General features: G+C 35.6%; 46 protein-coding genes and 1 tRNA gene (2 of these 47 running past the window's edge). 22 read left to right on the forward strand and 25 right to left on the reverse strand.

The features are described from left to right. The 3 genes from GV828_RS04505 to GV828_RS04515 all read right to left on the reverse strand — a co-directional run. Window positions 1-463, reverse strand: partial view of a LamG-like jellyroll fold domain-containing protein gene (locus GV828_RS04505; RefSeq protein WP_166536287.1) — the 5' portion only. It extends 4,562 nt beyond the left edge of the window; 463 of the gene's 5,025 nt are visible here — the first part of the coding sequence; its start codon is at window positions 461-463; its stop codon lies beyond the left edge, outside the window. A 235-nt stretch (window positions 464-698) separates the two neighbouring features. After that, complete coding sequence (locus tag GV828_RS04510; RefSeq protein WP_166536288.1) at window positions 699-914, reverse strand: hypothetical protein; 216 nt, start codon at window positions 912-914, stop codon at window positions 699-701. 11 nt (window positions 915-925) lie between these two features. Then, window positions 926-4,945, reverse strand: a complete 4,020-nt coding sequence (locus GV828_RS04515; protein WP_166536289.1) for a M14 family zinc carboxypeptidase — start codon at window positions 4,943-4,945, stop codon at window positions 926-928. A 169-nt stretch (window positions 4,946-5,114) separates the two neighbouring features. Here GV828_RS04515 and GV828_RS04520 point away from each other — a divergent pair, with 169 nt between their 5' ends. The 5 genes from GV828_RS04520 to GV828_RS04540 all read left to right on the forward strand — a co-directional run bounded on the left by GV828_RS04520 (window position 5,115) and on the right by GV828_RS04540 (window position 9,630). Then, window positions 5,115-5,654, forward strand: a complete 540-nt coding sequence (locus tag GV828_RS04520; RefSeq protein WP_166536290.1) for an AAA family ATPase — start codon at window positions 5,115-5,117, stop codon at window positions 5,652-5,654. 4 nt (window positions 5,655-5,658) lie between these two features. Further along, window positions 5,659-7,563, forward strand: a complete 1,905-nt coding sequence (locus GV828_RS04525) for a RecQ family ATP-dependent DNA helicase (RefSeq protein WP_166536291.1) — start codon at window positions 5,659-5,661, stop codon at window positions 7,561-7,563. Next, entirely contained in the window at window positions 7,551-8,498 is a 948-nt protein-coding gene (gene fmt / locus GV828_RS04530) for a methionyl-tRNA formyltransferase (protein WP_166536292.1), read from the forward strand. Before GV828_RS04525 ends, fmt begins: the two co-directional genes overlap by 13 nt. A gap of 178 nt (window positions 8,499-8,676) precedes the next feature. After that, entirely contained in the window at window positions 8,677-8,949 is a 273-nt protein-coding gene (locus GV828_RS04535) for an HU family DNA-binding protein (protein WP_166536293.1), read from the forward strand. A 120-nt stretch (window positions 8,950-9,069) separates the two neighbouring features. Continuing rightward, a complete protein-coding gene (locus tag GV828_RS04540; protein WP_166536294.1) occupies window positions 9,070-9,630 on the forward strand; it encodes a YqgE/AlgH family protein in 561 nt (186 codons plus the stop codon). On the opposite strand, the gene GV828_RS04545 is transcribed toward GV828_RS04540, so the two are convergent. Beyond that, window positions 9,627-10,463 carry an aminotransferase class IV gene (locus tag GV828_RS04545; RefSeq protein ID WP_166536295.1) on the reverse strand — a complete coding sequence of 279 codons (837 nt, stop codon included), beginning with the start codon at window positions 10,461-10,463 and terminating at the stop codon, window positions 9,627-9,629. The genes GV828_RS04540 and GV828_RS04545 overlap by 4 nt on opposite strands. 56 nt (window positions 10,464-10,519) lie before the next feature. Next, on the reverse strand, window positions 10,520-10,912 hold the full coding sequence (locus GV828_RS04550) for an START-like domain-containing protein (protein WP_166536296.1): 393 nt from the start codon (window positions 10,910-10,912) through the stop codon (window positions 10,520-10,522). 144 nt (window positions 10,913-11,056) lie between these two features. Between GV828_RS04550 and GV828_RS04555 the strand changes: the two genes are divergently transcribed. The 4 genes from GV828_RS04555 to murA all read left to right on the forward strand — a co-directional run bounded on the left by GV828_RS04555 (window position 11,057) and on the right by murA (window position 13,831). Beyond that, window positions 11,057-11,130 (forward strand) — tRNA-Met (locus tag GV828_RS04555). A 341-nt stretch (window positions 11,131-11,471) separates the two neighbouring features. Continuing rightward, on the forward strand, window positions 11,472-11,756 hold the full coding sequence (locus GV828_RS04560) for a DUF493 family protein (RefSeq protein WP_166536297.1): 285 nt from the start codon (window positions 11,472-11,474) through the stop codon (window positions 11,754-11,756). A 14-nt stretch (window positions 11,757-11,770) separates the two neighbouring features. Beyond that, complete coding sequence (locus GV828_RS04565) at window positions 11,771-12,481, forward strand: DUF4290 domain-containing protein (RefSeq protein ID WP_166536298.1); 711 nt, start codon at window positions 11,771-11,773, stop codon at window positions 12,479-12,481. 42 nt (window positions 12,482-12,523) lie between these two features. After that, entirely contained in the window at window positions 12,524-13,831 is a 1,308-nt protein-coding gene (gene murA, locus GV828_RS04570) for a UDP-N-acetylglucosamine 1-carboxyvinyltransferase (RefSeq protein ID WP_166536299.1), read from the forward strand. A gap of 61 nt (window positions 13,832-13,892) precedes the next feature. Here murA and GV828_RS04575 read toward each other — a convergent pair whose 3' ends face one another. The 3 genes from GV828_RS04575 to GV828_RS04585 form a co-directional block, all read right to left on the reverse strand. Next, on the reverse strand, window positions 13,893-16,367 hold the full coding sequence (locus GV828_RS04575; protein ID WP_166536300.1) for a DUF5686 and carboxypeptidase regulatory-like domain-containing protein: 2,475 nt from the start codon (window positions 16,365-16,367) through the stop codon (window positions 13,893-13,895). Window positions 16,368-16,414: 47 nt separating this feature from the next. After that, window positions 16,415-16,831 carry a type II 3-dehydroquinate dehydratase gene (gene aroQ, locus GV828_RS04580; RefSeq protein WP_166536301.1) on the reverse strand — a complete coding sequence of 139 codons (417 nt, stop codon included), beginning with the start codon at window positions 16,829-16,831 and terminating at the stop codon, window positions 16,415-16,417. A gap of 107 nt (window positions 16,832-16,938) precedes the next feature. Then, on the reverse strand, window positions 16,939-17,496 hold the full coding sequence (locus GV828_RS04585) for a porin family protein (protein WP_166536302.1): 558 nt from the start codon (window positions 17,494-17,496) through the stop codon (window positions 16,939-16,941). Window positions 17,497-17,696: 200 nt separating this feature from the next. Here GV828_RS04585 and GV828_RS04590 point away from each other — a divergent pair, with 200 nt between their 5' ends. The 3 genes from GV828_RS04590 (at window position 17,697) to GV828_RS04600 (ending at window position 19,996) form a co-directional block, all read left to right on the forward strand. After that, complete coding sequence (locus GV828_RS04590; protein ID WP_166536303.1) at window positions 17,697-18,227, forward strand: hypothetical protein; 531 nt, start codon at window positions 17,697-17,699, stop codon at window positions 18,225-18,227. Window positions 18,228-18,336: 109 nt separating this feature from the next. Next, window positions 18,337-18,924, forward strand: a complete 588-nt coding sequence (locus GV828_RS04595) for a porin family protein (protein WP_166536304.1) — start codon at window positions 18,337-18,339, stop codon at window positions 18,922-18,924. A gap of 124 nt (window positions 18,925-19,048) precedes the next feature. Continuing rightward, entirely contained in the window at window positions 19,049-19,996 is a 948-nt protein-coding gene (locus tag GV828_RS04600) for an ABC transporter ATP-binding protein (RefSeq protein WP_166536305.1), read from the forward strand. A 73-nt stretch (window positions 19,997-20,069) separates the two neighbouring features. Here GV828_RS04600 and GV828_RS04605 read toward each other — a convergent pair whose 3' ends face one another. After that, the gene (locus GV828_RS04605; protein ID WP_166536306.1) at window positions 20,070-22,478 is read right to left on the reverse strand and encodes a S9 family peptidase; all 2,409 of its coding nucleotides are present in this window, start codon (window positions 22,476-22,478) and stop codon (window positions 20,070-20,072) included. Between the two features lie 348 nt (window positions 22,479-22,826). On the opposite strand from GV828_RS04605, the gene GV828_RS04610 reads away from it, so the two are divergent. After that, the gene (locus GV828_RS04610) at window positions 22,827-23,837 is read left to right on the forward strand and encodes a 3-oxoacyl-ACP synthase III family protein (protein ID WP_166536307.1); all 1,011 of its coding nucleotides are present in this window, start codon (window positions 22,827-22,829) and stop codon (window positions 23,835-23,837) included. Between the two features lie 238 nt (window positions 23,838-24,075). Here GV828_RS04610 and GV828_RS04615 read toward each other — a convergent pair whose 3' ends face one another. Further along, window positions 24,076-26,469, reverse strand: a complete 2,394-nt coding sequence (locus tag GV828_RS04615) for an outer membrane beta-barrel family protein (protein ID WP_166536308.1) — start codon at window positions 26,467-26,469, stop codon at window positions 24,076-24,078. A 183-nt stretch (window positions 26,470-26,652) separates the two neighbouring features. Next, window positions 26,653-30,816 (reverse strand): T9SS type B sorting domain-containing protein, encoded by a 4,164-nt coding sequence (locus tag GV828_RS04620; RefSeq protein ID WP_166536309.1) that lies wholly within the window; start codon window positions 30,814-30,816, stop codon window positions 26,653-26,655. A 310-nt stretch (window positions 30,817-31,126) separates the two neighbouring features. Here GV828_RS04620 and argS point away from each other — a divergent pair, with 310 nt between their 5' ends. The 7 genes from argS (at window position 31,127) to GV828_RS04655 (ending at window position 40,902) form a co-directional block, all read left to right on the forward strand. After that, on the forward strand, window positions 31,127-32,905 hold the full coding sequence (gene argS, locus GV828_RS04625) for an arginine--tRNA ligase (RefSeq protein WP_166536310.1): 1,779 nt from the start codon (window positions 31,127-31,129) through the stop codon (window positions 32,903-32,905). A gap of 120 nt (window positions 32,906-33,025) precedes the next feature. Next, window positions 33,026-34,465: an SGNH/GDSL hydrolase family protein gene (locus tag GV828_RS04630; protein ID WP_166536311.1), complete on the forward strand. Its 1,440-nt coding sequence runs from the start codon at window positions 33,026-33,028 to the stop codon at window positions 34,463-34,465. Beyond that, a complete protein-coding gene (locus GV828_RS04635) occupies window positions 34,458-35,873 on the forward strand; it encodes a LysM peptidoglycan-binding domain-containing protein (protein WP_166536312.1) in 1,416 nt (471 codons plus the stop codon). Before GV828_RS04630 ends, GV828_RS04635 begins: the two co-directional genes overlap by 8 nt. Continuing rightward, window positions 35,874-37,556, forward strand: a complete 1,683-nt coding sequence (locus GV828_RS04640; RefSeq protein WP_166536313.1) for an MBOAT family O-acyltransferase — start codon at window positions 35,874-35,876, stop codon at window positions 37,554-37,556. A gap of 151 nt (window positions 37,557-37,707) precedes the next feature. Further along, on the forward strand, window positions 37,708-38,172 hold the full coding sequence (locus GV828_RS04645) for a hypothetical protein (protein WP_208103137.1): 465 nt from the start codon (window positions 37,708-37,710) through the stop codon (window positions 38,170-38,172). A 391-nt stretch (window positions 38,173-38,563) separates the two neighbouring features. Then, a complete protein-coding gene (gene ffh, locus GV828_RS04650; protein ID WP_166536314.1) occupies window positions 38,564-39,901 on the forward strand; it encodes a signal recognition particle protein in 1,338 nt (445 codons plus the stop codon). Window positions 39,902-40,017: 116 nt separating this feature from the next. Beyond that, entirely contained in the window at window positions 40,018-40,902 is an 885-nt protein-coding gene (locus tag GV828_RS04655; protein WP_166536315.1) for a bifunctional 5,10-methylenetetrahydrofolate dehydrogenase/5,10-methenyltetrahydrofolate cyclohydrolase, read from the forward strand. 56 nt (window positions 40,903-40,958) lie between these two features. Here the strand turns inward: GV828_RS04655 and rluF are convergent, their stop codons facing one another. From rluF to GV828_RS04675, 4 genes are read right to left on the reverse strand one after another with little or no spacing between them, the layout of a single operon-like run. Then, window positions 40,959-41,756 carry a 23S rRNA pseudouridine(2604) synthase RluF gene (gene rluF / locus GV828_RS04660; RefSeq protein ID WP_166536316.1) on the reverse strand — a complete coding sequence of 266 codons (798 nt, stop codon included), beginning with the start codon at window positions 41,754-41,756 and terminating at the stop codon, window positions 40,959-40,961. A gap of 36 nt (window positions 41,757-41,792) precedes the next feature. Then, window positions 41,793-42,665, reverse strand: coding sequence for an alpha/beta hydrolase (locus GV828_RS04665; RefSeq protein WP_166536317.1), 873 nt, complete (start codon window positions 42,663-42,665; stop codon window positions 41,793-41,795). 34 nt (window positions 42,666-42,699) lie between these two features. Then, a complete protein-coding gene (locus GV828_RS04670) occupies window positions 42,700-43,479 on the reverse strand; it encodes a zinc ribbon domain-containing protein (protein ID WP_166536318.1) in 780 nt (259 codons plus the stop codon). Between the two features lie 3 nt (window positions 43,480-43,482). Next, entirely contained in the window at window positions 43,483-44,577 is a 1,095-nt protein-coding gene (locus GV828_RS04675; RefSeq protein WP_166536319.1) for a Nif3-like dinuclear metal center hexameric protein, read from the reverse strand. 80 nt (window positions 44,578-44,657) lie between these two features. On the opposite strand from GV828_RS04675, the gene lpxK reads away from it, so the two are divergent. Together lpxK and GV828_RS04685 are read left to right on the forward strand one after the other, a co-directional pair. After that, window positions 44,658-45,698, forward strand: coding sequence for a tetraacyldisaccharide 4'-kinase (gene lpxK / locus GV828_RS04680; protein ID WP_166536320.1), 1,041 nt, complete (start codon window positions 44,658-44,660; stop codon window positions 45,696-45,698). Continuing rightward, window positions 45,655-46,467, forward strand: a complete 813-nt coding sequence (locus GV828_RS04685) for a purine-nucleoside phosphorylase (protein WP_166536321.1) — start codon at window positions 45,655-45,657, stop codon at window positions 46,465-46,467. The genes lpxK and GV828_RS04685 overlap by 44 nt, the downstream gene beginning before the upstream one ends. Here the strand turns inward: GV828_RS04685 and GV828_RS04690 are convergent. The 10 genes from GV828_RS04690 to recF all read right to left on the reverse strand — a co-directional run. After that, a complete protein-coding gene (locus tag GV828_RS04690; protein WP_166536322.1) occupies window positions 46,464-48,641 on the reverse strand; it encodes a tetratricopeptide repeat-containing hybrid sensor histidine kinase/response regulator in 2,178 nt (725 codons plus the stop codon). The two genes, GV828_RS04685 and GV828_RS04690, sit on opposite strands and share 4 nt — an antisense overlap. Window positions 48,642-48,675: 34 nt before the next feature. Beyond that, a complete protein-coding gene (gene gap / locus GV828_RS04695; RefSeq protein ID WP_166536323.1) occupies window positions 48,676-49,677 on the reverse strand; it encodes a type I glyceraldehyde-3-phosphate dehydrogenase in 1,002 nt (333 codons plus the stop codon). 32 nt (window positions 49,678-49,709) lie between these two features. Beyond that, the gene (gene lipA / locus GV828_RS04700) at window positions 49,710-50,582 is read right to left on the reverse strand and encodes a lipoyl synthase (protein WP_166536324.1); all 873 of its coding nucleotides are present in this window, start codon (window positions 50,580-50,582) and stop codon (window positions 49,710-49,712) included. A 323-nt stretch (window positions 50,583-50,905) separates the two neighbouring features. Next, window positions 50,906-51,742 carry an energy transducer TonB gene (locus GV828_RS04705; protein ID WP_166536325.1) on the reverse strand — a complete coding sequence of 279 codons (837 nt, stop codon included), beginning with the start codon at window positions 51,740-51,742 and terminating at the stop codon, window positions 50,906-50,908. Window positions 51,743-51,910: 168 nt separating this feature from the next. Next, window positions 51,911-53,371 (reverse strand): T9SS type A sorting domain-containing protein, encoded by a 1,461-nt coding sequence (locus tag GV828_RS04710; RefSeq protein ID WP_166536326.1) that lies wholly within the window; start codon window positions 53,369-53,371, stop codon window positions 51,911-51,913. Between the two features lie 58 nt (window positions 53,372-53,429). Next, window positions 53,430-53,981 carry an RNA polymerase sigma factor gene (locus GV828_RS04715; protein ID WP_166536327.1) on the reverse strand — a complete coding sequence of 184 codons (552 nt, stop codon included), beginning with the start codon at window positions 53,979-53,981 and terminating at the stop codon, window positions 53,430-53,432. Continuing rightward, a complete protein-coding gene (locus GV828_RS04720) occupies window positions 53,972-55,078 on the reverse strand; it encodes a glycosyltransferase (protein WP_166536328.1) in 1,107 nt (368 codons plus the stop codon). The genes GV828_RS04715 and GV828_RS04720 overlap by 10 nt, the downstream gene beginning before the upstream one ends. Window positions 55,079-55,188: 110 nt before the next feature. Then, window positions 55,189-56,202 (reverse strand): UDP-N-acetylmuramate dehydrogenase, encoded by a 1,014-nt coding sequence (gene murB / locus GV828_RS04725; RefSeq protein ID WP_166536329.1) that lies wholly within the window; start codon window positions 56,200-56,202, stop codon window positions 55,189-55,191. A gap of 53 nt (window positions 56,203-56,255) precedes the next feature. Further along, window positions 56,256-56,930 (reverse strand): DUF2461 domain-containing protein, encoded by a 675-nt coding sequence (locus GV828_RS04730; RefSeq protein WP_166536330.1) that lies wholly within the window; start codon window positions 56,928-56,930, stop codon window positions 56,256-56,258. A 46-nt stretch (window positions 56,931-56,976) separates the two neighbouring features. Next, window positions 56,977-57,671, reverse strand: the 3' portion of a protein-coding gene (recF, locus tag GV828_RS04735) for a DNA replication/repair protein RecF (protein ID WP_166536331.1). 385 nt of this gene lie beyond the right edge of the window; the window shows 695 of its 1,080 coding nt (coding positions 386-1,080); its start codon lies off the right edge, out of view; it ends in the stop codon at window positions 56,977-56,979.

Raw genomic sequence — 57,671 nt, forward strand, 5'->3', positions numbered from 1 at the left:
ATGTAGAAAATCCATTACCGCCAGAAAACCGAACATCACCAACTCCTTGATTGGCTTGACCTCCAATCCCTCCAGTTGAAAAATTATTTCCAACAGATTCTCCGCCTTTTGCCAAAAGCGTTGTAGTATTCAAAAAAGAAGTATCTCCTCCATCTGTAGTAGAATTACTTCCTGCTCCAACAGTATAAGGGATTACTTGTCCCGGTGTGACAGCAATGGTTACTCGAGAATAAGCGCCTCCGCCACCTCCGCCGCCACCTCCGCTAGTTGTTCGCGTACCGCCACGACCTCCGCCACCAATTCCTTCGATAGTAATGACAGATGTACCTGGGGGAACAACGAATAATTTGTTTCCGGGAATGTTGTCAGTTAATAAAACAGTTTGTGAAAATGACTCGAATGAAGTGCAAACGAGCATTAGTGCAAGCCATAGCCTGCAGTTTAGTAGGGAATTTTTTTTCATGATCCTTAATGGGGATTAGATTATGAATAAAGTTTACGATAAAATAGATTTGGGTAATAATTTCAAAAAGTACCGGGGCAAGTATTTTTTGAAGTTAACTTTTTTATTATGAGTGAATTAAGTTGATAGCAGATATTATAAATTTTTTAGGTTGTTATTTTCAGTTAAAATTTCAATTGTTCATGAAGTACCAAAGCTTAAAATGATTTGAGTTTAAGCTTTGGTACTACTATAATTAGTTTTTCGAGATTGTTCCCCGATGAGGTTTATTGGTTAAGGCAATTCCAATGGCTACTGCAATTAAAATGATTAACCAAATTGTCGAATCGATAGACGCTTGGGGTACATCTTCTGGTGGTTCGGAAGGATTTGATTCATCTGCATATGCTGACATAATATTTAAAAAGATGGTCGCCATCAGCGCAAGGCGGTACTTAATATTGTTCTTCATTTGGGTATTTTTTAGCGAATTATTTTTTTGTTAATGATAAGTTGTTCATTTGTAGTTAATTGAATAATTAAGACTTGATTGGGGATTTGGTCAATTGAAATTTCAAAATGTGAGCTATCGCAGTTTCGTTTCTCAAGTAATAATCTTCCACTTAAATCATAAACTTTTATATTATCAATTGTAATTTTTCCAGCAAAAATAGAGACTTTAGATGACTGTTGTGAAATGATTATTTGATTAACATCAACTTTTGGAGTGTCAATATTCAAGCTATTTCGATAAACAATTTTAAATCGGTTAGGGAATATGCCTGAAGCGGTTGTAAATTCATATTCGCCCGATTTTAAGTTGACAGTTTGTAAATTATTATTGTCTGTAAGATAAACAGGTTGCTCTTCGGAGAAAATTCCGTCAAACTGTGAAAGCGAAATACTGAAACTTCCGGCAACATTTGTTTTGAAATAAAGCGGCACCTCGTCTTCAGTATTGAATGGTAAGTTTCTTCCCTGAATGGCTAATTCCGTATTATTTACCATCGTACTTAAGGATAATGGACTGTCATCAAAATATTTCCCATCTATGCCATAATCTAAACCTTCGGTTGCACCTTGCATATAACCAATGAGTGTTTGTCCTATGATTTCGTTGTTTAATTTTAAATCAAGCCAAATACGGTGTTTTTCCACAGTTTGTTCATCAGCATTTCTAAAAAATGAGGTATTGGCATTTTGACGCATATTGTTATGGAACAAAAGGTTATTTTGCATAGCATTTTGTTTCACTTTTACAAAAAATCCTTGTGCGGTATTAATCGCATTGTTTGGATCCATTGCAGCACTTTCAGGCTGAACGCTCGTTACTCCTAAGCCAGTTGTGGTAGCATATCCTGTTCCAGGAACGCCATTTCTTTTTCTCCAAAACCAGATTGTTCCGTCAATTGCATTTTGATTGGCAGCAAAAAAAGAGCTGATTGAAATAGCTGATGGATAAGGATTTCCAACTAAATTGTAACCATTGTTTTCAGCAGATAAATTATAAGAGATTGTTCCGTTTTGAGGAATTCCAATAAAACTTCCGGTGTAAACTTGTCCTGGGGTTGAAGTATTTTGGTAACCCAAATAATGGTCTGGGCTTCTTATCAGGTATCCCTTTGCTGGAAGAAAATTATACGTTGCCGGAGCATTTGCGGGAAAAATGGTTTCGTAAGCACCATTTGTTCCGGTTGAAGAATTGTAACTGTAAAATCTATCCAACAAAGTTTCTGGAGAAAAACTACGTAAGTTTTGTCCGGAAACTGGTGACGACCATAAGGTATAATCATAGCGATACATCGGCGAACTATCCCGTTTTACCAATATACTTCCAACATTTAAACTGTTATTCGTTTGAATTAAATTTCCATTGCTTTCCACCTGGAAACTATTTTCATTTGCTTCATTTACCACACTATTGATAACAACAATTGCAGTATTGGGTTCAATATTAAGCGTTCCCTCCGCAGTAATAGTAAGGCTTAAAGCGGTAAAACCTCCGTTAACGTAAGTATTATATTCTCCATTAATTACAGCGTTTAACGAAGCTGTTGGTTCTCCATATGTCCAGGAAGTTCCATTCCAAGTTGTGGTTGTTGGTGCCGTAATTATAAATGTTGCAGCAGTAGTTTGAACATTATTACAAGTATTGAAAACGGTAACGCTCGCATTTCCTTGTACCGCTAAATCAGCCGCAGAAACATTTGCCGTCAATTGCGTTGAACTTACGAAAGTGGTTGTTTTTTCAACATTATTCCATCGAATGATACTTTGTCCGTTTACAAAATTACTTCCATTTACAGTTAAGATAAAAGATTCTGAACCAGCAGGTTGAGTTGAAGGAGAAATGGTTTCCACAACAGGATTTGATTGTACATTTACAATAACTTCTTGGCGTGGACTTTTTATGGCGTCGAATTTCCAATTAAAAAATTGCATCGAATTTCCGCTACCGCTATTTCCGGTTATCGACACGGCTTCGTTACTTAAAGGGTAACTGTAACCAGAAGTAGCTGTTACGACAGTTCTAGTAGATTCACGTAAAACCAAGCGCAAATTATTTTGTGCAGGAACGAAAAAGTCTAAAATAACCTCTTGTCTTCCAGAACTGGGAACTGAAACTACTTTTGACTCTAACATTTCGCCAGTACTATTCTGTAATTCGATAAGGACATCGCCAGCATTGGATAAATTAATTTCAACACTTTTTAGCTTAACTGGAACTGTTGCATTAAAAATCGAATAGCGGTTGGCAGAATTGGCAGCGGTAACATTTGTGGTCGTAAATCCCGTTGGGTTTATCGCCGTCAATAACGTTTGACTTTCAACAAAATAAGAACGAGATGCGGTTAAATTTGGCGACGTAAAATTATTTCCAGAACCTAAAACAGTTGTACTATTTATGCTGTCAAACCACTGTAAATTACTTCCCGTAGCCGATAAATTAGCAGATTGGTTTTCACAAATCGTAACATCATCTGCTAGTGGAATTGCAGTGGTTGCCACCATTTGCACATTTAAAACCGTAGCAAAATTATTACTTATCGTTACGTTTCTGGTTTGAGAAATATAGCCTGGTGCTTCAAAAATCACGTTATAATTTCCAGCAATTTGCACTTTGTAATAATCGCCTAAAATTCCGGTTTTAACCCAGGAACCCATTTTATCTTGAGAAGCCACATAAACTTTTGCCGAAACAGGGTTTCCTGAAGCATCAGTCACTTTTCCTTGTAAACCATAATTAGCTTGTTTTACAAAATCTAAAAGTGCTTTACGATTTCTGTCCCAATAAAAAGGTAGATTAGCTGCCGAAGGCGTTTTTTGAGCGGAAATTTCTATTGTAATTTCTTTGTTGTGATTGAAAAAATTATTCCAATCTTGTCTTCCACCGTAAACGGAATACCATGCGGCACCATTCGTAGTTCCAGGATATTGACCAGAATTTATCACATCGTCCATATAATTTTGATTATTATCTGCTTCCTGACAATTATGAGCATATTCTGTAGAAATAAATTTAAAATAGTTGTCATGCGGATGAATACTGAAATTAGACGTTCCGGGAGTGGTAGAAGTATCCCAAGGAAAATTTATTACTTCAACACCACCGTGGTAATTGGCAGCCAACACGAAATTATGATTTTTTTCAAAGTTCATAAATGCTGCCGTTTCAGGTTGGTATGCTTGGTTGTCTGGATGTAATCCATCAATTGCATCGGGATAATTTCGGTTAAGGTCAATATTGTTAGCATTGCCTCGAGTAGCCGTATTTCCAGAAGAATTATAAATATCATTTGTAGCAGCTCGATAGGATCCATCAGGATTTGCAAGCGGACAAATATAAATTTGAGTATTGTTCACAATATTTGCAACCTCAGGATCTGTGCTGTATCGCGTTAACAAATAATCTATAAAACGAAGCATCGTAGGATATCCCGTAATTTCGTCGCCATGCATTGATGAAGTGTACAAAAATTCGGGCTCGGTTTCATGGGTTTGTGCGTTGTCAGAAATTTTTAAAACTAATAATTTTCGACCTCTAATGGTAGTGCCTATTTCTTCAAGCTTACATAAATTAGGATAAGCACTTGCCCAATATTGCATTTTTGCCACATATTGAGAATATCTAGGATAAGCATTCCAAGTATCGTCCCAAGCAGCAGTTGCAAATGTGGTGTATTCATCAGCTTCAAAGACATTATCCGCATCATTTACTTCGAAAGGTAAACCATAGGTTAAAAATTTTTCAAACTGATCTTTGTTAGCATACGCTTCCACCCGAAGCAATACAGGATCGACCACTTTATGGCTAATCGATAAAAATCGGGCAAGTTCTTTAAATTGATTTTGGCTGGTGGCTTTAAATTGAAATACAACTTCGCCTTTTTCTTGGAGATAGTAGTTGGCTCTCTCGCGAGGTGTTTGATTTTTTACTTGGGCAAAAGTTGTGCTCATAGCAAAAACGCACAACAAAACCAGCAGGGGAATAGTTCTGTTCATGTTAATATTAGATTTGGGTATGGCAAACGTAAGAAAATTTTTGTTTTAAAAGTTAAAATTTTTAAAAAAAAATAATTTATTAATGATTCACTAACATTATTGATAATCAAAAAAATAGTTTTTTCATCTGAAAATGTTTGAGTAAATTTGCCGCTTATTTTCGAAAACAGTGCAAAAAGAAATAGTTGTAATTATTGGTGGTCCTGGAACCGGAAAAACAACAATCATTGACGGATTACTATCCAAAGGTTATTGTTGTTATCCCGAAATTTCTCGTGAAATCACTTTAGAAGCCCGAAAACAAGGAATCGAACAATTATTTCTCGAAAACCCGTTGCTTTTTTCCGAACTTTTATTGGAAGGGCGAAAAAAGCAATACAAGCAAGCCTGTGAAGAAAATTGCGAAGTGGTTTTTATAGACCGCGGAATTCCCGATGTTTTAGCATACATGCATTACATTGGCGATGCTTACCCTGCTTTCTTCGATGAAGCTTGTCGAGAATATCAATACACCAAAATTTTTATTCTACCGCCGTGGGAAGAAATTTATGAAAGCGATGATGCCCGATACGAAAACTACGAACAAGCTACTTTAATTTACAAACATCTCAAAGAAACTTACGAAAACTACGGTTATTCTTTAATAGAAGTTCCAAAAGATACTTTAGATAACAGAATTCTTTTTATCTTGGGGCATCTTTCGAAGTAGCAATATGCAAAAACCCTTAGAATTACTACAAAAATTTTTTGGTCATACAAATTTTCGTACTCCGCAAGCCGAAATTATCGACGCCGTTCTAAACGGAAATGATGCTTTTGCATTAATGCCAACTGGAGGTGGGAAATCTATTTGCTTTCAAATTCCGGGCTTGTTGAAACCTGGATTATGCTTGGTGATTTCGCCGTTAATCGCACTAATGAAAGATCAAGTTGAAAATCTCAAAAAAAAAAACATCAAAGCAGTAGCCTTAACCGGCGGACTTTCAATTGATGATATTTCTACAGTATTAGATAATTGTCAATACGGCGGCATAAAATTTTTATATCTTTCACCCGAAAGACTGCAATCTGACTGGATTGTGGAACGATTAAAAAATTTAAATCTAAACCTTATAGCTATTGACGAAGCACATTGCGTATCGCAATGGGGACACGATTTCAGACCCGCATTTTTGAAAATCTCTAATCTAAAAGACACTTTTTCTAATGTACCTTTTCTAGCATTAACCGCCACAGCAACACCTCGTGTGCAGGAAGATGTGATTGAAAATTTAGGTTTGCAACATCCGCAAATCTTTAAAAAATCCTTCGCCAGAGAAAATTTGGCATACATGATTTATGATGCCGAAGATAAACTGTTCAAAGTTTCGAGAATTTTACAAAAATACCAGCAACCGTCGATTATTTATGTAAGGAACAGAAAATCAGCTTCCGAAACAGTCGCACATTTGCAACATTTGGGCATCACAGCAACTTTTTATCACGGAGGTTTGCAAGTCAAAGAAAAAGAAACCAACATGCAATTATGGATGGAGGAAAAAGTTCAGGTAATGGTGGCCACAAACGCTTTTGGGATGGGAATTGACAAGCCAAATGTAAAAACTGTTTTTCATATTCAACTACCAGATAATCTGGAAAATTATTACCAAGAAGCTGGTCGAGCTGGACGAAATGGTGAAAAAGCATTTGCGGTTTGCTTGCAAAGTCCGTCGGATACAAAATTTACTGAGAATCAGGTTCTTGGAAATCTTCCGGATGAGGCATTTCTTAAAATAATTTTTAAAAAAATGTGTAGTTTCCTTAACATCGCTTATGGTGAAGGTATCGACGAACGCTTTTCATTTAACTTAAATCATTTTTGTACGCAATATAATTTTCCAGTTTTAAAAACTTATAATGCGCTCCAATTTTTAGATAGGCAAGGAGTTATTACACTTTCGCAAGAATTTTCGCAGCAAATCATGTTACAGTTTTTGTTAGAATCCAAAGAAATCATTCGATATATAAGCCTAAATCCGCAGGATGACGAGATTATTACGGTTATTTTAAGAAATTATCCCGGAATTTATGACACGCTAACCGCTATTAATGTTTCGCTTATTGCAAAAAAATCCGGGAAACAGGAAAGTGCCGTTTTGGTGGTTTTGCAAAAGTTACACCAACGAGGGATTGCAGATTATTATGCCAAAAACAACGATTCTTCGTTTATAATGAACGAAATTAGGGAAGATGACCTTACAATTAATAGGATTTCCAAACATTTGAAAAAGCAAAATCAGCTAAAAAAAACACAATTACAAGCCGTTTTAAATTATGTAAATAATCGAGAACTATGTAATAGCCAAAAATTGTTAGAATATTTTGGCGAAAAAAAACCCGAAAGATGTGGCATTTGCTCAGTTTGTGTAGAACAAAAAACTTCTACCGAAGAATATTTTGAAATTAAAAAGTTAATTTTGGAATTACTTAAAACTTCACCCAAATCCTCAAGAGAATTACAGGAAAATTCGGGGTTTTCTTCTAAGCAACTTATCTTTGCCTTACAACAATTGTTAGATGAAGGGAAAATTTTAGTATCATCTACAAACAAATACAGTTTAAAAAAATGGAAAAATTAAAAATTGTTTTCATGGGAACACCCGACTTTGCGGTTGGAATTTTGGATGCAATTATTCAAAAAAAATATGATGTCGTTGGCGTAATTACCGCTGCTGATAAACCTGCCGGTCGCGGACAAAAAATTAAATATTCTGCGGTAAAAGAATATGCCTTACAAAACAATTTGAAGCTTTTACAACCCACTAATTTAAAAGATGAAAATTTTTTAAAAGAATTAAAAGCTTTAGACGCTACTTTACAAGTAGTAGTCGCATTTCGAATGTTACCCGAAGTGGTATGGAAAATGCCAAGTTTGGGAACTTTTAACCTTCACGCATCCTTGTTACCAAATTATCGTGGAGCGGCACCAATTAACTGGGCAATTATCAATGGTGAAAAAAATACCGGTGTTACAACCTTTTTTATTGATGATAAAATTGACACTGGAGCAATGATTTTGAGTAAAAAAATAGAAATTACCGATGACGAAAATGCCGGCGTTTTACACGATAAACTGATGAATCTCGGAAAAAATGCGGTAATCGAAACGCTCGAACTTATTAAAAATAATAATGTAAATACAGAAATTCAGCAAGAAACCCAAGGTCTAAAAACGGCATATAAACTCAATAAAGACAACTGCAAAATTGATTTTTCACAGTCAGGTAAAGCCATTTATAATTTAATTCGTGGCTTGTCCCCTTATCCTGGGGCTTGGTGTTTTTTTGAAGACTCAGGGAACCAATGGAGTGTCAAAATTTTCGAGGCTAAATTTGAAAAAGAAACTCATTCGGTTTCTGTTGGAAAAATTATAACTGACAAAAAAAATCTTAAAATAGCAGTAACTGACGGTTGGATTGTAATATTACAGCTACAATTTCCTGGAAAGAAAAATTTAAAAGTACATGAATTTTTAAATGGCATCTCTTTTTCCGAAAATGCAAAAGCTTTCTAAAGCCTTGTAAACCCTGATTTTTGAATATTTTTTAAAAAAGCAAGTTGGTTTTATTAACAATAACAGAAAGTTATTAACATTTTAACAAAAAAGCGTTGTGAAGCCTTGGATAGTAAGGAAATCCTACTAAATTTGTTTTGATTAACACAATGTTTAACCAACAATTAAAACAATTATCATGAACAAATCAGAATTAATTGATGCTATTGCTGCTGACGCAGGAATTTCTAAAGCAGCTGCAAAATTAGCATTAGAGTCACTTTTAAACAACGTAGGTAAAACTTTAAAAAGTGGTGGAAGAGTATCTTTAGTAGGTTTTGGATCTTGGTCAGTTTCTGATAGAGCTGCAAGAGAAGGTAGAAATCCACAAACAGGAAAAGCAATCAAAATTGCTGCTAAAAAAGTAGTTAAATTCAAAGCTGGTGCTGAACTAGAAGGTGGATTAAACTAAATCTTGCATCCTAAAAAAATATAAAGCCTTCTGATTTGCTCAGGAGGTTTTTTATTTTGCGCCAGTCTGTATTTGGTTAAGTAAAAATAAATTAATAAATTTAGTTCAAATTCACTCCAAATGATTTCAGAAAAACTTAAAAAAGGCGCGTTACTCATCGCAGAACCCTCTATAATGGGAGACCTTTCTTTCAACAGGTCTGTAGTTCTTTTGGCTGATCACAACGAGGAAGGATCGGTTGGGTTTATTTTAAATAAGCCACTTGAGTACACCATTCAAGATCTTATCCCCGAAATCCACTCAAAATTTAAAATTTATAACGGAGGTCCTGTTGAACAAGACAATCTTTATTTTATTCACACGGTTCCGGAAATGATTCCTAACAGTATTGAAATTTCAAATGGAATTTTTTGGGGGGGCGATTTTGACTCGATTAAAGAATTAATTAATGACGGCAAAATTAGTAGAAATAACATTCGGTTTTTTTTAGGCTACACAGGTTGGGAAGCAGGACAACTGGAGCGAGAAATGATGGCAAGCTCATGGATTTTGTCCCGAAACATCTATGAAAATAAAATTATTGCCAAATCAACTACTAATTTTTGGAAAGAAAAAATAGTAGAATTAGGAGGTGATTATCTCATTTGGAGTAATGCTCCTGAAAATCCTATTTTAAATTAAGCAAAACGAATTTGCGCATTCAAGCGTTTAGTAATTTCCGAAGCAATTACAGCCGTAAAATCTTTTTTTCTATACTTTGTAATTGGTTGTAAGCCGGAAATCACATTCGTAATAAAAAGTTCATCCGCTTTTTGAAGATCAAAAGGAGAAATTGCTGATTCAAGAACTTCAATATTTTCTAGTTTTTTCGCAATTGCCAAAACTTGTTTTCTCATAATTCCGTTTAAACAACCCTCAGAGAGTGGAGGAGTAACAAGGTGATTTCCAGTTAACATAAAAATATTTCCATTCAAGGCTTCTACAATATTTTTGCTATCGTTAATCAACAGACAATTTTGATAACCATTTTCCGACGCAAAAATATTTCCGGCAACATTTAAAATCCTATTATTTGTTTTTAAAGTCGAAAGCAAGTGTTTGGTTATTGTAAAATCCTTGTAAATTTCTACTTCGTACTCTTTTTTATTGTCGCTATAAATTTTTTCGGCCAAAGGTTGAGCCGTAACTACAAAACTAACAGATCGATCTTCCGGTAAATAAAAACCATTGCCATTTCTAAAAACCGACAATCTAGCTCTACCGGCATTTTCACAATTGTTGGCAACAGCGGTTCCAAGTAATTGATTTTCAAAAAAATCCATGGTAAAATCCATCGGAATGTCCATTCTCACAATTCGCATCGAAGCCATCAACCGGAAATAATGATCTTCTAAAAACAACACTTTCCCATCTAAAACCCTAACGGTTTCAAATACCGAATCTCCATAAAGAAACCCCCTGTTTAAAGCATTCAATTGATGATTGTCGCTGATATTTCCGTTTAAATTTACCATAAAAAAAGCCCTGAAAAAATTCAGGGCAAATATAAGGTTAATCTCGCAAACAAGCGTTAAACTGAGCCGATAACGTGTTTTAAATCCGAAATCTGATTGTCCCACAATTGTTTAGATTCGTCAATTTCATCTTCAACGGCAAAATCCACCACCATTAGCGAAACGTCTTTAGTAATTTCATCTACCAAAATTCTAAGCTCAAAAAAATATTCGCCATCCTTTCCATCATCACCAATCCAGCGAAATTTTACTTTCTCGCCCGTTTTCTTTGAAGCCAAACGTGCTTTTTCTTCAGCATCGTTCCAGATAAAAGTAAAGATTTCGCCACGAGAATTTACATTGTCAGCAAACCATTCGGACAGTCCAGACGGCGTTGAGATATATTGGTAAAGCAGTTGAGGTGAGGAAGTTAGCGGGAATTCAAGTTCGTAGCGTATTTTATTTTCCATGAAGTTCATATTTTTTTCGAAATATATAGAATATTAATAACATAAATGCAATTTTAAAAATAATTTTTTTTGCGCTCGAAAAAATTTGGAAGCTATGAATTTAGTAGTATATTTGCACCCGCATTCAAGAATGCATTTAACCACGGCGAGGTAGCTCAGTTGGTTAGAGCGCAGGATTCATAACCCTGAGGTCGAGAGTTCAAATCTCTCTCTCGCTACAAAATTTCCCTAATCTTCACTGGTTGGGGATTTTTTTTGTCATTTCCCCAATTTACTTTTACAAAATTTTTTCGGGCGTGCCCTTTAGTGCCCAGAAATATTCTGCTTAAAAACCAACATTTTTCAAGGCACAAAAGGTCGGGCTTTCCGCTATATCTTTTCAGTAATTGCCCCCGGATTGACATCCAGGCAATTCCTAAAAAGGATGCCGCTGCAATCCCTCACGCACAAAACTGCTCAGCTAAACACATTTCATTCCAAAAATACTTTCAGTTTGCCAAATCTAAATATGGATATCTGAATCCAAAATACTATATTTGCGTTTATTTTAATTTAAAAAATGGACAAGAAAACAGAGGAGTTCTACGAAAGATTAAAACAAGAATTAGATAACGCAAATACTTGGCCTGCAGAATATTTATTCAAATTTATAGTACCAAGCGATCCACAAAAAATTCTAGAAGTCGAAAATGCATTTAACGCCATGGGTGCCGTCATCAATACCAACCAGTCGAAAAACGGAAAATTTACAAGCGTTTCAGTTAATGTAAGAATGACAAGTGCACAAAGCATCGTGGACAAATACATCGAAGTTTCCCATATCGAAGGAATAATTTCGCTCTAAAAAACAACAACAATATGTACATCAAAGAAAACGCACACGACACTGTGCAACATCTTGAATATAACGCCGAAAGACCGCATTTAATAATTCCCGAATATGGAAGACATCTGCAAAAATTAATCGACCAAGCTACTGAAATTCAAGATCGTACCGAACGTAACAAAGCCGCAAAATATATCATAAGTGTTTTAGGGACTTTAAATCCACATTTACGAGATGTGCCTGATTTTCAGCATAAATTGTGGGACCAGTTATTCATTATGTCTGATTTCAAAATTGATGTTGATTCGCCTTATCCGGTGCCTTCAAGGGAGATGTTACAACAAAAACCAGATCGACTACAATACCCGCAAAATTTTCCCAAATACCGTTTCTATGGAAACAATATTCAATACATGATTGACGTAGCCAACAAATGGGAAGATAGCGAGTTAAAAAGCGCATTAATTAAAGTGATTGCCAATCACATGAAAAAATCTTATTTGAGTTGGAACAAAGATTCGGTTAAAGACGAAGTGATTTTTGAACATTTGCTGGAAATGTCTGGTGGAAAAATAAATCTTCGCACCACTGCCGAAGAATTACTAGACACAAATGAATTGATTAAAACCAACAAAAAAATGTCTAACAAACATTTTCAAAATCAAAACCAAGGCCAAAACCAAAAATCTAAGTACAACAAAAACAAAAATAAAAACAATAACAATAACCGAAAACAACAATAGCATTCAACTATTACATTTCAAAGAAAAACATACCCGTAGTAAATGGAAACATTCAAAATTGAAGGAGGCGTTTCGTTAAAAGGAGAAATTACGCCTCAAGGAGCTAAAAACGAAGCTTTGCAAATCTTATGTGCGGTTTTGCTCACGCCCGAAAAAGTAACCATCAACAATATTCCGGACATTATTGACGTGAATAAATTGATCACACTTTTAAAAAATTTAGGCGTAAAAATCGAAAAAATTGCCAAAGGTTCTTACACTTTTCAAGCTGATGAGGTAAATGTGGATTACCTTACATCTGACGCTTTTAAAAAGGAGGGAAGCTCACTTCGTGGTTCCATTATGATTGTTGGACCGCTTTTAGCTCGTTTTGGAAAAGGTTATATTCCAAAACCGGGTGGTGACAAAATAGGTAGAAGAAGATTAGATACACATTTTGAAGGTTTCATCAATCTTGGTGCTAATTTCCGTTACAACAAAGAAGATTATTTCTATGGTGTTGAAGCCGAAAAATTAACAGGAACTACCATGTTACTTGACGAAGCTTCGGTAACCGGAACCGCAAATATTTTAATGGCGGCAGTTTTAGCTGAAGGAAAAACGCAAATTTACAATGCTGCTTGCGAACCTTACCTACAACAACTTTCGAAAATGTTGAACAGCATGGGGGCAAAAATCACCGGTGTTGGTTCAAATTTATTAGAAATTGAAGGGGTTGCAGCATTGAAAGGTTGTGAACATACCATTTTGCCAGACATGATTGAAATTGGTTCTTGGATTGGACTTGCCGCCATGACCAGAAGCGAAATCACGATTAAAAACGTAAGTTGGGAAAATCTTGGTGTAATTCCATCAACTTTTAGAAAACTTGGAATTACTTTAGAAAAACGGGGCGACGATATTTACATTCCGGCTCATACAGATGGTTACGAAATTCAAAATTACATTGACGGTTCTATCCTAACCATTGCCGATGCTCCTTGGCCTGGATTCACGCCAGATTTGCTTTCTATCGTTTTGGTAGTGGCAACTCAAGCGAGAGGAAGTGTTTTGATTCACCAAAAAATGTTCGAAAGCCGTTTATTTTTTGTGGACAAATTGATTGATATGGGTGCGAAAATTATATTGTGTGATCCGCATCGAGCTGTTGTAATTGGTCACGATTTTAAATCACAATTAAAAGCAACCACCATGACTTCGCCAGATATTCGAGCAGGAATTTCACTGTTGATTGCAGCGCTTTCAGCTAAAGGAACTAGTATGATTCAAAATATTGAGCAAATTCACCGTGGTTACGAAAACATCGAAGAACGTTTAAAATCTTTAGGTGCAAAAATTGAGACCGTATAGTTTCTTTTTTGAACATTAATAAAAGAAAAAGGGCGTTTCGGTATGAAATGCCCTTTTTCTATTAGTTTAGGATGTTAAGAAATTTCAACCCAAAAACAATTCCATCACTCTGGAAACCACCTTGGTATGATCTTACATAATCCAAACGAAGCATTCTGAATTTTCCAAAACCTAAATTATTTAACCCAACCGAAAATTCGTGATACGGTTTCATTTCAGGAACCGCAATGGCGTGATAACCCACAACCAAATGTGAACGCAACTTGTTCAGCAACGGAATTTTGTTCATGATAAATCCTTTAAAATTATGTTCGCCGTGAAATTCCACATAACTATCATTAGTGCTGTGAGAATAATACGGTAGTAAATTAAACACGTTGAGGTAACGATCAGCCATGCCAACGTGGGTTTGGTTTCCGTTAAAATGTTTGAAATCGGCGAACGAAATTCCGTCGGCATTGAAAAATTTCCCGGCTTTTAAATTCAATCCCATTTCTCCTTTGTTACCAAAAGTTACATCATAAATTGCTCTTGCTGATATAAAATCATAATTATAAAAATCTTCAGTTCCAGCAAAAGCTTTTTCGTATGAAGCAAATAGAGTAGGATATTTGTCGTTTCTCAAATTCAATTTTCCATCTGGTCTTGAAATGTATTCTTGACCAAAATTTATTTGTGCGGTAATCGATGCCTTTGCCAATCGATGCGTTTCAAAAATAGGAATGTCCAAGTCAGGAAACAAAGGGTTGTTCGAGGTAAATTCTTTATCGTTTTTAATCAAAACATAATCCGTATTGTTGTTGAGCGATTTTCTTCGAGAATATTCAACGTTACCAAATAATCGCAAACCATTCGTAACTTCCTGCTGATAGCCCGCACGAACAAAGGTTTTGTCATAATATTTAGCAAAGTTTTCTTTGAAAAATAATGTGGCAACCGAATTTACAATTTGCGGAATTGCAGGCGTTTGGTTGAATTGAACAATCTCACTTCCGGCGGAAGCTGTAAAAAAAGAATGGGTAACATTGTTGAATTTTTTGGTGAAATATCCATAAAATCTAAAACGATCTTCGGCAAAACCATAATTCCCGCGAATGCCAACCGAAGTATAAGTATTTTCATCAGGGTTTCTTTTGTTAAACGAAATTCCGGAATTCAAATACCAACCCTGAACTGTGTTGTAACCCGGAATTTTGATCAATCCATCATATCTAAACGAATAATTTTTGTAAGAATTAGAGTAAGAATAACCCGAAAAAATATCCAGAATTTTAAATCTATTATTTTTGGCATCGATAGAATCCAAATATACTTTCGACTTTTTCAAAGTTTGAATGCTGTCTTTTTTCTGGTAATCGCGAGTTTCTTCATCCGTTAATGGAACCGGACGAATTTGTTGCCAAAAAGAATTTTCTTTTTTATTAGCATCAGCATCAATGGACACAATTTCTTTCGTAAAAGTTTTGTTGTCAAAAGCTTCTTTGAATTCATAATTGCGAAACGCATGGGTAAATTTTCCCGTAAAACCAATGCCAAAAAGTCCGGCTTTAAAATCCATGGTTTGCAAACTTTTCGCCCAAATTTTTTTTTGATTATTATAAGTATAATTTTGCGTAAGCTGCATGGTTTCCATCAGCTCAATTTCTGCGCGATAACCTTTAATGTCAACATCTACGGCATAAATAGCCCAAGAATCTTCCACAATATAAATATGTCCGTCAAAAACAGGTTCGCTATCACGACGCGGAATTAATTTTATTTTGTTAATGGTATTGCCATTTTCATCTTCAAAAGTACCTTCCATTTTAAAGCGGTAATAATTAAAAGCGTTGTTGGCAATTGGCGAAACCATATTAATGTTGAATTTTACATAATTTTGGTAAAAATCATAATCAGTATCCATTGCCGTGTTGTAGCTAAAACCATTATCGTTCCCGCTGATTTTTGAAGCGATAATTTTTTCCTTCAGCTTATCAGGTTTTTGGTAGGTAATTTTCGAAACGGTTTCAGAAAGGTATACAATTCCAGTTCCGGTAGAGTCGAGAATGCCTTCTTCGTCAACGGTTTGTCCCAAAATTTTTTTCGGAGCGTTGATGACTCTAAAAATCCCACGCGAGTAAAAATCAGCGGTAAATTTATCCGTCATTGCAGCATTTTGTTTTTTGGCGGCAATGGCATTTCGAATAATAGCATTTGCCGGATTTTCTTCGGTAGAAATCGTTATTTCTGCCATAGAAATATTTTCTTCTTCCAAGCTTACATTTAAAACGACTGGAAATTGTGTGGCCGAAACTTTTTCTTTTTTGGTTTTAAATCCTAAAAATTGAAAAACCACGGTGTAATTTCCGGGTTTTGTAATGGATAACTCATAGTTTCCATTTTCGTTTGAAGACGTGGCGTTGTAAGTATCTTCGATAAAAATATTTACCGCAGGAAGCGAATTTCCTTGATTGTCAGTTACTTTTCCGCGAATTTGTGCCGAAAGGTTAACTGTGAAAAATAAAAAGAGCAGGCGTAAAAGTAATTTTTGTTTCATAAATGGTGTTTTTTTTTAAAGACGAAATTTTAAGTACAATGGTTGCATCAACCTAAAAAAGAATACAAGGCCAGTTCATAACTTTTCAGTCCGAAGCCTACAATTACACCTTTAACATTGCTGGAAATGTAAGATTGATGCCTAAAATTTTCTCGCGAAAAAGTATTGGAAATATGCACTTCTACTACAGGAGTTTTGATGGCTTTTACGGCATCGCCAATTCCTACAGATGTGTGCGTGTATGCGGCTGCATTGAGAATAATTCCATCACAATCAAAACCATATTCCTGAATTTTGTCAATTATTTCACCTTCAATATTACTTTGAAAATAATGTAAATTAACCGCTGGAAATTTTACTTTTAACTCGTGCAGAAAATCTTCGAATGTGGTGTTTCCGTAAATTTCGGGTTCGCGTTTGCCTAATAAATTGAGATTAGGTCCGTTGATAATGACAATGTTCATGAGTTTGATTTTTGTAAAAATATATATTTTCTGAAGAAATTTGGCACAAAAAAAAACCGTCTCTTAAAAAAAGAAACGGTTCTGAAAATTTGAAATTCTGATTTTTCTTAAAACTTATAACCAAGCGAAACCTGAAAAACTGCATTTTTTACATCGGCATCTTTAGATACTTCGGTTAAACCAATGGTATATCTCGCTTGCGCAAAAAAGCTATCAGTAATGTCAAGCCCTAAACCGCCAGCAAGTGCAAAATCAAAAGAATTATTGCTTCCGCCATCAAGCACATCATCAAATGCTTCTTCTGATTCATTTACCAAAAACGAAAATTGCGGACCAAAGTCGAGACTTAATTTATCCGTTACGATGTAAAATTTCGCCAAAACCGGAACGGACACATAATCAAGATTAAAATCTCCAACTCCATCTACATCAGCACCTTGCGAACTAAATAACGCTTCTGGCTGAATTTTAAAGTTTTCGGTTACGCCAATTTCAACCAAAGCACCAGCATGCCATCCGGTTCTTCCGCTGTAATCAATTCCGTCAACGCCTCCGTTAAAATTTGAGAAGTTTACACCGCCTTTTACTCCAAAACGTACTAATTGCGCTTCGGCAGAAAAACTCACGGCACATAATAATAAGGTTGCAAACAATAATTTTTTCATAATTTGTTAATTTAGGTGGTTAAAATAACACAAGATTTGTTACTCAAATGTAGTAATGATTTCCATGTACACGATTTTTTTTAAGAAACTCTTAGTATTTTTTAGAAAAAACACACAAGAAAACCAATTTTTTTTTTGGTAAGTTGTTTCGTGTTATTTTTTTTTTACATTTGCCATTGTAATTTTAAACTACAACAAACATGAAAAAATTAATTTTATCAGTTGCAGCAGTATGTGCTTTTGGATTTGCTAACGCACAAGATTCATCTACAGATAATGGTGGTCAAACTGCAAAAGGAAAATGGTTAATCGAAGCTAACACAGGTTTTGGTGGTGCTCACGCTGCTGAAACATCTTTCGGTTTAAGTTCAGTTGATGGAGATACTTCTTGGTCAATTGGTGCTGAAGGAGGTTACTTCGTAATGGATGATTTAGCAATCAAAGCTGGTATCGGTTATAACGATATGGGTAATGATGTTTCTGCTTTTTCATACAAAATCGGAGCTAAATATTACATTATGAGCCAAATTCCAGTTCAAGTTGATTATTCTGGTGCTTCAATTAAAGACGCTGACGAAAATCCTTCTTACTTAGGACTTCAAGCTGGTTATGCAATCTTTTTAGGACAAAATGTTTCTATTGAGCCAGGTTTGAAATATAACTTAAGCATGAACAATGATTTTTACGAAGATGTATTCCAAGTAAGAATCGGTTTCGCACTTCACTTCTAAGAAAAAATAGTTTTCTTTATAACAGAAATCCTCCTTTAATCGGGAGGTTTTTTTGTTTTATGTAAGAATATAATTACTATTTTTACGCCAATAATTTAATACAACAAACATGAAAAAATTAATTTTTACACTTGCTGCTGTTGCTGCATTTATGGGAGCAAAAGCTCAGGAAACCGTTGAAGGTGGATTTGCAAAAGGAGATATGTTCATCTCTGGTTCTTTTGGAGTAGAATCTTCTAAAACAGGAGACGAAAAATCAACAGGTTTTGAAGTTGCCCCAAGTTTTGGCGTATTTGTAAGCCCGAACATCGCAATTGGGGGACGTCTTGGTTTTGTTTCTGAAAAAGAAGAAGATGCTACTGATGAACTAACCACAAGCGCTCTTTCTATTGGAGCTTTCGGACGATATTATTTTACACCAGCTTCAAAATTTTCTGTATTTGGTGAATTAGCAGTTGAATATGTTACCGCAAATGTGGATAACGGTATCGTTGATGTAGATGCTAACGGTTTCGGAGTACAATTAGCTCCTGGAATCAGTTATTTTATTGCCAAAAATTTTGCAATCGAAGCTTCTTGGGGTGTATTGAATTACAACACTGCCAAGCCAGATATCGACGGAGCAGAATCGACTAATAATTTCGAATTTGGATTAAATATGCGAGACATTAATTTCGGATTAATTTACAAATTCTAATTTCAAAAAATTAAAACAGAAAACCTCCTTTAACCGGGAGGTTTTTTTATACAAAAATTATCATTTAGGCTTTCGCCAAAAGCATGGCTTGCGCTACCTTTGCATTCCACTTTTACAAAACGCCATGCTCACGCTACACAATATTTCTTTTGGTTATACCGAAAAAAAAGTCATTCACAACATCAGTTTCACTGCCGATGAAGGCAAAAATATCGCCATTATTGGTGAAAGCGGTTGCGGGAAAAGTACACTGCTGAAACTTATTTACGGTTTGTATGACTTAGATGAAGGTGAAATTTTTTTTAATGACAAACAAATACTCGGACCAAAATTTAATCTGATTCCCGGAGAAGATTACATCAAATACCTCGCGCAAGATTTTGACTTGATGCCATACATTACAGTGGAAGAAAATGTAGGGAAATTTCTTTCCAACATTTATCCGGAGGAAAAAAAACAACGCATTTCCGAACTTTTGGCAATGGTAGAAATGAACGAATTTGCACAAACCAAAGCCAAATATTTAAGTGGCGGACAAATGCAACGTGTGGCTTTAGCCCGGGTTTTAGCCGTAGAACCAAAAATTTTATTGCTCGATGAACCTTTTAGTCACATTGATAATTTCCGGAAAAATGCTTTGCGCAGAAATCTTTTTGCTTATCTCAAAAGAAAAAAAATCACCGTAATTGTTGCCACGCATGACAGTGCCGATGCTTTGGCTTTCGCCGATGAAACGCTGGTGATGCAAAACGGGAAGCTGCTCGAATACGGAAATTCTAAAGACATTTATTTCAATCCAAAAAATAAATACACGGCATCGCTTTTTGGTGAAGTCAACGAAATTTCGGTAGAAGATGACAATGGCGAAACAACCAATTTGTTGCTTTATCCGCATCAACTAAAGGTAAATGCCTCAGGATTTATTCAAGTTAGGGTAAAACAATCTTTTTTTAAAGGAAACCGGTATTTGATAAAATCAGTTTTGGACAAGCAAGTTATTTTCTTCGAACATAATACTGCTTTGGAAAATGAAAGTTCGGTTTATTTGGAAGTTAGTAACAAAGTTTTATAATTGCAAGAACAAAAAAATCCCCAAAATTCAATAGACTTCGGGGATTTTCTATTTTTGCTTACAGCTTAAGCATTTAGTTTTTCAAATGTTTTTCTAAAAATTGATCTTGTTCCCATAAGAGATGCAAAATGTTTTCTTTTGCCGCATAACCGTGGCTTTCTTTTGGCAACAACACCATTCTCACTGGGGCTCCTAAACCTTTCAAGGCTTGGAAATATCTTTCAGTTTGTAGCGTGAAAGTTCCCGGATTATTGTCAGCATCACCGTGAACTAACAACATTGGTGTTTTCATTTTTTCGGCATTTATAAAAGGAGACATCGTGTTGTAAACGTCTTGTGCTTCCCAATAATTTCTTTGTTCGCTTTGGAAACCAAATGGTGTTAACGTTCGGTTGTAAGCTCCACTTCGGGCAATTCCGCAAGCAAATAAATTAGAATGTGTTAATAAATTTGCCGTCATAAATGCACCGTAAGAATGTCCTCCAACTGCCACTTTTTTTCTGTTGATGTAACCTAATTTATCCACCGCATCGATTGCCGCTTCTGCATTGGCAACCAATTGCTCGATAAAAGTATCGTTAGGTTCTGTGGTTCCTTCACCAATAATTGGGAACGAAGCATCGTCTAAAACCGCATAGCCTTTTGCAGCCCAATAAACAAACGAACCGTAATAAGGAAATGTAAAATCGTTAGCGTTTTGAGCACTTTGTCCCGCACTATTTTTGTCTTTGTATTCTTCTGGATAAGCCCAAATTAATAAAGGTAATTTTTCTTTTTTCTTCATATCATAACCTGCCGGAAGGTATAAAGTTCCGGAAAGTTGAACGCCATCTTTTCGAGTGTATTTAATTACTTCTTTATGTACGTTTTTAATGCTTTCGAAAGGATTGGCAAAATTGGTAATTTGCGTTAATTGGTTTTTCTTTTTAATATTTCTGAAATAATAATTCGGGTATTCTGTTTTAGATTGAATTTGAACTAAAACTTCCCCTTTTTTGAAATCTTCAATTGAAAAAATACTTTCAACTTTATCTTTGTAAGCCGATTGGTACAAACGTTTCGGTTTTAAGCTTTTCATATTAAATTCATCAACAAAAGGGAATTGACCATTTTTAGTATAACCAGCTCCAATTAAATAAGCGTTGTTATTTTCTAAAGCCAAAACATAACGACCGTATTCATTTTTAACAGTTTCAAAATTTCCCGGATCACTGTAAATATCTTGAGAATTTCGGTCGAAAATTATTTTAGGTTGTTGTGATGGATTAGAAGGATTGATCAAGTAGGTTTTTTCGTTTCGGGTATCATACCATTGGTCGTAAAGAATTGCGGTCGTTTCGTTACCCCACAAAATGCCGCCGTAACGTTGTGGTGTTTTAGCCAAAGAAATCGGATTTGCTGTAAAAGGCGCTTCCCAAAGGAAAACTTCGTCACGGAAATCTACTTTGTTTGCTGGATCTCCGCTGTCTAAGGCTTCCACGAAAACTAAGGTTGAAGGTTTATCCGCTCTCCAACTCATACTGCGTTTTCCAGTTCTGGTAGCCATAAAACCTTTTGGCATAATTTCGTTTAGCGGAATTTCATTTACCGTTTTAATTGCTTTTCCGTTCAAGTCGTAAACCACAGTATTCATTGGGAAACGGTTTAAAGGAACGATGTAAGAATACGGTTTTGCGATGGTGGTAATCATGATGTAATTTCCATCGGGTGAAAAACTTTCTCCAGCGTACAAATCGGCAGATTTGTAAAGAGCAGCCTTTCCGTTTAAATCCACCTTGTATAATTCCGATGTTACCAAGTTGTCAAAATTGGCTTCATCCGTTTTGTTTTTTAATAAATCCTGATAGGTTCTGTTTTGTGACACTTTTCCATCTCCAGAAGAAACGGTTGGTCCGGTTGGCAAATCTTTTTTAGCATCAATCAAAGCTGGACGATTTGACGGAAGCATTTTTACCAAAAGATTTTCGCTGTTGCGGTACCAACTGATTGGGTTTCCTAAGTTAGCGTTAAGGTTGGCCGCGGTTAATTTTGTGGCTTTTGCCGAAGCTACATCCAAGACGTACAATTCAACACCTGTTGCAGTTGTATGCGTAAAAGCAATTTTCTTTTCATCTGGAGACCAAGAGATGTTGGCAATTTTTGGGTTTTGTGGCAAACCGGTAACCTGAATTTCATTTTTGTCTTTAATTTTCCGTACCTTAATATTATTGATATAAGTAGTAGTACTTGAAATATTAGTTACAGGATTTATTCTTAAACCACCGAGACGCATTTCTTCTTGGTTTAGCTCATCTAGTGTTTTATAAGTGTTTCGGTAAGAGAGTAACATATACTCTTTTTTAGTGTCCATCGAAACCGAAGGAGCTCGTTCATAATCGGCAAGCTGGAGGATTTCCTGGGATGGTTTTTGATACTTGAGTTCTTCCTGCGCAAAGCCTGCGAGACCTGCCAAAAGGAAAAGCATGGAAAATTTTACTTTCATAAAAAAGATATTTTTTGGTTGCATGATTTGTCTTTAAATGTAGGACTTTGTAACAGGTTTTGCCAAATTTTTTTTGTTAAAGTGAATGTAGCAGGGGTTGCAGCCCCGATTGTAGCGGAAAGCCCACAGGCAAAAGGGCTATTTTTTTCTCGCAGCAAAAAGCGACGGCAGGAGCTCTTTTGCTGCGAATTGAAAAAAAAGCCCGTTGCCGAGGACTTGAAGCGAAAAGCGGGAATGGCTGCCAAAAAAAATACGAATTGATAATTTGTAAATTTTTGCTATATTGTTACCGTGTTTTTCACGAGATTTTTATTTTTAATAATTGATTTTTAACGAAATACTAATTTTATGTATCATAGTAAAATTGCCGGGCTTGGTTTTTATGTTCCTGAAAATGTGGTGACTAACGACGATTTGTCGAAAATTATGGATACCAATGATGAATGGATTCAGGAGCGAACGGGGATTGTGGAGCGACGGCACATTGTGAAAGGCGATGGCAACACCACGACATCAATGGGAGTGAAGGCTGCAAAAGTCGCAATCGAACGCTCTGGCATTTCCAAAGATGATATCGACTTTGTAATCTTTGCGACTTTGAGTCCGGATTATTATTTTCCGGGTCCTGGAGTGTTGGTACAGCGTGATTTGGGTCTGAAAACCGTTGGAGCATTGGATATCCGAAACCAATGTTCGGGTTTTGTGTATGCCTTGTCTATCGCAGATCAATACATCCGAACCGGAATGTATAAAAATATTCTCATCATCGGTTCCGAAGTCCACAGCAATGGTCTGGACATGACAACTCGTGGACGTGGTGTCTCGGTTATTTTTGGCGATGGAGCAGGAGCGGCGATTTTATCGAGAGAAGAAGATTTGAGCAAAGGAATTTTGTCCACACATTTGCACAGCGAAGGCCAACACGCCGAAGAATTAATTGTAAAAGCTCCTGGAATGGGCGGCCGTTGGGTTACTGATATTTTAAAAGACAATAATCCCGACGATGAAAGTTATTTTCCATACATGAACGGGCAATTTGTGTTCAAAAACGCTGTGGTTCGTTTCAGCGAAGTAATCATGGAAGGACTAAAAATAAATAATTTGGAAGTTTCGGACATTGATATGCTGATTCCACATCAAGCCAACCTAAGAATTTCACAATTTATTCAGCAGAAATTTAAATTAACTGATGATCAAGTCTTCAACAACATCCAAAAATACGGAAACACAACCGCAGCTTCCATACCAATAGCCTTAACCGAAGCTTGGGAACAAGGAAAAATAAAAGAAGGTGATACCGTGGTTTTAGCTGCTTTTGGAAGCGGCTTTACTTGGGCAAGTGCGGTGATTAAGTGGTAGGGTTTAAGGTTGGAGTTGCAGAGTTTCAAAGTTGCAGAGTTTCAAAGTTTAAAGCCAAACCTTAAAGCCTTAATTTTTCTTAACTTCTTAATGTTGAAAAAGTTTCAGGATTCAAGTTTCAGGTTTTAAAGGTTATCCTTGTTTTCCGATGAAGGAGTAATCTTAAAAATAGTTCCAAATTTGGAACAAAAAAAGCGCCGGATAATTCCAGCGCTTTTACTTTTGCCTAATGCCTAATTTAAAACATTCCTCCACCTTGTTTGGTGTTGTCTTCACGGTATTTACGTTGCATCGCTCTGTTTTTTCCACCACCAAACATATAATTGATTCCAAAATAAAGCGACTGGCTTTCCCAACCAAATCTTCCTGAACTTGGGTAAGGATTCTGGCTGTCAAATGCATACTCCATCGTGTTGAAAATGTCGTTAAAACGAAGGCTAAAAGTCAATTTATTGTTTAACATTGAATATCTTCCACCCATGTCAATCTTGTACATTTCGTGGCTGTTGTTTTGGATTCCGTCAACCGGACCACGGTAAAAACCAAATAATAAAAAGCTCAATCGTTTCGTTGCTTTGAAGTTTGAATTAATTCTCGCGTTGAAAGCTGAAGCTTCAATTTCTCTTTGAACAAAATCAAATTCACCCACAGTTCCTTCACGAAGTACCGAAACCAAACCTTTTTGTCTGATGTTCGAGTAATCAATTGCAGGCTGAACATCCCACCATTTCGTGATTTTATAATTGGCAGAAATTTCAAATCCGTAAGCAGAATTATTGTCGAAATTAGCCCAACTCATCATCAAATCATTCGGGTTTTCAGTCGTTTCATCCGAATACAAAACACGGTTGATTTCGTCATTGATCAATCGGTAAAAAACACCTCCGGTTAAGGAACCTTTGTCAAAAATTTTGGTATAATTTACTTCAACAGAATTGGTAAACTGCGGACGAAGTTCCTGATTTCCTAATCCAACTACCAAAGGCGTTGCAAATTCTCTAATCGGTTTAGTTTGTTCTAAACTCGGACGGTCCACTCTTCGGCTGTAGCTGAATTGGAACATATTTTTGTCGTTCAAGTTGTACGTTAAGTAAGCCGAAGGATAAACAGTTAAATAATCGTCATCAAATTTTACATCACCATTGTTGAGGTTTGCTTGGGCTTTGTAACTCTCAAAACGCGCTCCTAATTGGTAAGAAAATTTCTCGAATTTTTGTCCAAAAGTAGCATATGCCGAATATATATCGATATCATAAGAATAATCACTATTTGGAATTGGAACCAACGGATTTCCTGTAGAATAATCGTTTGTAGTTCTGATGATTCTCGCTTCGGCACCTAATTCTAAAGTCGATTTTTCGTTCAATGGATTCACATAATCCAAGTTTGCTGTTGTATTTTCACGTTTGTCTTTAATTCGGTCAGAAAATATAATTTGAGATTCTGGCGAAATAAAAGTGGTGGTGTTAAAATTAGCGTTTTGTGTTTGCTTGTAATCATTGTAATTGGCTTCAAAATCAAGCGTGTGGCCTTCTTTTTCAAATTTATGTTTGTAAGCCAAATTGTAAGCGGCATTGTTATTATCCGTTAAATATTCTCCTAATTGTAAAACGTTAGGTTCTTCATTGGTCAAATATTCGATAAACGTATCTACATTTCCTGCTCCTTCTAAAGCATTTTGATTGGTGTAAAATGAAATCGTATTTCTATCATTAATGTAAAAATCCATTCCAATTTTATACAAATAAGATTCGTTATCATTCACAATATCAAGGTTTTGATTCGAACTGTTGTCAAATCTTTGGATAAATCCGTCATTGAAATATTTTCCAAAATTACTCCCGATATTCCCGAAGAAATTCACTTTTCCGGTACGGTAGTTCATGTCTAATGAGTTGTTGAATTTTGGTTCTTTTGCAAAAGTAATTCCCGCATTTAAACTCCCGTTAAAACCATCGTTAGCATTTTTGTGCAACACAATATTGATGATTCCTGACATTCCTTCCGGGTTGTATTTCGCACTTGGATTGGTAATCAGCTCAATTTTTTTTATAGAAGTCGAAGGAATTTGTTTTAACAATTGAGCAGGATCCATGTTCGTTGGTCTTCCGTCCACTAATACCCTAACATTTTGGTTTCCACGAAGTGAAATTCTTCCATCCTGATCTACATTTACCGAAGGAATATTGTTCATAATTTCCGAAGCCGTGGCTCCAGCAGTTGTCAAATCTCTACCTACGTTGATTACTTTTCTGTCAATTTTTTGTTCAATCGTCGAACGTTCTGCTACAACTTCTATGCTTTCCAGCGTGGTTGCATCGTCAAGCAAGGTGATTTTTGGCAAATCTACAGAACCGTTACTCAAGTTCACATTGGTCGTATAAGTTTTATAACCCATAAATTGAATTTCTAGCGTGTAATTTTTTGCTGCTAGATTTTTTACAGAAAAATCGCCCTTGTCATCACTTAGAACACCCGAAACCACAGCGTCAGCTTCTTTTATGGTAACGGTAGCATAGGGGATTGTTTGGTTTTTAGTATCGGTAACTTTTCCAGAAATGCTTAAGTTGTTTTGTGCAAATGCCGGAAGCATCGATAACAAAAACAAAAGGTAAATTAGTTTAGTTTTCATTTTAAATAAAAAATTAATTTTTTTGATTGATGATTATTTTGCCTTAATAGACATCACAATATTTCATTTGTTACAAAAAAATATTATTTAAAATAATTCCAAATAAAAAGCCCTCCCGAAAAAAATATGAGGAGGGCTTCGATAAGGACTTGGGGAAATCCGGGGTAAAAATACTACAAAAATTTATCTTTTCATTGCAAAATGTGAACGGAATTCTTTTTGTTGTCCATCAACATAATATGTAACTTTAAACCAATAATCAGTTGAAAATAATGCTTTTCCGTTTAAATTCCCATCCCATCCAGTAGCAGCTGAAGGTTTAATTTGAATAATGAATTTTCCATAACGGTCAAAAATGTCGATTAAAGCATCGGGTTGATGAGCCAAATCATGAATGTTCCAGTAATCATTAAAACCATCACCATTTGGCGTAAAAAATTTAGGATAATTTACTACAAAAGCTTTGATTGTAGTCGTTAAACAGCCATTGCTGTCAATTACGGTTATTAAATGTTCGCCTGAAGAAACATTCGTAAAAACAGGATTAACTTGAGGTATTCCGTCGTCTAATTGATATAAATAATTTCCTAAACCTGTTGCCGTCACAGTAATATCCTGATTATCATTAAATTCGTTACTTACAAAATAGGATACAACTGCTTGTTGTGAGAGCAACACTTCTGCCGAAATTTCTTTAGAAACACATCCGGTTAAAGTGCTGGTTGCCAAAACGCTATACATTCCGGGTTGTGAAGCTGTGAAATAACTTTGCGTAGCATTTTCAATTAAATTTCCATTAAAAAACCATTGAAAAGTGTGGAAAGAACTTGATAAATTTGTACTCATCACATGAGAATTTATAGCTTCTCCAGTATCAATGTCTTGGCAAATTATTCCTTCTTGTAGTATGGCTTCAGGAGTTTGTTTCACTACCAATCTTATCGGAACAATATCATAACATTCTCTAGAAATTAAGCTGAAAAGTTTTACAAAAACCGTGGTTGCTGTTGTTGATTCGATTGGGTTTTGATGCAAAACTGCATCGTTTTCACTTAAAAAATATAAAACGGCATACTCAGAAGGTTGAAAAGTTCCAAAAACAAAGTCGTTTAAAACATTTAAATTCACTTCAGTAATCCCATCATTTGAGTCATCATCATCACAAAAAGTTCTGACTTCTAATGGAATTTCAGTAATTTCTGGAGTGGCGACAATGGTAATTTCAAACGGAACTTCTCGTGAACAAATTTGTCCGCGATTATCAATTTCATTATAGATATATAAAGTTTGTGTGGTTGAAATCCTTTGTCCTTCATATAATAATTCACCTTGTTTATTAGGTTGTGTATAATAATTTCCATGTGTTAATGCCGGCAAAATAAATTCATTGCAAGCAATAACAGGTTCTAAAATATCTAATGGAACATCAACAATTGTGATGGTAAAACTGTTTTGCGACTCACAAACCGGATTGGTATCAGTTTTAGAATAAATATAAATCGTTTGGGTTTCGGTAATGATATCTCCAGCATTTAATTGTGTTCCAGTTCCATTTATTCCAGTAAAATAATTTCCGTGTTCTAAAGGTGTCAACGTATAAGCACCACAAATTGGTCCAATATCTGAACGCGAACTAATTGACGGCAATTTAATTACGTTTACCATAAAACTAATTTCATTGGTACAATTTTGCCCAGGCAAAATTTCCTTGTAAATATAAATTCTTTGTGAGGTGGAAACTGTATGTCCAGCAAGTAATTGAATACCTGTTCCTTGTGTTCCGGTGTAATAATTCCCCACAGATATTGGAGGCAATACGTATCCGCCACATACTGTCACATCGCCATCAATTTGTGGAAAAGGATTTGAAATGATTACATCAAAGTAAACATTATCAGTACAATTAGGAATGTCTTCAGTAGCAACATAAATATAAATTCGTTGTGAGGTGCTGATTAGCGTTCCTGCTGGAATCATATTTCCAGAACCCGCAGGACCAGTAAAATAATTTCCGATAGCAAGGCGTGGCAAAACGTAATTTGAGCAATTTTCCGCATTGGGTGGCGTGTTAATACCAATGTAAACTGTAAACCTTTTTTGATCACTGCAAATTCCGTTTTGGGTGTAAACATAAATATTTTGAGTAGTGGTAATCACTGTTCCTGCAGGAATTTCATCAACTCCATTTGGTCTTGCAAAATATTTTCCATGGGTTAAACTTGGTAGCACATAACTTTCACATCTAAAAACATTTTGAAAATTGGATAATCTAGTGAACGGAATAATTTCAACCTCAAAAGCACCGTTTACGATACAAAAAGGTTCTGCTGGAAATTGATAATAAACATAAATTGTTTGATTTTGGGTAATTCTTGTACCTGCAGGAATTTGTGTACCTTGACCATTTGGCTGTGTATAATAATTTCCTGCCGTTAAATTTGGCAATATATATTCAGTACAATAAGTATTACTTGCAGGAATAATGCTTTCTGGATCTAAAACTGTAATATTAAAACTGGTTTCGTTGGAACAATTAGGCGTTCCTCCGGTTTCGGCATAAACGTAAATAGTAGTGGTAAAGTCAATCACATCTCCAGCAAAAAACGGCGTTCCGTTTCCTCCCGAAGCCGAAAAATAATTTCCGTGGGTAAGAGTCGGTAGCGTAAATTCATCGCAAACCAATTGATTTTCAATGGTGTCAACTTGTGGTAAATTTTTTACAAATATTTCAAATGACGTTGTAGCAAAACAATCCACATCAGTTTTATTGTAAAGGCGAACATAGATTGTTTCTGCATTTTGCGCAAGCAAACCATTTTCCGAAACAGCATTTGCACCAGTTGCAGCATCTTCAGTAGAAAGATGGTATGAAACTGCAAATATGTCTGAAGATAAACCATCCAAAATGCTATTATTTTGTTGCGAAAAAATAAAAATTCCCTGATTTCCATCGATTTCCACCGCACAAGAAGTTAAGTTTGAAGGTGCGGTGGCAATCGGTGGATTGGTGGTTAATAATTGGAAATTTCTCACCGTAACACAACCTCGTGCATTGGTGATTCGGGCAAAAATAGTAGTATTTGGGGTGACTAAAATATTTTCATCTAAAGGCGAAACGTTTGCCATTGCATCTACTTCAGAATAGTGATAACTAATCGTACTTCCGGCATCTAAACTGGAAAGTACAGCATTATTTTCGGCTAAATTGTAATCGTAAGTTGAAGCTCCAGTATCACATTTGTATAAATTTTTCAAAGGTGGTACTACAATTTCCGGGAAAAATTCAACCAAAATTGAATCTGAAAGTGGTGTTTCGCATGGAAATGCTAAACTATTATAGATTAATGTGTAAGTTCCAGGTTCAGTAACGGTTAAGTTCGGCTGGTTTTCACCTTCGATAATGACATTATTTTTTTTCCAAGTGAAAGAATATTCGGTGTTACTTAAATTGCTTTGAATGGTGTGGCTTTCGCCAAAACAAATCGCATTCTCCGAAGCCAGAGTTAAATCATCACCCAAAATTTCTTGACCAATGTTAAAACTACTGGACGAAATAAAAATTGCCGAATCTTCTTGGTAATCGCGTCGGTCGGCAATGACTAGCTTAATGTGATACGGCGTGTTGGGAACTAAAATGCTTCTGGCTTGCATTAATTTTGTTTGTCCGTTAAAGTCGATGGCGGCATTTTCTGCTTGAGAACCCCCATTAAATAATCCAAAATATTCCGCGTTAACTGATTCACATTGAGAATTGTACAAATAATTTCTAACCGTAAAAACCGAAATTGGCGTGATGGAATTGGGGATTACCGCCAGATTTCGGGTTTCGCCGGTGTTCCTGTTAGTTAACAAGAACGCAAATGCATCAGAAAAATAACATTGGTAGTTACCATATTCTTCAGAAGCAAAAAGAAAATCAAAACTAAAATTTGGGGAAAGGGCAACAAAATCAAATTCTAAAACCGTAGCATTTACTGATTGCATTTCGATTCCGGCATTGGCCAAAACGTCCTCTAAATCAGTATCGCCAATCCAAGCGTCGTTATTTCCGTCACTGAGATTATTAATATTGGGACCTGAAGCTCTCATTGCATTTCCGGTGGATAATATCACACCACTTTGCATCGGAAAATTTGGATTGGTATTGGTAAAATAGCCAATTCCGTTATCCGAACTAAAGTTACTTCCTGTACGCCAAGTAATATTGGTCGCCTCAATACAGGAAGAATTAATCAAAACTTCATTCACGAGCTGGGGAACCGTGTGAGATGTATTGTCCACAACAATTTGCTGTGACAACCCTGCAATTGGCAACCAAACCAAAAACAGTAGTAGGTATTTTTTCATATCGAAATTAACTTGTATAAATCAATTTTTCAACATATGTTCGTAAAAAGAATTGGGGCTCTTGTTACATTCATTTTATGGGTCAAAATTATATAGAAAACTCGATAAAGTGTATAAAAAACTCGATAAAATACACAATTTAACTGATTTTACACGTATATTCTTACAAAATATTAAATTTTTGAAAGAATTTACTTAAACTTTTATTTTCAAGTATTATCAAATTGATTATCATGCAGTTATACTCTGCTGTATTCCATACGTAAATTCATACAGAAATTAGTATCTTTGCACGCTAAAAATTAAAAAAATGAGTCTAGTAAAAATTCTTTCGCCTAAAATTGAAAAAGCCGTTTCGGAAATCTTCGGAATCACTCCCGAAAAAATCGAATTTCAGGCTACACGGAAAGAATTTGAGGGCGATATCACCATGGTTATTTTTCCTTTGGTCAAAATTTTACGTGGAAATCCAGTAGAAATTGGAACCAAAATCGGGAATTGGTTAGTAGAAAATGATGAAAATGTTGAGAAATTCAATGTAGTTTCGGGTTTTTTAAACATTGTCATCGCCGATGCTCATTACCTCCAATTTTTTAATGAAATTCAACCCGATTCTCAATTTGGAATCCAAAAACCAAATGAAAATGCAAAAGCAATTTTGGTAGAATATTCTTCACCAAATACCAATAAACCTTTACATTTAGGACACGTTCGTAATAATTTATTAGGATATTCTGTAGCCGAAATTTTAAAAGCTTCGGGAAAAAAAGTATATAAAACCCAAATTATCAACGATCGTGGTATCCATATTTGTAAGTCAATGGTGGCTTGGGAAAAATTTGGCCACAACGAAACCCCGGAAACTTCTGGTTTAAAAGGTGACAAATTCGTTGGGAAATATTATGTAGAATTTGATAAAGCCTACAAAACCGAAATTGAAGCGTTAAAAGCGGAAGGAAAGTCTGAAGACGAAGCCAAAAAACAAGCGCCAATCATCGTGGAAGCTCAAGAAATGCTCCAAAAATGGGAAGCTGGAGACGAAGCGGTTATCGCACTTTGGAAAAAAATGAACGGTTGGGTTTACAAAGGATTTGAAGAAACATACCAAAATCTTGGCGTTGATTTCGACTCTTATTATTACGAAAGCAACACCTATTTATTAGGGAAAGACGTGATTGAGCAAGGTTTGGCAAGCGGCGTTTTTTACAAAAAAGAAGACAATTCGGTTTGGATTGATTTAACCGCTGAAGGTCTTGACGAAAAATTAGTGCTTCGTTCGGACGGGACTTCGGTTTACATTACACAAGACATTGGAACTGCTATTCAACGTATAAAAGATTTTCCAGATGTTGGCGGAATGGTTTACACCGTTGGAAATGAGCAAGATTACCATTTCAAAGTGTTGTTTTTAATTTTGAAAAAATTAGGCTTTGATTGGGCCCAACATCTGTTTCATCTTTCCTACGGAATGGTTGATCTGCCTTCCGGCAAAATGAAAAGCCGTGAAGGAACTGTGGTTGATGCCGATGATTTGATGGCAGAAATGGCTTCAACCGCCAAAAATATTTCGGAGGAATTAGGAAAATTAGATACTTATTCTGACAATGAAAAAGAAAAACTCTACAAAACCATAGGTTTAGGAGCGTTGAAGTATTACATTTTAAAAGTAGATCCGAAAAAAAGAATTTTGTTTGACCCGAAAGAATCAGTGGATTTTGCCGGAAATACAGGTCCATTCATTCAATATACTTACGCCAGAATCCAATCGATTTTGCGTAAAGCAAATTTCAATTTCTCGGCTCCACAAACCGGAATTGCGTTACATGCCAAAGAAAAAGAATTGCTCAAACAACTCGAACTTTTCCCACAAATTATCCAAGAAGCCGCACAAAATTATAGTCCGGCAGTGGTGGCAAACTACGTTTATGAATTAGTAAGAGAATACAATTCTTTTTACCAAGCCGTTCCAATTTTAGGTTCGGAAGTAGAAAATGAGAAAATATTCCGTGTACAACTTTCCAATAAAGTAGCCCAAGTGATTGCCACCGCATTTTCACTTTTAGGAATTGACGTTCCCGAAAGAATGTAGTTGAGTTTGGAGTAAAAAGTTTGGAGTGAGAAGTTAAAGGTTTGGAATAATCAACAATTTTTATTTAAAATCTGTCATTCAAAAATCATATATCATAAATCGTAAATCCAAAATCGCGAAGTGAACAAATCTTATTTCTTTCAGTCGTTTTTAATTGTGTTGTTGGCAACGGCGGCATTCATTGGATTTAAACAATTTTTGCCTAAAAAATTATTTCCCGAAAATACCGCAAATGCAAAAAATGTGCTCATCGACAGTCTATTGCTCGAAGCAGTTGATACCAATATCGCTTCCGCAAAAGATACTCTTGTGAACGAAAAAATTGTATTTGACGAGACCGAAGGCATTGTGTTTCCGCCGGAACATTTCAGTGATTACAAAGGGTATCAGCATTTGATTCCGTTTTTTGAAAAACTATTTCAACTTGAGAATAATCCGGAGCAAAAAGTGCGAATTGCCTATTTTGGTGATTCCATGACTGATGGCGATATGATTGTGCAAGATTTGCGACAAAATTACCAGGAAAAATTTGGTGGCGAAGGTGTTGGTTTCGTGTCAATTACATCAGAATCTGCGGCTTCGAGAAGTTCAGTTACCCATCAATATTCTGGAAATTGGAAAACCCAATCTTACCTCAATGTCAAAAGACCGCGAAGTCCTTTTGGTGTAAACGGGCACGTGTTTTTTGCCAACGATACCGCTAATATTGAGTGGATTCGCTTTAAAGCTAACAAAGCAAAATTTGCCACAATGCTCAATAATCCTACGCTTTTTTACGGTAAAGGAAAAAATTTTGATGGAAAAGTCAAAGTAATTATTGGTAAAGATACGCTTACTAAAACGCTGTCGCCTCATAAATTAGTGAACACCCTAAAAATTGCTTCGTCAGATTTAAAAGCTTTCAAAGCCGATTTTGTGGATGCGGATTCCATTCCTATTTTCGGATTTAATTTTGACAATGGCAAAGGCGTTCACGTTGATAACTTTTCGCAAAGAGGAAATTCTGGTTTGCCGATTTCCACCTTCAATCCAGAGGTCATGAAAGCGTTTAATAAACAATTAAATTACGATTTGATTGTATTGCATTACGGAACGAATGTATTAAATTACGGTACAAAAGATTACACTTGGTACGATAGAAGTATGACTAAAACGGTAAATCATTTAAAAGAATGTTTTCCTGGAGTTTCTATTTTAATTGTGTCAACTGCCGATAAATCAAAGAAATACGAATTAGAAATGAAAACTGATTCGGCTGTAGTTCCATTGACAACCGCTCAAAAAAGATATGCCTTAAAAACAAATTCAGGATTTGTAAATCTTTATACTTTAATGGGTGGTGAGGGTTCGATGGTAAAATGGGTTGAAGAAGAACCGGCAAAAGCCAATAAAGATTACACGCATTTCAATTTTAGAGGTGCCAAAAAAATCGCCTCTCTTATTTTTGAAGAACTCAGTCAAGGTTACGAAAAATACAAAGTATTACGTAAAAATCGTAAACCCGTTGCGAAAAAAATCACTGATTCCGCCACCATCAAAACTGACAGTTTAAATGAATAAGCTAAAATTTTTAATGTTGTGGTGTTGTGTATTATCGGCTTTAAATTGCAAAGGACAAGAAGATGAAACCCAGCAAGATTCCACCGCAATTGATACTACCGAAGTTGAGGTTTTGCCAGAAAATAAACTACAAAATGCTCAGGTATTGCAACCTTTTTTCGATAAAATTGTTCAGCTTCAAAAACAGAAAAAAGGAAAAATTAATATTGTTCACATTGGAGATTCACACATTCAGGCGGATTTGATGAGCAATGTGATTCGGAAAAGGCTACAAGAAACCTTCGGGAATGGCGGACGAGGATTTATTTTTCCGCACAATTTGGCCAACACAAATGGTTCATCTAACGAAAGATTTAAGTCAAACAGAAATTGGCAAAGCTACCGAAATATTTATCCAGACAAGGGAAATCCTGTGGGTTTAAGCGGCATTGCACTTTGGACAACTGCCAAAGATTTTGCCGTAGAATTGAATATTAAAGACAGTTCGTATGAATTTAATACGATAAAAGTTTTTACGCCTCAAAATAAAAAACAGTTTGATTTTGCTTTAAGCGAAAAAACAATCGTTCTCGAATCAAAGGTGCCAAAAAAAATTACGCACAAGATAAAAAGGGGAGAAGCCATTTCGATTATTGCTGACAAATACAATGTTTCTGTCGCCGAATTAAAACGCGCCAATAACCTTCGTTCGAACAACATTCAGGCGGGAAAAACCTTAAAAATTCCTACGAGCGAAATGCAACCAAAATCGGTAACAAGATCAGAGTTTATTCCTCTGGAAATTAATAATGACAACATTTCGCACTTTTACGTAAGTGAAAAATCTTTGGACAAAATTTACCTGATTCCGGATGCAGAAAGTACTGATTTTGAGTTAAATGGCTTGTTTTTAGAGAATAATAATCCGGGAATTATTTACAGTAGCATTGGGGTAAATGGCGCCAAATTTTCCGATTATAATAAATATCCTTTGTTCTTTGAACAACTTGCTGGTTTACAGCCAGATTTAGTGATTTTGTCTCTGGGAACCAACGAAAGTTTTGATAAAATGGCGGCTTCAGATTATATGGTTCAATTGGATATTTTTTTGAAAATGATACGTGAAAAAAATAATGTTCCGGTTTTAATTTCTACACCACCAAACTCTTTGTTTAAAAGAAAATTTCCCAATACATTTGCCGCCGATTATGCCGAAAGTATTTTGGTGAAAGCCGAAGAAAAAAAATACGCCGTTTTTGATTTGTACTCACAACTTGGCGGGTTATACGGGGTTCAAAGAAACGTAGCTCGCGGATTGATGGCAAACGACAAAGTGCATTATTCTAAAGCGGGATATGAGAAGCAAGGGAAAATTTTGGCAGAAGCCATTTTGAAGGAATTTAGCATTTATCTAAACAGCATCAAATAGATGATTAACAGTGTTTTACCTGATTGGTTTAGCCACATTTTTGGAACAATTTCTTTAGAAACTGTAAAATCTTGGTTTGTTTACAACCCTAAAGAACCGTTGCTTTTTAACACCGGATTGTTCCTCGGGATGTTCCTGATTTTTTATTTCGTCTATGCTTTTTTGCGTAAAACTTTCTACTTAAGATTGGTTTACGTCATCTTTTTTTCGCTTTTTTTCTACTACAAATCTAGCGGAATCTACTTTTTATTATTAATCCTTTCCTCCGTTGTTGACTATAATTTATCTGGAATTATATATCGGGAACAACGGGAAAGTTGGCGGAAATTTTACATCGTCATCAGTGTGATTCTAAATTTGGGGTTGTTGGGATATTTCAAATACACCAACTTTTTAATCGGAACGTATAATGATTTGTTTAGCGGGAATCTGGCTTTTCACGATATTTTACTTCCGGTAGGAATTTCGTTTTACACCTTTCAATCCATCAGTTACATCATCGAAATTTACCGAAAAGAAATTGTTCCTACCAATAACTATGTAGAATATTTATTTTTCGTGTCGTTTTTTCCACAGTTGGTTGCGGGTCCGATTGTGCGTGCGAAAGATTTTTTACCGCAAATTTACCAAAAACTCAACCTGACAAAAGACGATGTCAACAACGCATTGTTCCTGATAATTGGCGGTCTCATCAAAAAAACCGTCATCTCCGATTATATTTCAATTAACTTTGTTGACCGTGTTTTTGATTCGCCAATGAGTTATACAGCTTTCGAAAATTTAATGGCATCTTACGGTTATGCGATTCAAATTTATTGTGATTTTTCAGGTTATTCCGATATGGCAATTGGCGTGGCATTGTTGTTAGGATTTAAGTTGCCCACCAATTTTAGAACACCGTATCAATCGGCTTCCATCACCGAATTTTGGCGTCGTTGGCACATTTCGTTGTCCACTTGGTTGAAAGATTTTTTGTATATTTCAGTAGGAGGAAATCGTTCGGGTTCGTTTGCAGGATTTTTATTTCCAGCGTTATTTTTCTTCGGATTAATCGTTTGGGGAATTACATATTCTGCCACAAGTCACATTCCGTTGATCATCGCAATTTCATCTTTAGTGGTTTTTGCGCTTACTTTTTTATTGTCTAAAAACCGCGAAAAAACTATGGTTACCAATGTTAACTTGTTAACCACAATGTTGTTAGGTGGTTTGTGGCATGGTGCGAGTTTGCGATTTATCATTTGGGGCGCTTTACACGGAATAGCTTTGGCGGTTCACAAAATATTTTTAGAATTTTTTCCAGACAGCAAAGAAAAAACAACTGGAACTAAAGTTTGGCGTGTCTTTTCGGTGTTGCTTACCTTTCATTTCGTGGCATTTTGTTGGTTGTTTTTCCGTGCGAAAGATTTTCCAACCGCCATGCAAGTCATCGAAAATATCGGTAACCTTACCTTAGATTTTAACCAATGGCTGGTGATTGCTTCCGGATATAAAAACGTATTTATGTTGATGTTCATTGGGTTTGCGTGGCATTTTTTACCAAGAAGCGTAACTTTTGCCATGAAAAATACTTTCGACAAAACCCCACTTTTAGGCAAAGCGATTTTGCTTGGATTTGTATATTGGATAGTTTACGCCACCGCTACTGCTGGACCACAACCGTTTATTTATTTTCAATTTTAACGAGATAAATTTAGACTTTTGTAAGTATTTTTATTTTTTTTTTTTAGATAAATCATAGTTGATTAAGGATAATTTTTAACTTTACAACAATAAATATAAATATATAGAGTTTATTGTTAAAATAGTTGATTAATATTAAAAAATTAAAAAAATGAAAACAACCCCATTATTTGCAATTGTAGGAGGATTATTTCTTGCTGTTGCTTGTAGCTCTGATGATGATAGTTCGTCATCAAACAATCCAACACCTACACAAGTGACTAACACTGTAACTTCCGGAACTTGGCGGATTACAAGTTATTTAGACAATGGTCAGGACGAAACCTATCATTTTACCAATTACAATTTTAATTTCGCTGCTAATAATGTATTAACAGCAAATAACGGTACCAATAATTACAGCGGAATATGGTCCGTAACAAATGATGATAGCGATGACGATTCGCCTTCAAATGACGTCGATTTCAATATTTTGTTTTCCACATCAACACCTGCATCTTTCCAAGACTTGACAGACGATTGGGATATTTTAGAAATTACAAACAGCAAAATCAGACTTCGTGATGTTAGCGGTGGTGATGGCGATACGGACTTTCTTACCTTCGAAAAAAATTAAAATAAAATATAACGATAACAAGCCGGACCATAATTGTCTGGCTTTTTTTATGACCATTTTTTAGAAGCAATTCCCGCTTTCCGCTGCAATCTTTTGCCCAAAAATATTTTTTCACTTCGGGTAAAAAGGAGCTTCCGCGGTCGCTCTTTTTCCCCGGTGAAAAATATATTTTTCAGGCAAAAGGATTTCCGCTTCAATCGGGGCTAATGAGGGAGATTCCAATAAAAAAATGTAAATTCCAAATATTAAATTAAGGTCGATTGCATTAATCTGTAAATCTTCCAATCTTTAAATCCTAAATCATATATCTAAATTCCTAAATCATATATCTAAAATCCTAAATCAGATATCCCTAAATTTTGTATCTTTGCACCTTTAAAAATCAAAACTCATGTTCGATAATTTAAGCGATAAGTTAGATAAAGCCTTTCATATATTAAAAGGACACGGAAAAATCACAGAAGTAAACGTTGCCGATACTTTAAAAGAAGTTCGCCGTGCACTTTTAGATGCCGATGTGAACTTTAAAATTGCAAAAGAATTTACATCAAGAGTAAAAGACAAAGCCATTGGTCAAGACGTTTTAACTACGTTACAACCGGGACAACTTTTGGTAAAATTGGTGAAAGACGAACTAACCGAATTGATGGGTGGCGATGCTGCAGGAATCAACCTTTCCGGTAATCCATCGGTAATTTTGATGTCGGGTTTACAAGGTTCGGGAAAAACCACTTTTTCTGGGAAATTAGCGAATTATCTAAAAACAAAAAAGAATAAAAAACCGCTTTTGGTTGCCTGTGATATCTATCGTCCGGCGGCAATTAATCAGCTTCACGTAGTTGGAGATCAGGTTGGAGTAGAAGTATATTCGGAACCAGAAAATAAAAATCCGGTTGAAATTGCTCAACATGCAATCAAACATGCAAAAGCCAATGGTTTTAACGTAGTAATCGTCGATACCGCTGGTCGTTTGGCAGTTGACGAAGAAATGATGACCGAAATTGCCAACGTTCATCGTGCGATTGAGCCGCAAGAAACTTTATTTGTAGTCGATTCCATGACGGGACAAGATGCTGTAAATACCGCAAAATCTTTCAACGATCGTTTAGATTTCGATGGAGTAATTCTTACAAAATTAGATGGTGATACCAGAGGTGGAGCTGCCATTTCTATTAAATCGGTTGTAAATAAACCTATAAAATTCATCGGAACTGGCGAAAAAATGGAAGCGATTGACGTTTTCTATCCAAGTCGTATGGCCGAAAGGATTTTGGGAATGGGAGACGTAATTTCCCTTGTAGAAAGAGCTCAAGAACAATTTGACGAAGAACAAGCCAGAAAACTTCAGAAAAAAATTGCCAAAAACGAATTTGGTTTTGACGATTTTCTTACCCAAATCCAGCAAGTGAAAAAAATGGGTAACATGAAAGATTTGGTTGGAATGATTCCTGGAGCTGGAAAAGCGTTAAAAGATGTGGAAATTGAAGACGACGCTTTCAAACATATCGAAGCTATTATTTATTCAATGACACCAACTGAAAGAAGCAAGCCTTCCACCATTGATGTCAAAAGAAAAAACCGCATAGCAAAAGGTTCAGGAACAAGCATTCAGCAAGTTAACCAACTCATGAAACAGTTTGATCAAATGAGCAAAATGATGAAAATGATGCAAGGTGGTGGCGGAAAAAACCTCATGAGAATGATGGGGGCCATGAAAGGAATGAGATAAATATTGTAAGGTTCAACGTTCTGAATATCAGAATTTTGAACCTTAAATTTTTGATTTAACTACAACAACTACACACTAGTTCAAGCACATTGAACTTAAACATTAAACAACAACAAATGCAACTATTAGACGGAAAAAAAATTTCGGACGACATTAAAAATGAGATTACTGCCGAGGTTAACAAAATGAAACAAAACGGCGAAAAAGTGCCACATCTCGCTGCTATAATCGTTGGGAATGATGGCGCCAGTTTAACTTACGTGGGAAGTAAAGTGAAAGCCTGCGAACGCGTGGGATTTGAATCTACATTAATCAAAATGCCGAGCACCACCTCAGAAACCGAATTGCTCAAAAAAATTAAACAATTAAACGAAGATGATAATATTGACGGTTTTATTGTGCAATTGCCTTTGCCTGAACAAATTGACACGCAAAAAGTGTTGATGGCAATCGATCCTAAAAAAGATGTGGATGGGTTTCATCCGGAAAATTTTGGGAAAATGGCGCTAGACATGAGTACTTTTATCCCAGCAACACCTTTTGGAATTTTAGAATTACTAGAGCGTTATGGTGTGGAAACTAAAGGAAAACACACGGTTGTTATTGGGAGAAGCCATATCGTGGGTCGTCCGATGAGTATTTTGATGGGAAGAAAAGGTTTTCCCGGAAATTCTACCGTTACATTAACTCATAGTTATACCAAAAATATTGCCCAAATTACCACACAAGCGGATATTATCATTACAGCTTTGGGTGTTCCAAATTATTTAAAAGCTGAAATGGTAAAAGATGATGCCGTTGTGATTGATGTGGGAATTACCCGTGTGGCAGACGATAGCGAAAAAGGTTACCGAATTACCGGCGATGTAGATTTTGATTTGGTCAGTAAAAAAGCCTCGTTTATCACGCCAGTTCCTGGAGGTGTTGGCCCGATGACAATTGCCATGCTGCTCAAAAATACATTGTTAGCACGAGAACAAAATATCGAAAAAAGAAATTAGATAGAAAAAAATTTTAAATAAAACGCAAGTTTCATTTTTGAAATATGCGTTTTATTTTATCGGTTTCTTGGCGGAAGTTTTCTCGCATTTCTGGGGCTAACTCTTGGTGTTGCAGGTTTAGGCAAACTCGCCTCCTCAGTTTTGCTTGATGGTGCAATTAATTGGTTTAAATCCGAAATTTCTTTGTCAGATAATTCCCTATATTTCCCAACTGGAACATCAAGCGAAATATTGATAATCCTAATTCTTTTTAACGCCGTAACTTCATATCCTAAATATTCGCACATTCTACGAATTTGGCGGTTCAAGCCTTGGGTTAAAATAATTTTAAAAACGTATTTGCTAATTTGTTCCACCTTACATTTTCTTGTAATGGTATCTAAAATGGGCACGCCATTTCCCATTTTTTCGATAAATCTATCCGTTATCGGGCGGTTTACAGTAACGGTATATTCTTTCTCATGATTGTTTCTGGCACGAAGAATTTTGTTTACGATATCGCCATCATCGGTCATGAAAATTAGTCCTTCCGAGGCTTTATCTAAACGACCAATCGGGAAAATTCGCTTAGGATAATTGATGTAATCAACAATATTATTTTTTACTTCGAGATTTGTGGTACATTCGATTCCAACGGGTTTGTTGAATGCTAGATAAACTGGTTTTGTATTGCGTTCTACAATTAATTTTCCATCAACACGCACTTCATCTTCGGCGGAAACTTTGGTTCCCATTTCTGCAATCCTTCCGTTTACCGAAACCCTTCCGTCAGCAATAATTTTGTCAGCTTCTCTACGCGAACAATATCCGGTTTCGCTAATAAATTTGTTGATTCGTTTTAAATTTTCCTCCATTTGGCAAAGGTAATTCTATTTTATCAGCCTAAAAATTTATGCCGAATAATTTTGAATGTCTTCTTTATCATTAAACAAAAAATGACAAATTTCTTGGTACAAACTCTCATCGTGCATGCTGTGTCCCAATCCTTTTGTTTGAATGAAATGATGGTTTTTCCAGTTTTCGGCTATTTTTTTTGCTTCCTCAAAAGCTACTACATCGTCGTCAATATCGTGTGCAATTAGTCCTTTTATTTTGATTTTGGATCCAAAAATTTTCCCAGAAAATTCTTCAATTTTAATTTTAAAATGTTCCAAAAAATGATTTTCAATCATCTTTACGGCTTTCAAATTTAGGCTCAACAATTTGGCATAATTATTTACGAGCGTTCCCAAATCAGATGGAGCTCCAAGCAAAACTATTTTTTCAACTTCTGGATTTTGATATAATTGCTGATAATAAAGGGTTGTTGCGCCACCCATCGAATGCCCCACGATGAATTGCGGACGAAATTTTTCGGCGGCAATATTTACAAATTCTGCATAAGTGGGAACGCTAAATTCTTTTCCTGAAGACAAGCCGTGTCCGGGAGCGTCGAGGGCAATAATTGTGCAACCTGATTTTTGGAGGTATGGCAAGAAATTTTCCCATCTCGAGGCGTTACTTTCCCAACCATGAACGAGTAAAACCGTTTTTTCGCCACCTTCCCAAATGTAAACCGGAAAATGGTGAATGCCTTCTTCAAGCATTTCAGTTTTGACACCTTTGAGAATTTCGGGTAGGTTTTTTTGGAAAATTTTTCCCGCACGAGGTTCACTGAAAAATTTGTATGCCAAGCGAGAAGCCTTTTTTGGCGCTACATAACTCAGTAAATTAATATACAAACCGATGGATTTTGCCAGTAAGAAATTGAATATTTTTTGCATAAAAAAAGTCCCGATTTTTCGGGACTTAAGTTACTTATATTTTTGAGAATAAGCTCTCCATTTTTTCTCTTTCTTCGTCTGCAAGCGCGGCATCAACTAAAATTCTTCCAGAATGTTCATCCGTAATGATTTTTTTTCTCGACGCAATTTCCATTTGGGTTTGCGGTGGAATAGTGAAAAATGATCCTGCCGAAGCACCTCTTTCAATAGAAACAACTGCTAATCCGTTTCTTACACTTCCGCGGATTCTTTTGTAAGCTTGTAATAATCTTGGTTCGATTTCTGCTTCATATTCTGCAGATTTTTCGGTCAAAAACGCTTCTTCTTTTTCGGTTTCAGCCATAATCGCATCTAACTCAGATTTTTTGTGTTTCAAGTGAGTTGATTTTGACTCTAATCTTTCTTTAGATTCTGAAATAATTTGGTTTTTGTGCTCGATGGATGCTTTCAATTCTTTAATTTTTTTCTCAGCCAATTGAATTTCAAGTTCTTGAAACTCAACTTCTTTTGTTAAAGAATTAAATTCACGGTTATTTCTTACCGATTCTTGTTGTTTGGTGTATTTTTTAATGGCTTCCTTGTGCTCGTCGATGGCATTTTTCTTTGCTTTAATTTCATCTTCAATTCCTTCAAGGTCCGTTTTCAATTTTTCAACGCGTGTGGTTAAACCAGCTACTTCATCTTCTAAATCTTCTACTTCCAAAGGCAATTCACCTCTAACATTTCTAATTTCATCAATTCTAGAATCAATGAGTTGCAAATCATAAATTGCTCTTAACTTGTCTTCAACACTCAATTCTTTTGTAGTCGCCATATTTTATAAGTACTTAACTGGATTTGTATTTTCTTCCGATAAAATGATTGCAAAATTAGGAATTTTTTTCGTAAGATAATCAACTATATAATTTTTTGTAAAACGTTCGCTCTCATAATGACCAATATCTGCTAAAAGTATCTGATTTTCAGCTTCATAAAATTGATGGTATTTTAAATCGGCTGTTAAAAAAACATCAGCTCCAGCTTGAATGGCTTTTTTAATGGCAAAACTTCCCGAACCGCCTAAAACGGCAACTTTTTTTATGGGTTTTCCTAAATATTCTGAATGCCTAATTCCATCGGCTTTCATGGTTTTTTTTACCATTTGAAGAAATTCAGTCTCCGTCAATTCTTGCTCTAAAATGCCCGTCATTCCTAAGCCAAGGTTTTGGTGGGGATTTTCGAGATTGTAAATTTCATAAGCCACTTCTTCATAAATATGGTTCGCAAACAAGGCTTTCAATATTTTTCCTTGCAAATGTTTTTCAAATGTAACTTCTATTTTAATTTCGCTTCCTTCTACAAATTCTCCAACTTCGCCAATTACAGGATTGCTATTTTCATTGCCTTGATAAGTGCCAATTCCTTGAGAATTAAAGCTGCAATTTTCGTAATTTCCGATGTTTCCCGCACCAGCATCAAATAAAGCATTTCTTACTTTTACATGATTTTCGGGAACGGTATAAGTCACTAATTTCTGAATAAAATTTTCCTTTGGAACCAAGATTTCGGTATTTTTTAATCCTAATGCATCACAGAAAATTTTATTGACACCTTCACGATGATTGTCCAAAGCGGTATGAACAGCATAAATAGCAATATCGTTTTTGATGGCTTTAATTATAGAACGTTCCACGTAATTTTTGCCGGTAATTTTCTTCAACCCCGAAAATAGAATAGGATGGAAGCATACAATCAAATTACAATTTTTAGCAATCGCTTCATCTATCACCTTTTCCAATGCATCATGACAAACTAAAATTCCTGTGGTTTCAGCTTTGGGATTTCCTACCAAAAGTCCAACGTTGTCAAAATCTTCGGCATAAGCTAAAGGTGCCATTTCTTCTAAAACCGCAATTATTTCTTTTATTTTCATATAAGCGTTGTATTTTTGTAAAACAAATTAAAGAATTTTCGGGCAAGATTAAAATAAAAAAGACTATAGATTTCCTAACAATGAAATACTTGCGACTGTTGCTTTTTCCATTTTCCATTTTATATGGTTTGATCACTTCATTCCGCAATTTTTTGTTCGATAAAGGAATTTTAAAATCTCATTCGTTTGACTTACCCATAATTGCAGTTGGGAATCTAAGTGTTGGCGGAACGGGGAAAACACCACAAATAGAATATTTAATTCGTTTGCTTTCGCAAAAATATAAATTGGCCACTTTAAGTAGGGGTTACAAGCGGAAGTCAGAAGGTTTTGTGCTGGCAAATTCGTCCTCGCAAGTCTCTGAAATTGGGGACGAACCTTTTCAATTTCATCAAAAATTTAAAAATATTGCCGTTGCTGTTGATGCCAATCGGAGAAATGGAATTGAACAATTACAGCAAATCGTAAATCCAGAAATTATTTTGTTAGACGACGCGTTCCAACATCGAAAAGTAAAAGCCGGATTTTACATTTTACTTACTGCTTATAACGATTTATATGCTGATGATTTTTTACTTCCCGCTGGGAATCTTCGCGAAAGTCGTATTGGTGCTGAACGTGCTTCGGTAGTTGTGGTTACTAAATGCCCACAAGATTTATCTGAAAAAGAGAGAAATATTATTGAGCGAAAATTGCAATTGGAAACTGCTCAAAAATTATTTTTTACAACTGTGATTTACGATAATTTTGTTTTTTCCGAAAAAAGTCAGATTTCGATTGAAGAAATAAAATTGAAACCTAAAATGATTGTGGCTGGAATTGCCAAGCCAAAACCTTTTTATGATTTTTTAGGAGTAACTAATAATGATGAAATCATCACTTTTCCGGACCATCACGATTTTTCTGAAAAAAATATTCAAAACATTGAAAATAAATTAGATAATAAAATTTTGATTACCACCGAAAAAGATTATGTTCGTTTAAAAGGAAAAATTTCGGCAGAAAAACTATTTTACCTGCCTATAAAAATAGAATTTCTTTTTAACGGTGAGCAATTTGATGAAACAATAAAAAATTATGTTCGAAATAGTACAAGAAACAGTTCAATACATTCAAGATAAACTCAATTTTTCTCCAGAATATGGCGTGATTTTGGGTTCGGGTTTGGGTGGTTTTACCGAAGATATTGAGGTAGAATATACTTTACCGTACAACGAAATTCCAAATTTTCCGGTTTCTACTGTTCAAGGCCACAAAGGGGCTTTGGTTTTTGGCAAAATTAACGGAAAAAATGTAGTAGCCATGCAAGGTCGTTTTCATTTTTACGAAGGTTACGATATGAAAGAAGTAACATTTCCGGTAAGGGTAATGAAATATTTAGGCGTCAAAAAATTAGTGGTATCGAATGCGTCAGGTGGCGTGAATCCTAATTATAAGGTAGGTGATATTGTGATTATTTATGATCATATTAATTTTATGCCCGAACATCCGCTTCGTGGTAAAAACGATGAGCGATTTGGGCCTCGCTTTGTGAATATGAGTGAACCCTATTCTAAAAATTTAATTGATAAGGCAAAAAAATTGGCGCAAAACCTAAATATTGAGGTAAAAGATGGAATTTATCTCGGGCTTCAAGGGCCAACTTTTGAAACGCTTTCTGAATATCGAATGGTTAAAATTTTAGGTGCGGATTGTGTGGGAATGTCCACCGTTCCTGAAGTAATTGTGGCGCGACACATGGAAATGGAATGTTTTGGTGTTTCTGTAATTACGGATATGGGTGACGAGAATAACATTAACACTGTTTCTCACGACGAAGTTTTAGAAGCTGCAAAAAAGGCTGAGCCTCAGGTAAGATTGTTAATAAAACAATTAATTGCTACTGATTAATGACGCATTGACGTGGCGATAATTCTATAAAAATTATCAGGATTAAAGGGTTTGGTCAACACATCGTTCATACCAAACGAAAGTAAATTTTCGCGATTTTCGTTGAGTGAAATTGCAGTTAAGGCTACAATTGGGGTTTCGTTGTCAAAGGTTCTGATTTGTTGTGTGGCAATAGTTCCATTGATTCCAGGAAGATGAACATCCATCAGAACTAAATTATATTTCTTTTGTCGAAGGGCTTCAATGGCATCTTCGCCATTTTCGACAACTTGACATTTAATTTTTTTCTTCTCGAGCATTTTACGGGTAATCATTTGGTTAATTTTATTATCTTCTACCAATAAAATTTCCTTGCCTACAAAATCACTATCATTTATGAAAATCTTGTAATCTTTAATGTCTTCGGCTTTTTTGAAGCGCAAAGAGAAGTTAAAGTTAGAGCCAAGTCCTGTTGCACTATTTAATTTAATTTCGCCACCTAACATGGACACCAATCTTTTTACAATTGCCAGTCCTAAACCGGTTCCGCCATATTTTCGGTTTATTTCCACTGATCCTTGGGAAAAACTTTCAAAAATAATGTTTTGTTTATCTGCGGGAATTCCTATTCCGTTATCTACAACTTCAAAATAAATTTCTTGCTCCGTTTCAGAATCGTCTAGGACTTTAGCCCTGACCAACACTCTTCCATTTTCAGTAAATTTTAGTGCATTGTTTATGAGGTTTATTAATATTTGTGATAGCTTGGTAGGGTCACTTAATACAAATGCTGCAATGTTGTCATCTTTTTCTAAAACAAATTCTACATTATTTTGACTTGCCAGTTCCTTTAATGCATTTTGAATATCATCTAGAAGTTGTTTTAAATTAAACTCAATTTTTTCAATCTCAATGTTTTCTGATTCTATTCGATTAATTTCCAAAATTTCGTTGATGTAGGTAAGTAAGTAAGTTCCGGAAAATTTTAGAGATTTTAAATATTCTTTTTGAGATTCTTTCGGGTCTTCTTCAATCATTAAATGCGTAATTCCGTTGATTGCATTTAAGGGTGTTCGCAATTCGTGGCTTACAGTAGAGAGAAATTCAGCTCTGGCACGAAGCGCTTTTTCGGCTTTGTTTTTGGCTATTTCTAATTCCGAATTAGAATCTTGCAAGAGTTGATTGGTTCGTTTTTTAATGATGTTATTTTTATAAAGCGATAAACTTAATAACGATAAAATGGTAATTAATGCTATACTTAAAACAGTAGTTAATTTAGAAACTCTAATTAGTTTTCTTTGTTCGGCATTTTCTTTGGTTTGTTGTTCGATAGTTTTTAAACGCTCATTTTCTTTAAATTTGTCGAAAGCCACTGCACCATTTTTCTTTTTATTAGAATGCTGGATAGAATCGTGAAGTTGTTTATGCTTTTTGAGGAAAAAATAAGCTTCGTTTAAGTTTGACATTTTTTCATGAACGTTGCTTAGATTTTCGAAAATAATTAATCGTTGATCTGTGTTATGTGTAGTAAGGTTTTGTTCTAACGCACGTTGTAAATAATTTAACGATAAGTTGTTTCTTCCAGATTCAAATTCAATAAGTCCCATCTGTAGGAACGCTTCGGGTTGTACCTTGTGAACGTCTTGTTCTGCAGGTTTTGCAATAATTTGATTAAAAATTTTAACTGCGTCTTTTTTCTTTCCCTTGGCTTTATAAACGATGCCGCGTTGTAAATTTAAAAGGTCTTGAACATTAGGTATTTCTAATAAATCATAGATTTTACCTGCATTTTTAAGTGATAATTCAGCTTTCTCATAATCTTCTTTTTCTAAAAAGCATAATCCTAAGCCATAATGGCAAAAGGCTAAATCAGCACTCGGCTCTTCAAGACTATAAAGTGCAATACTTTTGTAATAACTTTCAATCGCGTCGTCATATCGTTTTAAATTAAAATATAAACTAGCGAGAAAGGCCTCTGATTCAGCTTCTTTATTGATATTTTTAGAATCTTGTGCCAGCTGGATAGCTTTTTGGATATTGACATAAGCCTGTTGGTAGTTATTTCCGTTTTTATTAAATGTGGCTACTTGCAGATAATAGCTAATACTGTCCGAAAATTTTTGGGTTTTCAAATTTTCCTGACTTAGGGCAATTGTAGTGTATAAAAATAGAAGTAAACAATAATAGCTCCTCATACCCAGAAAATATTTTTTGAGAAGCTAAAGTTAGTTAATTGTTTTTTGTTAGTAAAATTAAATCGATTAAGCGTGCAGAATATCCGATTTCGTTATCATACCAGCCTACAACTTTTATCATTTTGCTCAAAACCGAAGTTAATTGCGCATCGAATAAACACGAATTTTGGTTTCCCAAAACATCTACAGAAACTATTGGATCTTCGGTATAGGCCAAAATCCCTTTAAGCTCGCTTTCACTGGCTTTTTTAAAAGCTTCGTTTAATTTTTCAATCGAAATTTCTTCGCGTACGTAACAAGTGATGTCCGTTAGCGAACCATCTGGGACCGGTACGCGAATCCCGCTTCCGCCGATTTTCCCTTCTAATTCCGGAAAAATTTTGGTCAACGCTTTTGCCGCTCCAGTTGTAGTAGGAACGATAGATTGTGCGGCTCCACGAGCTCTTCGCAAATCTTTATGTGGTTGGTCGTGCAAACTTTGGTCGGTTGTATAAGAGTGAACCGTTGTAATATAAGCCTGCTCAATTCCGCACAAGTCATTGATAATTTTAATCATTGGTGCGGCATTATTCGTGGTGCAACTTGCGTTAGAAATTATTGTTTCCGATCCGTCTAAAATATGGTCGTTGACACCTAAAACCACCGTTTTTATTTTTTCGGTTTCCGATGGTGCCGAAAGAATCACTTTTTTGGCGCCACTTTCAATATGCTGGAAAATTTCGTCGTAAGTTTTGTATTTTCCGGTAGATTCGATTACGATTTCGGCTTCAACTTGTTGCCAGTTGATTTTGGAAATTTCTTTTTCGTGAAAAAAACGGTACAACTTTCCATTTACCAAAATTCCATCCTCATTAAAACTACAATCATACGGCAAAACTCCATGAATGCTGTCGTATTTCACTAAATGCGACATCGTTCTGTTATCGGCAATATCGTTAATCGCCACCACTTCAATCTGTGGATGATTCAATAATAGCCGGAATAAATTTCTCCCGATTCTTCCAAAACCATTGATGGCGATTTTTGTTTTTGTCATTTTAAAAAATTCCCTTTTTTGGGGTTAGGGGGCTAAAGTATATGTTTTTGTGCTTTATAAGAAGACCTCACTAGAGCGCCACTTTCCACATGGCGGAAACCTAATTCCAAACCAATTTTTTCGTACTTCGCAAACTGATCTGGCGTAATAAATTCCTTTACTGGTAAGTGTTTTTTACTGGGTTGCAAATATTGCCCAATCGTCACCACATCTACGTTTGCCGCTCTCAAATCGTGCAAAGTTTCAATCACTTCTTCCTCCGTTTCGCCCAAACCAAGCATAATTCCCGACTTTGTTCGGTTAATGCCTTTTTCTTTTAAATAACGTAAAACCTCTAAACTTCTGTCGTATTTCGCCTGGATTCTCACTTCACGTGTTAACCTTCTCACGGTTTCCATGTTGTGCGAAACCACTTCAGGATTGGCTTCAATAATTCGGTCAAGATTTCTTTCAATTCCTTGAAAATCAGGAATTAAAGTTTCTAAAGTTGTCGTGGGATTCATTCGTCTAATCGCTCTTACAGTTTCTAACCAAATAATCGAACCACCGTCTTTAATGTCATCGCGATCCACGCTTGTTACCACGGCGTGTTTAATATTCATGATTTTGATAGAACGCGCCACTTTTTCAGGTTCGTCCCAATCCACCGTTTCAGGTCGTCCCGTTTTTACTCCGCAAAAACCACAACTTCTGGTACAAATATTTCCCAAAATCATAAACGTTGCTGTTCCTTCACCCCAGCATTCGCCCATGTTGGGGCAACTTCCCGAGGTGCAAATCGTGTTTAGTTTGTATTTGTCAACTAAACCTCTCAATTCCGTATATTTTTTTCCAATGGGTAATTTCACCTTCAACCATTTAGGTTTTCCGGCTGGTGCAGTTGCGGTATCTAAAACAGTGCTCATAAATCAATTTTCAAACCACAAAGATAACGATTGTTTTGAGAAAAACCGTTAATGCTTTCTTAGTGTAAATTTGGCGAAAGCCAAAAAAATGTAATCCTTTTTTTAGGAGCGATCCCGAAGTTTATGGACAGGCATATGCAGCCATCTCTATTACCGCTTTCAGCTTTCGGCTTCCGCTTCGCTCCAGCGCTATCGCCTCTCCCAACGCTTCGGGACAGGGTTGTAAAAAAACTTTTAGGCATTTTTGGATACATTTGGTCATAAAAAATCCTGCCCAAAAAGCGGCAGGAAATTTCAAACTCAAATAATAAAATCAGGCTAAACTATCTTTCATTAATTTGTACCGTAATCGGCATATTAAAGGCAGTTCTTACATTTTTTCCCGCTCTTTTTCCCGGAGTCCATTTCGTTTTAATTGATTTTAAAACCCTGATGGCTTCGTTTCCTAAACCATAACCCGGATCTCTCGTCACTCTAATATCCGAAAGCGATCCGTCTTTTTCCACGACAAAACTCACGTAAACAGTCACTTTACTCAGTTGCGCAATTTCCGGCGTTCTGAATTTTTTTCCAACCAAAGCCGTAAAACTTTTGATACCACCCGGAAATTCCGGTTTTTCATCCACCGCAATCATCACTTCGTCGCCAGTTAATTCAGGTCCGTTATTATTAGTTTCGGTAATTCCTTTTCCGTCACCAGTACCGTTGTCCGAAGTAATTCCTAAACCAATAATGCCGCTGTTATCGCCAACATTTTCTGTGCTTCCGGTTTTGGTTGTGTTTTGATCAATGGTTGTCATTTCGTTTGGAGTGGTATGATTTTCGGTAATTTTCGTACCTACATACTTTTTTTGTGCCTCCGAAGATTTTTCGGTTGCACCAGCCGCTTCTGTTACTTTGGGTTTTTCAACTGGCGGAAGATAAACATCTGTTACCGTAATGGGATCACTAAAAGGATTTTTGTCGATAACCTCGCTTTGTCCATTACTTTTGATAAAAGTTAGTGAAACTAAAACCCCGCAAAACAAAGTCCCGAGTAGAAAAGCTTTGAGGGTTGTTTTTCCATCATCTTGGCGAAGTTTGTAAGCGCCATAAAGTTTGTTTCTGTTTTCAAAAACAATCTCATTCCAGCTGTTGTTAAATAAGTTGATTGTTGACATAGTGTAATAATTTTAAGTAAAATCATATCATAAGCAAACCTATTTAACACTATAACGATATAATAGGGAAATTTATTATATATTGTTTAACTTTTTTGTAAGAAGTTTTTAAAAACAAAAAAAGCAGGCTTGATACCTGCTTAGATTATCCTATGGATTAAAAAAAAATTATTTTATCACTAATTTTTGCGTAAACGCATTGTTACCCGAAGTAAATTTTATCAAATAAATTCCGGCTGGTAGGGTAGTGGGTAAATGATTTGTTCCAGGATATAATTGGTGTTTGGCAACCAACATTCCATTGGTACTAAAAATTTCAGCTGTTGCTTCTTCTCTCAAATCAATATTTACAAAGTTTGTGGCTGGATTCGGGTAAATTTTTGGAATAGTGGAGCTAAAATCAGGTGAAGAAAGATCGTTGCAGCCAAAAGGAGTGAAATTTACCAAACCTAAAGTAGCGTTATCCGCTTGGTGAAAAATTACATCTTCAACATTTGTAGGGGTTAACGGGGTATTTTCTATCCAGCAATTATTTAATGCCGTAACCGGATTTGCTGTATTGTTATAAAAGGCATAAATCTCGCCACCATTACCATTATCGGCAAAAATATTTCCTCCTATAACTTCAACTCCATCGCCAAGATTGGTAAAGGTAGCATTACCAAAGGCGGTAATTCCCCATAAGTTTCTTCTAATTTGGTTGTTGCTAATTTTGGTGCTGTAAGAAGTTCCGGCACCTTGCAAAGCAATTCCACTTCCACTTGTCATCGGGTCTGGATTAGTAGTATTGTCTTCAATAATATTTTGGTCAATAATCACGTTCATATTATAGCCTAAAACATTGATTCCGTATCTGTTGTCTCTAATAGTGTTGTTTTTAATTAAAGAAATGTGTTGTAATGAAGGACTAAAATTAGATACGGAAATTCCGCCAGTCATATGTTTTGCACGGTTCCCGATGATAGTGTTTCCAATAATTTTTAAGGTATCTAAACTGCTAGGTCCTAAATTAATTTGTGGTCTGTTTCCGTTTGAGTCGTTGTTTCCTTCAAGTAAATTGTTAGTGATAATTGGCGAAGCTTGCGCATTTGCCGCAGATCCGATTGCCGGATAATGATTAAACTTAAATGTCGAGTTATTGATAATGGGTTGTCCGATTGCTAGTTGAAGTGCCGAACTTGTGGTAGTTCCATTTAAATGATAGGAAAGTGTACAGGATTGCATTTCAAAGTTTCCGGTTGCTACACGAATTCCTTTACCGTATAAAACAGTAACATTTCGCATAAATCCTTCGGCTGAACTTTCAAAAATAATTTCGCGGTATCGAGCCGTTTCAGTCGCTCTGGTAATTAAGATATTGTTAGCATCGGCCGAAAAATTCCCTTGAATAATGAGTTGAACATCATTTTCCATTAAGAGTGTTGCATCAGCATCAATAATAAAAGTATCGTTAGCGGCAATGGTTAGATTTTGCGAAAGCGTGTAAGTATTTCCAGAACCCGAAACTGTTCCGGGAGCGTTGGTGGCCAAGTCGTCTAAACGCCAAGTGACACCTGTGTTAGGGGTGGTGAATTGTGCCGAAAGGTTAGCGGAAATAAATAGTAGTAAATAATGTAATTTTTTTTTCATAAATTGAGGAATTTGAAAAGCGAAATTAAAAAAAAATAAAGGAATTTGGCTGAAATTACTAACCTTTTGAGCTAATAATATTTGCCAAAAGTTTTTTAGCTCGTAACAATTTCACTTTCACATTAGAAAGCGGTTCATCAAGCTGATTGGCAATTTCCTGATAACTGAGTTCCTGAAAATACCGCAACTGGATAATTTCTTGATAGGCGGGTTTTAACTCTTTAATATAACGTAGAAGTTGTGCTAAATTTTGTTCTCTAATTAGTTCATCTTCTGCCGAAAGCGAGGTGTCGGCAACATTATACGCTTGTTTATCATCGGCATCTGTGATATCGATAAACATTGTTGATTTTTTTTTGCGTAATAAATCGATGTGAACATTTTTAGCAATGGCAATTAACCATGTATTAAATTGAAAATCAGTATTGTATGTTGCGATTTTATCAAATGCTTTTGCAAAAGTTTCAATGGTAATGTCTTCTGCATCTGTTTCATTTTGAGTCCGTTGCAGCATAAACCCATAAACTTCATTCCAAAAATAATCAAGCAAAGAGGTAAATGCAACCTGATCGCCTATTTGTGCTTTTTCGATTTGCTTGCTTACTTCCAATGTACTGGTTTTGACAATTTATTGGTTATAAAAATATTCAGTTGGATAAAAATAATTATAATTTCAATGATGGGATAGTAATACATGACATCTTTTTCTTGCAGTTTTGATGCTGCATAACCTAACGAAATCCAGCTAACTAAATATCTTCCCACAATTATAGGAACGATTAACATCCAATTAAATTGTAGAGCTAATAAAACAATCGCTAAGATTAAAAACGAGAGCTGACTTAAGAAGAACAATCCCAATTGAAATTTATCAAAAGGTTTGTAAAAACTCGCAGTTGAAACGTGACGTCTTTTTTGGTCAAACCAAGTTTTAAATGTTTTTTTAGGTTCGGAAAAAGTAAAGCCTTCTGGATTAAAACTAATCGTTGTATTTTTTTTGGTGGAAGCTTGGTTAATAAATAAATCATCATCTCCTGAACGTACTTTCATGTGGTCGATGAATCCGTTTACATTAAAAAATTCTTCTTTTTTGTAGGCCAAATTTCGGCCAACACCCATATAGGGATGTTTGATTTTGGCCCAAGAAAAATATTGCGTAGCGGTTAACATCGTTTCAAATCGGATGATTTTATTCAGGAAAGATTTGGCCACTTTTTCATAAGCTCCATAACCCAAAACTATGGTTTTGCTCATGGTAAACTGCGAACTCATTTCCTTAATCCACTGGTTTGAAGCCGGATAACAATCGGCATCTGTAAACAATAAATATTCGTTTTTTGCTGCTTTGATTCCCAAGGTTAAGGCAAATTTTTTGTTGCCCCAGAACGCCTCATTATTTTCCACTTTTACTAATCTAACATTGGAATATTGCGCTTCAAATTCTTCAAAAACATCAAGCGTTGCATCGCTTGAAGCATCGTCAATTAAAATTATTTCATAATCCGGATAATCCTGAGTCGCCAAAAGAGGTACGAATTTCTTTACATTTTCCTCTTCATTTTTGGCACAAACAATTACCGAAATGGGAATACGTTTCGGAGTGCTTTTTTGGGGTTTAGCAAAAGCAAATTTCCCGAAAACAACCGAATAATAAAACAGCTGAACAGCTACCACTACAAGAAAAACATAAAAAATAATGGTCAACATATAGGCAATTGGTTTTAAAAAAATGTGCGCAAAGGTACAATGCAAAAACAGGAATTGCAATGGTAAAAATCAATAAAATTTTAGCCGAAAATGATCTAGATGATGCAAAATTAAATCACATTTACTTCTGCTTCAATCGAAATCCCAAAGGTTTCTTTTACCTTTTTTTGTATGTCTTGGGCTACCGCCAAAATTTCGCTTCCGGAGGCGTTTCCATAATTTACCAACACCAAAGCCTGATTTTTGTGAACTCCAGCATCACCAAAACGTTTACCTTTAAATCCCGCTTTTTCAATCAGCCAACCTGCGGGAACTTTTACTTCGGTTTCAGAAACGCTGTAACTTGGCATTTCCGGATGAAGCAAATGAATTTTTTCAAAATCACTTTTTGAAATTACCGGATTTTTAAAAAAGCTACCACTGTTTCCTAGCTCTTTTGGGTCTGGAAGCTTGCTTTTTCTTATCGTGATAATCGCATTGCTAACATCTTTTAGGGTAGGAATTTTTACATTATTTTTGGTCAATTCCGCAGCAATATCGCCATAAGAAATATTAATTTTATGGTTGATTTTAGTCAATTTAAAAACAACTGAAGTAATAATAAATTGGTCTTTTACTTCATTTTTAAAAATGCTTTCGCGATAGCCAAATTTGCATTCTTCGTTTGTAAATCTCTTAATATTTCCGGTTGCGATTTCCACAGCATCACAATATGCAAAGGTGTTTTTAATTTCGGTTCCGTAAGCACCAATATTTTGAACTGGTGTTGTACCTACATTTCCAGGAATAAGCGACATATTTTCGATGCCGCCGAAATTATTTTCAATGGCAAATAGTACAAATTCGTGCCAATTTTCGCCAGCATTTCCTTCAACCCAAACAAATTCTTCGGTTTCTTTTACAATTTTTTTGCCTTTCAAATCAATGTGAAGCACTAAAGCGTCCACATCTTGGGTTAGCAACATGTTACTTCCGCCTCCTAAAATAAATTTTTTAGTACCTTGATTTTGACGCAATACTTCCTGCAATTCTACTACTGAATGTACGGCGACAAATTGTTTTGCTTTCGCATCAATCCCAAATGTATTGTAATTTTTTAAAGAAAAATTTTCTAAAATTTCCATTTCCGAATTTAATTGTGTGGCAAAAATAATCCAAATCTACGGGATAATCATCATTAATCTTCGGTGGTTAAGGCTCTGGTTAAAAAATCGTTCAAAGGCTTTAAAAGGATTAATTTTTTCGTCACTTTTTTCACAAAATCCTTATCGGTTAATAATTGATTGTCAATAACTTGTGAAGCGGTAAAGCTTTTTAATCGCAAATATTGAATTGCAGGATGGTTTTTGTCAAAATCTTTTGGAGCAGTTTTCAAAGAATTATTTTCGTCGATATCCAGAGATTTGAATTCTTTAACAAAATTCTTTTCAGTTACAATTTCTTCTAAATCTTCATAAAAATAGGCAATTTCTTTTCTAATTTTCTTCAAATCAAGATGATCCGGCCACCAAACTCCACCGGCAATAAAACTTTTTCCTTCCTCTATATGAATGTAGTATCCTGGTAAATTAGTATTTTTTGTTCCACCCGACAGCCAAATGCCCAAATGGGTTTTGTAAGGCGTTTTGTCCTTTGAAAATCTGATGTCGCGGGCAATTCTAAAACTACAATCTTTCACTTCCAAATGCCGGAGCGATTCGTCTAAAGGAATCATTTCGTTTAAAAATTCTTGAATTAGCTTTGAATATGCAGTTTTGTATTCTTCGTAAAAACTTTTATTGGCATGAAACCACTCGCGGTTGTTGTTTTCTTTGATGTCGTTTAAAAACTGAAGTATTTTTTTTGAAACCATTGTTCGATAAAATTTAAACTAAATGTAGGCATTTTTTTGGAACAAATTACAACTGAAAAACCTGATAACTCTGATGCATCGATTTTACAAGCGTTTCGGTTCTTTCTGCGTGAGTATCAGAAATAAAAAGCTGTCCAAAGTCGTCATTATTTACCATTTGAATAATCTTCTCCACCCGCGTTTCATCTAATTTATCAAAAATATCATCAAATAAAAGAATGGGTTTTTGATTGCTTTTTTGTTTTAAAAAATCAAATTGTGCCAGTTTTAAAGCAATTAGAAAAGATTTCTGTTGTCCTTGCGAACCAAATTTTTTGATGGGGTGTTGATCAAGTTCAAATGATAAATCGTCTTTATGTACACCTGATGAGGTATAATGTAACACGCGATCTTTGGCTAAACTGTCGGCAAAAAGCTGTCGCAAGTTTTTTTCCTGCAGCTGACTTTCATAAACCACATTAACGTTCTCGGTAATTCCAGTAATCGCGCTGTGATGCTTTGAAAAAATAGGGGAGAAAATTTTCATGAAATTCTTCCGTGTTTCATAAATTGATTGTCCTAAATCTTCCAATTGATCGTTATAAACTTCTAAAGTTGTGGGGTCAAATGTGTGATTTAAAGCAAAATATTTGAGCAAAGCGTTTCGTTGCGCAATTAATTTTTGGTATTGAATCAAATCTTGTAAATACTTCATATCCGATTGTGAAATCACCGAATCCAAAAATTTTCGTCGCGTTTCGC

It is taken from the genome of Flavobacterium ichthyis (genome assembly GCF_009915155.1).
Taxonomy (GTDB): Bacteria; Bacteroidota; Bacteroidia; order Flavobacteriales; family Flavobacteriaceae; genus Flavobacterium; species Flavobacterium ichthyis.

Coding starts and splice junctions, on each gene's coding strand:
- gap (WP_166536323.1), bottom strand. CDS start 49,677: ATGACAAAAACAAAAATCGCCATCAATGGTTTTGGAAGAATCGGGAGA.
- GV828_RS04585 (WP_166536302.1), bottom strand. CDS start 17,496: ATGAAAAAATTATTGTTTGCAACCTTATTATTATGTGCCGTGAGTTTT.
- lipA (WP_166536324.1), bottom strand. CDS start 50,582: ATGAGCACTGTTTTAGATACCGCAACTGCACCAGCCGGAAAACCTAAA.
- GV828_RS04595 (WP_166536304.1), top strand. CDS start 18,337: ATGAAAAAATTAATTTTTACACTTGCTGCTGTTGCTGCATTTATGGGA.
- GV828_RS04670 (WP_166536318.1), bottom strand. CDS start 43,479: ATGGCGACTACAAAAGAATTGAGTGTTGAAGACAAGTTAAGAGCAATT.
- GV828_RS04675 (WP_166536319.1), bottom strand. CDS start 44,577: ATGAAAATAAAAGAAATAATTGCGGTTTTAGAAGAAATGGCACCTTTA.
- GV828_RS04685 (WP_166536321.1), top strand. CDS start 45,655: ATGTTCGAAATAGTACAAGAAACAGTTCAATACATTCAAGATAAACTC.
- ffh (WP_166536314.1), top strand. CDS start 38,564: ATGTTCGATAATTTAAGCGATAAGTTAGATAAAGCCTTTCATATATTA.
- GV828_RS04600 (WP_166536305.1), top strand. CDS start 19,049: ATGCTCACGCTACACAATATTTCTTTTGGTTATACCGAAAAAAAAGTC.
- GV828_RS04605 (WP_166536306.1), bottom strand. CDS start 22,478: ATGAAAGTAAAATTTTCCATGCTTTTCCTTTTGGCAGGTCTCGCAGGC.
- murB (WP_166536329.1), bottom strand. CDS start 56,202: ATGGAAATTTTAGAAAATTTTTCTTTAAAAAATTACAATACATTTGGG.
- GV828_RS04710 (WP_166536326.1), bottom strand. CDS start 53,371: ATGAAAAAAAAATTACATTATTTACTACTATTTATTTCCGCTAACCTT.
- fmt (WP_166536292.1), top strand. CDS start 7,551: ATGGAAAAATTAAAAATTGTTTTCATGGGAACACCCGACTTTGCGGTT.
- GV828_RS04730 (WP_166536330.1), bottom strand. CDS start 56,930: ATGGTTTCAAAAAAAATACTTCAGTTTTTAAACGACATCAAAGAAAAC.
- GV828_RS04550 (WP_166536296.1), bottom strand. CDS start 10,912: ATGGAAAATAAAATACGCTACGAACTTGAATTCCCGCTAACTTCCTCA.
- rluF (WP_166536316.1), bottom strand. CDS start 41,756: ATGGAGGAAAATTTAAAACGAATCAACAAATTTATTAGCGAAACCGGA.
- GV828_RS04540 (WP_166536294.1), top strand. CDS start 9,070: ATGATTTCAGAAAAACTTAAAAAAGGCGCGTTACTCATCGCAGAACCC.
- GV828_RS04705 (WP_166536325.1), bottom strand. CDS start 51,742: ATGTCAACAATCAACTTATTTAACAACAGCTGGAATGAGATTGTTTTT.
- GV828_RS04615 (WP_166536308.1), bottom strand. CDS start 26,469: ATGAAAACTAAACTAATTTACCTTTTGTTTTTGTTATCGATGCTTCCG.
- lpxK (WP_166536320.1), top strand. CDS start 44,658: ATGAAATACTTGCGACTGTTGCTTTTTCCATTTTCCATTTTATATGGT.
- GV828_RS04720 (WP_166536328.1), bottom strand. CDS start 55,078: ATGTTGACCATTATTTTTTATGTTTTTCTTGTAGTGGTAGCTGTTCAG.
- GV828_RS04575 (WP_166536300.1), bottom strand. CDS start 16,367: ATGAAACAAAAATTACTTTTACGCCTGCTCTTTTTATTTTTCACAGTT.
- argS (WP_166536310.1), top strand. CDS start 31,127: ATGAGTCTAGTAAAAATTCTTTCGCCTAAAATTGAAAAAGCCGTTTCG.
- GV828_RS04645 (WP_208103137.1), top strand. CDS start 37,708: ATGAAAACAACCCCATTATTTGCAATTGTAGGAGGATTATTTCTTGCT.
- GV828_RS04665 (WP_166536317.1), bottom strand. CDS start 42,665: ATGCAAAAAATATTCAATTTCTTACTGGCAAAATCCATCGGTTTGTAT.
- GV828_RS04565 (WP_166536298.1), top strand. CDS start 11,771: ATGTACATCAAAGAAAACGCACACGACACTGTGCAACATCTTGAATAT.
- GV828_RS04690 (WP_166536322.1), bottom strand. CDS start 48,641: ATGAGGAGCTATTATTGTTTACTTCTATTTTTATACACTACAATTGCC.
- GV828_RS04590 (WP_166536303.1), top strand. CDS start 17,697: ATGAAAAAATTAATTTTATCAGTTGCAGCAGTATGTGCTTTTGGATTT.
- GV828_RS04535 (WP_166536293.1), top strand. CDS start 8,677: ATGAACAAATCAGAATTAATTGATGCTATTGCTGCTGACGCAGGAATT.
- GV828_RS04655 (WP_166536315.1), top strand. CDS start 40,018: ATGCAACTATTAGACGGAAAAAAAATTTCGGACGACATTAAAAATGAG.
- GV828_RS04610 (WP_166536307.1), top strand. CDS start 22,827: ATGTATCATAGTAAAATTGCCGGGCTTGGTTTTTATGTTCCTGAAAAT.
- GV828_RS04525 (WP_166536291.1), top strand. CDS start 5,659: ATGCAAAAACCCTTAGAATTACTACAAAAATTTTTTGGTCATACAAAT.
- GV828_RS04640 (WP_166536313.1), top strand. CDS start 35,874: ATGATTAACAGTGTTTTACCTGATTGGTTTAGCCACATTTTTGGAACA.
- aroQ (WP_166536301.1), bottom strand. CDS start 16,831: ATGAACATTGTCATTATCAACGGACCTAATCTCAATTTATTAGGCAAA.
- murA (WP_166536299.1), top strand. CDS start 12,524: ATGGAAACATTCAAAATTGAAGGAGGCGTTTCGTTAAAAGGAGAAATT.
- GV828_RS04560 (WP_166536297.1), top strand. CDS start 11,472: ATGGACAAGAAAACAGAGGAGTTCTACGAAAGATTAAAACAAGAATTA.
- GV828_RS04545 (WP_166536295.1), bottom strand. CDS start 10,463: ATGGTAAATTTAAACGGAAATATCAGCGACAATCATCAATTGAATGCT.
- GV828_RS04515 (WP_166536289.1), bottom strand. CDS start 4,945: ATGAACAGAACTATTCCCCTGCTGGTTTTGTTGTGCGTTTTTGCTATG.
- GV828_RS04635 (WP_166536312.1), top strand. CDS start 34,458: ATGAATAAGCTAAAATTTTTAATGTTGTGGTGTTGTGTATTATCGGCT.
- GV828_RS04510 (WP_166536288.1), bottom strand. CDS start 914: ATGAAGAACAATATTAAGTACCGCCTTGCGCTGATGGCGACCATCTTT.
- GV828_RS04620 (WP_166536309.1), bottom strand. CDS start 30,816: ATGAAAAAATACCTACTACTGTTTTTGGTTTGGTTGCCAATTGCAGGG.